Genomic DNA, 57,671 nt, shown 5'->3' on the forward strand with positions numbered 1-57,671 from the left:
CGTGGCCGTATGGGCCGCCAGCTGTGGCTGAGCGGCGAGGGGACAATTGCGGCTGGCGCTTTCGTCCTCCTCGTGGGCGGGCGCGTCATCGCCAAGCTCGACCCACATCTCTTGCGGCCCGTCGCCGGTACAGAGCACCAGCAGCACCTTGCCCCCCTGGGCGGTCACAGGCATCCAGCCCGCCGGGATCAACCCGGCGATCAGGATGGCCAGCAGGCCCAGATATGGCACAAGGCGGCGCAGGGGCTTAGTCCAGATGCGCGATGATGGAGCGCAGGGTGGCGATGCCGTCGCCCTTTTCCGACGAGGTCAGCACGATCTCGGGATAGGCGGCGGGGTGTTTGGAAAGCGCGTCGCGCACCTGATCGAGGATCTTGGCGCGGTCTTTCTCCTTCACCTTGTCGGCCTTGGTCATCACCACCTGAAAGGTCACGGCGGCGCTGTCCAGCAGCTTCATGATCTCCTCGTCGACCTTTTTGACACCGTGACGGGTGTCGATCAGCACAAAGGCGCGGCGCAGGGTCTGGCGACCGGAGAGATATTGTTTCAGCAGGCGCTGCCATTTCTCCACCACCGCCAGCGGCGCATTGGCGTAGCCATAGCCGGGCAGGTCAACGAGATAGAGCTCGGGCCCCTGGGTGAAGAAGTTGATCTCCTGCGTGCGCCCCGGCGTGTTTGAGGCGCGTGCCAGCCCCTTGGTGCCCGTGAGCGCGTTGATCAGCGAGGATTTCCCCACGTTCGAACGCCCGGCAAAGCAGACCTCGATGCGGTCCGCGGGCGGCAGGCCGGACATCGCCACCACGCCCTTGAGGAATTCGGACTGGCCGGCAAAAAGCTTGCGCCCGGTTTCTGCGGCCACTGCTTCGGGGTCTTCGGCGAGGGGGAAGGGAAGCTGCATCACAGAACCTCTAGGCTGTCGGAGAGCGCGATGTCGCCACCGCTCAGGACTTTGGCGCGGATGCCAAAATCGGTGTGGCCCCAATGCGCGCGCAGTGCCTTCAGCGTGTTGGCATCGCGTTCGCCGCTTTCGGGGTTGGTCTCGGTGGCGCGGCAGCGGGTGATGCGATCCACCACTTCCAGCCGGGTGGAGCCGATTTTCAGCTCCCGTCCCACCCAGTCGAATTCTTCAAAGGGGGCGGTGCCGTCGATCCAGAGGTTGCCACGGAAACGGCGCGGGTCGAGGTCTTGTTCCAAGGCCTCACCCAGCGCCTTCAACGAGGTCAGCGACAGGATCGAGACGGCAGAGAAATCCGCATCCGCCATGCCGCCCGCAGGGGCCTTGATCAGGCTGTGGGGCTGGGGGCGCTCGGCCGGGTAGATAGGCAGCAGCCAGTCCACAAGCCGCGCGCCCTCTGTGGCCGGATCAAGGGTGATCTCGCCCTGCTTGGGGTGGCGCAGCGTGATCTGGTCGCCGTGGGATTCGGAGGTGATCGCCATCAGCTCGGGGCCGAAACAGCCACGGGCAAAGTTCCGGCAGGGCTGCCACGCGCCGGTATCCTCGGAGGTGCCGGTCAGCACCGCCCAGGCCCGATCCAAAGGCATAGGCCCGCCTGTTTCCAAGCGGACCTCTGTCAGTGGTTCGGCCCCGATCCCCTTGATCGGGTGCCGCCACATCTGCCTGACAGTTGCTGTCATTTCTTTTCGGCCTTCTCGGCTTTTTCCTTGCGCTTGAAGCTCGACCTGATGTTGCCGAAGACGTCCGGCGTATAGCCGTGCGAGCGCATGATGAGGTATTGCTGGGTAAAGGTGATCACGTTGTTGGTGATCCAGTAGACCACGAGGCCCGAGGCAAAACCACCCAGCATGAACATGAAGACCCAAGGCATCCAGGCAAAGATCATCGCCTGGGTTTCATCCGTGGGCGCCGGGTTCAGTTTCTGCTGCACCCACATGGAAACCCCGAGCAGGATTGGCAGGATGCCGATGAAGACCAGCGCCAGGATCGAATCCGGTGTCGGCGCGCCCCATGGCAGCAGGCCAAAGAGGTTGTAGAGCGAGGTCGGATCGGGCGCGGAAAGATCCTGGAACGGGCCGAAGAAGGCCGAATGGCGCAGCTCCAGCGTCACGAAGATCACCTTGTAGAGCGAGAAGAAGATCGGGATCTGGATCAGGATCGGCAGACAGCCCGCGGCCGGGTTGACCTTCTCGCGCTTGTAAAGCTCCATCATCTCCTTTTGCATCTTCTGACGGTCATCGCCCGCGCGTTCGCGCAGCTTTTCCATCTCGGGCTGCAATTCCTTCATCCGCGCCATGGAGGCATAGGATTTATAGGCCAGCGGGAAGACGAGGATCTTCAGCAGGAAGGTGAGCGCGATGATCGCGACACCCATGTTGCCGATGGCGGCATTGAGCCAGTGCAGCACGGCAAAGATCGGCTTGGTGAAGAAGAAGAACCAGCCCCAGTCGATCGAGTCGAGGAAGCCTTCGATGCCGCCACGTTCGTATTCGCGGATGGTGGCCCATTCCTTGGCACCGGCAAAGAGCTGGGTGCTGGCCGAGGTGCTCTCGCCTGCCGCAAGCGTCACGGTCGGCAGTACGACGTCGGTCTGGTAGATGTCGCGGCGTTCGTCATATTTCGCGATCGCGCGGAAGGCGTCGCCCGGCGCGGGGATCAGGGTCGACATCCAGTAGTGGCCGGTGAAGCCGATCCAGCCATTTTCGGTGACCGGGGTGACCTGCGCGCGCGAGCCATCACGCGGATCGGGGTCGAAATCGGTCATGTCGTCATAGTCGATTTCGGCCAGCTCTCCGTCGGCCATGCCAACCACGCCTTCGTGCAGGACAAAGAAGTTCTCGAGGTTTGAAGGTTCGCCGTGGCGCGCCAATGTGCCGTAGGGGGCCAGGGCGACGGTGTCGCCGGAGGTATTGGTGACCGACTGGGTGATCGAGAACATGTAGTCCTCGTCAATGGCGATCTCGCGCGAGAAGGTGAGGCCATTGCCGTTGTCCCAGGTGAGGGTCACCGGGGTTTCGGGTGTCAGCGTCGCGCCTTCCTCGGCCTGCCAGCGGGTGTTGGCGGTGGGGACGTCCTCGATGCCGAGACCGGTGCCGGGGGCCCAGCCATAAAGCGCGTAATAGGCATTGGCCTGACCGGCGGGGGACAGCAGCGTCACGATGGGCGAATCGTCGTCCAGGGTTTCGCGGTAGTCCTTGAGGCGCAGATCGTCGATGCGCCCGCCGGTGAGGGAGATGGAGCCCTCGACCCGCGGGGTGTTGATCGTCAGGCGCGGGGTGTCTTCGACGGCCTCGGGTTCGGCGGCGGCCGCGTCGACCTCGCCGGTGGCCGCACCGGCACTGGGCGCGGCCGCGGGGGCAGAGGTGTCACCCGGTGTCGGCGTGGTCTCGGTGACTTGGGTGGCGGGCTGCGGGGCCTCCTCCGGGGGCGGGAAGAAGAAATACCAGCCGAGGATCACCAGGAAACTCAAAGCGGTTGCGAGCAGTAGATTCTTGTTCTGATCGTCCATCTGGACAGCCACCTCATGCATGCAAAGACAGGGTGTGGTTCAACAGAGGTCGGTCCGGAAGGTCAAGGGAAATCCGGGCAGCCAGCGCATCACTGGCGGCGGAAATCCCAAAAAACACAGGGAATCAGAGAACAGAAGCGGCTGTGGCCGGGGTCAATGGCGCTGACGACCGATCAGCGGCGCATCCTGCAGCTTGGCCTCGTGGGTGACCACCCAGTCGAGGGTCTGGTCGAAGGGCATGGGGCGGCCAATGCCAAACCCCTGCACGTGATCGCAGCCCAATTGCGCCAGCAGCGCGTGTTCGCCAACGGTCTCCACCCCCTCGGCGAGGGTTTGCAGCTCCAGCCGTTCCGCCATGGTGAGGATGGCGGCAATGAGCTTTTGCTGTTCCGGGTCGTGATCCGATTTGGTCACGAAGGAGCGGTCGATCTTGATCCGGGAGACACGGAAGCGGCGCACCGAGGCGATCGAGGCGTGACCGGTGCCAAAATCATCGAGATCGATATGGCAGCCCAGTTCGCCCAGAGCCTTGATGTTGCGGGCCACAACCTCGTCGGGCTGGTCGGTCATCACCGTTTCCAGCACCTCGATCGTCAGCCGCTCGGGACGCAGGCCAAAGCGATCCAGCTCCCAGCGGATCCGGTTGACCAGCGCCGGGTCGCGCAGCTCATCGGTGGCGAAGTTGACGCCCACCGACGGCACGTTGAGCCCCGCCGCGTCCCAGGCCTTGATCGCGGTCAGCGCCTGCTGGACCATCTGCTGGCTGAGTTTTTGCAGCAATCCGGCCTGTTCCAGGGCCGGCAGGAAGGAGGAGGGCGGGATCATGCCCTTGACCGGGTGGCACCAGCGCGCCAGGGCCTCAAACCCGGAGACCCGGCCGGTGTCGGTGCTGATCTGTGGTTGGAACCAGGCCTGGATCATGCCGTTTTCCAGCGCCATGGCCGCGTCTTCCAGCAGGTTGTCGGTCCGGTTCAGGTGCACATGGGTGTCGTTGGAGAAGGCCCGGATGCTGGAGGGGCCGACGCTGATCGCCTCGTCCAGGGCGGCAACGGCGCATTCGATCCAGCCGTTGGCAGCACCCTTGGGGGCGCGGTGGCGTTGGCAGATGCCGATCGAGCAGGACACGAACAGCGAGGTGCCATCCACGGCCACCGGCTCTTCCACCGCGACCTGGAGACGACCGGCAAGCTGGATGCACAGCTCCAGATCCAGTTGCATGACCGGGGCCAGGCAAATGGCAAAGCGGTTGCGTCCCAAACGCGCGACGGTATCGCGGTGGCGCAGCGTCGCGGTGATGCGTTCGCCGATCCGCTGCATCACGATGTCACCGGCGTCCTGGCCATGCGCGGCAATCAGGTCGTCGTGGTCGTCGATCTCCAGCACCAGCAGCGCCGATTTCAGGCCGCTGTCCTCGGTGCGGTGATAGATGGATTTGACGCGCGCCTGGAACCCGTCGGCCAGAATCATCCCGGTCAGGGCGTCCCGTCCGGGGGCGGGGGCCTTGTCCCGCATGAGGCTGCCCAGAACGGCAAACATCAGTGGCAACCCGAGGGCGGCCACCAGCAGCGCGGTTTCGCCGCCGAACCAGAAGGCCCCCAGCGTCAGCGCAGGCAGAAAGGCGAGCATTGGCGGGCCAAACACCACTTGCGAGAACCCGTCTCTGACCCGCTGTAGGAGACGTGAATTCGGTAGTTTCATAGCTGTAAGACCTTTCGACTTCGCCGGTGGTGCCTGCTCAGACTAGATCTTGGGTCTGACCGGAGAGTTAACGCGGATGTGAGTTTCCACCGGTTTCACGTCCGGCAGCCGGTTTTTTCGGGGCCATCCGCTGCGCGCGGCGTGAATTCGGATCGGAATGTGTCAGCCGGTGGGCAGCAGGGTGGCCGGCCCGGCCGCGGGGCGGATTGATTCCCCCGGGCCGGCCGCGAGACAGGCGCGCTGATGCGCCTTTTGGCGTTTTTCAGCATGGCGCGCGCGGGGCGCGGGGCTTTCAGTGCCGCTCCGGAGGTCCTGATCCGACGCCACGGGCGCCTATGGTCCGTTTCCCGCAACAGCAGGTGCGAGAAAGGCTTCCCGCCGCCAGCCGTTTGCCGTATTCACCCGGCCATGACCAATGACCTAGATGACATCCACCCGATCTTTCAGGGTGCGCCACAGACGACGGAATTCCGCAAACTGCGCAAGCGGATCATACGGTCCGTGCGCGAAGCCGTTGAGCAATACGGCATGGTGGACCGCAGCGATGCCCGCTGGCTGGTGTGCCTGTCCGGCGGCAAGGATTCCTATACGCTGCTGGCCGTGCTCATCGAGCTGAAGTGGCGCGGGCTGCTGCCGGTGGACCTGCTGGCCTGCAACCTCGATCAGGGGCAGCCGGGTTTTCCGGCGACGGTGCTGCCGGAGTTCCTGGAGAAAGTGGGCGTGCCGCATCGGATCGAGTATCAGGACACCTATTCGATCGTCATGGACAAGGTGCCGCAGGGCCGCACCTATTGCGCGCTCTGCTCGCGGCTGCGGCGCGGCAACCTCTATCGCATCGCCCGCGAGGAAGGCTGCTCGGCGGTTGTTCTGGGTCATCACCGCGACGACATCCTCGAAACCTTCTTTATGAATCTCTTCCACGGCGGCCGGCTGGCGACCATGCCGCCCAAGCTGGTCAACGAGGAGGGCGACCTGTTCGTCCTGCGCCCGCTGGCCCATGTGGCCGAGGCCGATTGCGAGAAATTCGCCCGCGCGATGAACTACCCGATCATCCCCTGTGATCTCTGCGGCAGTCAGGACGGGTTGCAGCGCCAGCAGGTCAAGCAGATCCTGGATGGCTGGGAAAAGAACAGCCCCGGCCGCCGCCAGGTGATGTTCAAGGCGCTGACCAATATCCGCCCGTCGCATATGATGGACCCGAAGCTCTGGGACTTTGCCGGGCTTGCGCTCCAGGAGGGGGCGGCCCTGTCGCAGTCGGCCACCGCCGCCGCAGAGCCAGAGGAGATCCCGGACCTGACACCGCCGCACGGCGTGGACGTGTAGATCGCGCGGCCCCGGGGCGCGGGTCCGACACCGGCGGACACGCGGAGGCGTGCCGCTGATCCGATCACGACCGCCGCTCGCAGTTCGTTGAAAAATAAGGGTATATTCCGGGCGCCATCGTCGCGCTCCGGATTGGTTGCTGCGCCGGGATGTGCCTGTCAGCGGCCCGCGCGAGGTCGGGGGTGACGGTCCGTCCGGTGACAGCAGGATTTTCAAACCGGCCTTCGAATGCTAAATCTGGCGTATGAGTGATCTTGATCCCCGTGTCTTTCCGCCTGCCAAAACCCGCACGCATGAGGTCTGCGGCCCGGGGGCCTATACCTTTGCCTTTGCGCTTGCGGCGCGGCTGGGCGGGCATTGCATGTGGGTGCGCGGCGGATGGGATTCGACCGAGATCAACCCCAATGGCTTTGCCGATTTCATCGCGCCCGAGGACCTGACGGTCTGCCGCACCAAGGACCAGCTGCAGACCCTGGCCGTCGCCGAAGAGGCGCTGCGTGCAGGGGCGGTCTCGCTGGTCGTGATGACGTTGAACAAACCCCTCGGGCTGACCGAAGGGCGGCGATTGCAGCTTGCGGCGCGGGATGGGCGCGCCACCGGGCTGGCCCTGATCCCGGAGGGGATGGGCAGCAATGCCGCTGAAACCCGCTGGCGCTGCACCCCGGTGTTTGATCCCGGGGACTCGACTCTGCAACGATGGGAGATTATCAAGAACAAATCGGGAACATTGGGTGTCTGGCATGTTCGATGGGATGCAGCGTCGCGTCGTTTCATTATGGTTTCCCCGGCTGGCGAGTGACCGGGTTCTGCGGGGCTGTTCGTTTGAGGGCCCCTTTGCCCTCACCCTCAAACAAAGCAATGCCAATCGCCTTTATTGCCTGAATGCGGTGGCGGAGGCGCAGGGGTTGCATCGGGGCATGTCCCATTCCGATGCCCGGGCCTTTTGCCCGGATCTGAAAACCGCCGTCGCGGTCCCGCCGGAGGATCAGCGATTCCTGCATGCGCTGTGCCGCTGGGCCAAGCGGTATTGCCCCTGGGTCGGGCTGGAGGGCCAGGACGGTCTGGTGCTGGATGTCAGCGGTTCTGCGCATCTTTTTGGGGGCGAGACGCAGATGCTGCGGGATATGCGCGCACGGTTGCTGCGGGCGGGGCTGACGGTGCGGGCGGGGGTGGCGGATACGCGCGGCGCGGCCTGGGCGCTGGCGCATCACGACGAGGGGATCGCCGCCCCCGGAGAGATGCTGCCGGCGCTGCGGACCCTGCCGGTGGCGGCCCTGCGGCTGGATGCGGGCACCGCAACGGCGCTGGCGCGGCTGGGGCTGCGCACGATCGGCGATCTTGCCGATGCGCCGCGCGCGCCGCTGACCCGGCGGTTCGGGCCCGAGGTGCTGATGCGGCTGGATCAGGCGCTGGGGCAGCAGCCCGAAGAGATCACGCCGCAGGCGGATCCGCCTCACTACGGCGTGCGCCTGACCTTGCCGGAGCCCATCGGTCTTGTCGATGATGTGCGGGCCGGGGTGCAGCGGCTGCTGACCCAGCTTTGTGCCAAGCTGAAGGCGCAGCAGGCGGGGGCGCGCAAGCTCTGTGTCACGTTGCGCCGGGTCGATCAGGATCACCAGCAGGTGGAACTGCGCCTGGCCCGCCCGTTGCGTGACGCGCAGCGCATCCTGCCCCTGTTCGAGCGCGGGCTGGCGGAGGTGGATGCGGGCTTTGGCATCGATCAGCTGCGGCTGGAGGCGACGCAGGTCGAAGCGCTGCCGGCCGAGCAGGTCACCCATGTCGGCACCGGGCAGGCAGGGCAGCTGGAGGATCTTGTCACCCGCATCGGCACCCGGATCGGGTTGGAGAATATTCAACGGTTCCTGCCTGCCGACAGCCATATCCCGGAGCGCAGCTTTATCGTGGCGCCGGCGGCCTATTCGGACCCGGCGGGGGGCTGGTCCCGGCTCACCCCGCGCCCGCTGTGCCTGTTTCCCCCTGAACCCATCGCAGGGCAGGGGCCGGAGCCACCCGCCCGTTTTCGCTGGCGGCGGATGTCGCTGACCACGGGGCGTGCCACGGGGCCCGAACGCATCGCCCCGGAATGGTGGCTGGAGGATGACAACTGGCGGTCGGGCCTGCGCGACTACTGGCAGGTGGAGACCGTGCAGGGGCGGCGGCTCTGGCTGTTCTACACGCCGCAGAACCCCGGATGGTTTGTACAGGGAGAGTTCGCATGACCCAGACCGACCGCACGCCTCCGCCCGCCACGGCACGGCACGGGGATCGTCCGGCGGCGTCCACGCCCCCCACGCCGCCGCCGACGGCCACGACTCCGGCGCTGATGCCGGGGCAGGGCTATGCCGAATTGTGCACCACCAGCAATTTCACCTTTCTGACCGGGGCCTCGCACCCGGAAGAACTGGTCCTGCGCGCCGCCGAGCTGGGCCTCTCGGCGATTGCCATCACGGACCGGAATTCCCTGGCCGGCGTGGTGCGGGCGTGGAGCGCGTTGAAAGAGCTGAAACGGGATGCTGGCACCGCTGTGGAAATCCGCTCCCAGCACCGTGTCGACCCCTCCTCCCGGCAGAAAAAGGGACCGGCCGCCCCGCTGGCGGCGCCCGCGGCCGCAACGCCGCTGCCAAAGCTGATCGTGGGGTGCCGGCTGGTCCTGCGCGACAGTGCGGTGGACTGGGTTGCGCTGCCCCAGGACCGGGCGGCCTACCACCGCCTGACCCGGTTGCTGACCCTGGGCAAGCGCCGTGCGGACAAGGGAGATTGCGAACTTTATGCCCGGGACCTGCATGCGGCCTGCAAGGGGATGATCCTGATCGCCTTGCCGCAGCAGCGGGTGCAGAACGCGGTGCCGGATATTCAGCACATGCGGCGGCATTTTCCCAATCACGTGTTCCTGGGGGCCGCGCCCCGGTATGATGGCAGCGACCAGGCCTATCTGGCTGCCTGTTCCACGGTTGCGCAAAAGGCCTGTGCGCCGATGGTGGCGGTGGGGGATGTGCTGATGCACAGGGCCAGTCGCCGGCAATTGGCCGATGTGCTGACCTGCATGCGCGAACATATCACCATTGACGAGATCGGCACCCGCGCCCTGCCCAACGGGGAGCGCCGCCTGAAGGGCGAGGCGGATATGGCGCGGCTGTTTCGCAATCATCTGGGCGCGGTGCGCCGCAGCCTGGAGATCGCGGCCCGGTGCAGCTTTGACCTGGGGGAGCTGTCTTATGAATATCCGCATGAAGAGGCCGACGGCGAAACCCCGCACGCCCGCCTGGAGCGGCTGGTGCGCGACGGGCTGGTGCGGCGCTATCCCGGGGGCGCGCCGGACCGGGCGATCCGGTTGATGGAAAAGGAACTGGCCGTGGTCCGGGAGCTGAACTTTCCGGCCTATTTCCTGACAGTGCATGACATCGTGCAATTCGCCCGGTCACGCGGGATCCTGTGTCAGGGGCGCGGCTCGGCGGCCAATTCCATTCTGTGCTACCTGCTGGGCATCACCGATGTCAGCCCCGACATGATCGCCATGGTCTTTGAACGGTTCGTGTCCAAGCATCGCGGGGAGCCGCCGGATATCGATGTCGATTTCGAGCACGAGCGGCGCGAAGAGGTGATCCAGTGGATCTACGAGAAATATGGCCGGGACCGGGCGGGGCTGTGCGCCACCGTGATCCATTTCCGCACCCGCGCGGCGATCCGCGAGGTGGGCAAGGTGATGGGCCTGTCGCAGGATGTCACCGCCGGGCTGTCCGGTCAGATCTGGGGCATGAGCAACGGCGGCGTCGATCCGGACCGCATCCGCGAGCTGGGTCTTGATCCGCAGGACCGCCGGCTGATGCAGACCCTGCGGCTGATTGGCGAGATCATCGGCTTTCCCCGCCATCTCTCGCAGCATGTGGGGGGCTTTGTGATCACGCGCGGGCGGTTGGACGAGCTTGCGCCCATCGAGAATGCCGCGATGGAAGATCGCACGGTGATCTGCTGGGACAAGGATGACATCGACGCGCTGGGCATCCTCAAGGTGGATGTGCTGGGGCTGGGGATGCTCAGCTGCATTCAAAAGGCATTTGCCCTGATGCAGCAGCACGAGCATGTCACACAGAGTATCGCCTCGGTCCCGCAGGGGGACCCGGCCACGTATGACATGTTGTGCCGGGCGGATGCGGTGGGGGTCTTTCAGGTGGAAAGCCGGGCGCAGATGAATTTCCTGCCCCGGATGCAGCCCCGCGAATTCTACGATCTGGTGATCGAGGTGGCGATCGTGCGCCCCGGTCCCATTCAGGGCGACATGGTGCAGCCCTATATCCGGCGGCGCAACGGGCTGGAGCAGCCCGATCCCTTTGGGCCCGCGCTGGAGGAGGTGACGCGGCGCACCCTGGGGGTGCCGCTCTTTCAGGAGCAGGCGCTGCAGATCGCGGTGGTCGGCGCGGGGTTTTCGGCCGAGGAGGCCGATTATCTGCGCCGGTCGCTGGCCTCGTTCCGGCGCATGGGCACCATCGGTCTGTATCGGGACAAGTTCATCGCGGGCATGCTGGCAAACGGCTATCCCCAGGAGGTGGCCGAACGCTGTTTCGGTCAGATCGAGGGCTTCGCCGATTACGGGTTTCCCGAAAGCCATGCGGCGGCCTTTGCCATGCTGGCCTATGTGTCGGCCTGGCTGAAATGTCATCATCCCGCCATCTTTGCCTGTGCCCTGCTGAACTCCCAGCCCATGGGGTTTTATGCCCCGGCCCAGATCGTGCGGGACGCTCGCGAGCATGGCGTGGAGATCCGCCCGATCTGCGTGAACCACTCCGCATGGGACAACACGCTGGAACGCCGCCCCGATGGCGCCCTGGCCCTGCGGCTGGGGTTTCGCCAGATCAAGGGCTTCAAGCAGGAAGAGGCGGATTGGATCGTGGCGGCACGCGGCAATGGCTATACCACGCCGGAGGCCCTGTGGCTGCGGGCGGGGCTGCGCCCGGATGTGCTGACGCGGCTGGCCGAAGCGGATGCGTTTTGCAGCATGGACCTGACCCGCCGCGATGCGCTGTGGCAGGTCAAGGCGATCCGCAGCAAGACCCCCTTGCCGCTGTTTGACGACCCGATCGACGGGGAGGTGGTCCGGGAACCGTCCGTCGCCCTGCCCAGCATGCATCTGGGGGAGGAGGTGGTCGAGGATTATGTCTCCACCCGCCTGTCGCTGCGCGCCCATCCGATGGAGCTGTTGCGGCCCGGCATGACCGGCCTCACCCCGCATAATGCGCTTGTGGACCGGCCTCTGGGACAGTGCACGGTGTGCGGGCTGGTCATCACCCGCCAGCGCCCCGGTACCGCATCGGGGGTGATCTTCCTGACGCTTGAGGATGAAACAGGGGTCAGCAATGTGGTGGTCTGGCCCAAGGTCTATGAGCAGTTCCGGCGTATTGTCATGGGCGGGCGGCTGTTGCAGGTGCGCGGGACAGTGCAGCGCGAAGGCATTGTCGTGCATGTGATCGCGCAGGATATTCGCGACCTGTCCCACAAGCTCTATGATCTGGGGCATCCCATGCCGGAGGCCCTCAGCACCGAGGGGCCCCGGGCCGATGACACGCCCAAGCAGTCCCGCTATCCCGCCCGCGCCATGCATCCGCGCGATCAGGCCAAGAAGCTCTTTCCAAGCCGCGATTTCCACTAGCGGGACCATGCATCCGGTGTTTGAAAACCAGCTCCGGAGCTTTAGCGGCGTGCGGCTGCGCGGCACGTCGCAGGTCACGCGCATGTATTGCCGCCTGGATGCGCCGAACGTGATCCCCTGGGCCCTGTCGGAGCTGGACTTCGAGGGGTTGCGCGCGGATCTGGTCCGCGAAGGGATGATTGACGGCGCAAACTGGACCTCACCGGATGCCGCCGAGATCGCGGCGGATCTGGCGCGATATGGCGAGGTCTACGATTTGGCGCATCCCTTCTGAGAGCACTCGGGTCAGGCGCTGCGGCGGGCCTGATCCGCAGGCAGCGGGAAGCGGTGTTTCACATCCTTGCGCCGCAGGTCCGTGCGGGCCAGGTCACCGTACCCCTGCGTGACGATTTTGCGCCCGGGGGCACCGCGGCTGGCAAGGGCGGGCAGCAGCTCCGGAAACAGGTCGAAGAGTTCTCGGCGATCCTGCGAAGACAGGCTGCGCAGGGCTTCGGGGCCGGGCCAGAAGGTTTCGCTGGCGCATCCGTCGGCAAAGATGACCTGGTGATCTTCGGTCAGCAGGTGGATGTAGCAGGTGGGCCGCAAGCTGTTGTCGACCTGCACGTGATCCGGATCCATGTCCTGCAACAGGCGGGCACGGGCAAAGGCCTCCGGGGGGGCCGCTTGGGCGGCTGCGGGCAGCACGAAGCGATGCTGGGGCGAGACCCGCAGCGGGCGTTGCGTGCCGACCAGCCCGCCCGGGCGCAGCAGGACGGGGCGCAAATGCGGCTGGCGCAGCAGATCCATGCGCGACAACAGGCGCCGCCCGGTCCAGACAACCGGCTGAAGGCCGTTGTCCGCGGTCTGTATCAGGTCCCCGACGCGGATCTGTTCCACGGGTTTGACCCCGTGTGCGGTCTGGATCAGCGCCCCCGGCGTGTAGCAGGGGATGCCGGCGGCAAACAGCTGCGCATGGGTGGTCATCTGGCTCGGGTCCACCCCTTCCAGCACCAGTTGTTCACCGTCGGGGAAGGTCAGCAGCGCATTGCCGAACCCGTCATCCGAGGTGGTCACGTCGATGGTCTGCACCGCGCCATCGGCCCCGGAGCCGCCGGTCAGCTCCGACACATCGAGCTGGTCGTTGTAGAACCCGTCGGTGTCGTCGTCGTTGAGGTCGAAATCGGTGATGGTATCGGTGCCGCCTGACGCCGTCAGGGCGATCTCGTCATCGCCCAGCCCGCCGGTAAAGCGGTCATCGCCCTGGCCGCCTTGCAGCGTGTCGTCGCCGTCGCCCGCGTCGATGTCGACACCGAACCTGTCATTGCGGGCATCGACCACGTCGTCCTGATCCGTCAGCACCAGCTGCTCGATCTCGGAGAACTGGATGGTATCGGTCCCGTCGGTGATAAAGCCGGATTCGTCTCCGGTATAGGTCACCGTGACCGGGCCGGTCATGTAGGAGAGATCGACCACGTCGAGGTCATTGCCGGCCTCGCCCCCCACGACGGTGTCATTGCCGAAGTTGTCCTCGATCCGGAAGGTGTCGGCATCCGCCTCACCATACATCTCGTCCGCGCCGCTGCCGCCGACCAGGAGGTCGTCGTCATTGCCGCCGTACATGGTATCGTTGCCGGTGCCGCCCTCCAGCGTGTCATTGCCGTCGGTGGCGACGATGCTGTCGTTGCCGGTGCCGCCGACAAGGCTGTCATCGCCGGAAGAGTTGCGCAGGGTGTCGTCGCCATCGCCGCCGAAGAGGGTATCGTTGCCGATGCCGGTGGTCAGGCTGTCATTGCCGCCGCCGCCATAGATGAGGTCGTCGCCGTCGCCGCCGGAAATGGTATCCGCATCATCGCCGCCGTCGATGGTGTCATTGCCGCTGCCGCCTTCCATGTAATCGGCGCCGGCGCCGCCATACATCTCGTCATGTCCGTCCTCGCCGAACATGCTGTCATCGCCGTCGCCGCCGTCCATGCTGTCGTCGTCGACGCCGGCATACATGGTGTCGTTGCCCTCGTCGCCCTCCAGCGTGTCATTGCCTTCGGTGGCCACGATGCTGTCGTCGCCGACGCCGCCGACGAGACTGTCATCGCCGGCGGAGTTGTGCAGCGTATCATTGCCTTCGCCGCCCAGAAGCGTGTCGTTGCCGAGGCCGGTCGACAGGCTGTCATCGCCTTCGCCGCCGTCGATGAGGTCATCCCCATCGCCGCCGGACATGGTGTCGCCGCCCAGCCCGCCGATCAGCGTGTCGGCGCCGAGGCCGCCGGTCAGGATGTCGTCCCCCTCGCCACCATCTATGCTGTCGTCGCCTTCGCCGCCGTCCAGCAGGTCGTTGCCGCCTTCGCCAAAGATCACATCGGAGCCGAGACCGCCCAGCAGGGTGTCGTTGCCCGCGTCGATCGGCGTGTAGACCGCATCTTCGATCAGATCGCCCGAGAGCGTGAAACCGGAGGGCGTGTTGCGGGCTTCCAGCGTGAAATTGATCGAGCTGCGCCCGTCGAATTCGGCCGAGAACCAGGCGTCCTCGTCATCGGGATTATTGGCTTCGGTGCCGGCGGCGCGCACGGTGCTGCCATCCTGGGTCACGTTCAGCGAGCTGTCGGAGGAGGTGCCAAAGGCGTTGAAATCATCCGCGTCCAGCGTGACCGCTTCGACGTCCCAGGCGTCGTAGTTCTGGTCGAGATCGTTGAAGGTGGCGGTGGAGTTCAGCTCGAGCGCCTCGCCGGTGGTGGGGTCAAAGAACTCCAGCCGGAATTCGGCGGTGTCGCCGGTGCCGTATCCATCCATCGTGATTTCGGCCCCTCGCTCCCCGGAGAGGTCGATGCTCATGTAGGGGTCGGAGGAACTGACCAGCACAAGGCGGCCCCAGACCGAGGTGCCGTCGTCGAGAAAGGCGACATCGCGATAGACTGCGGAATCCCCGGCCACCGCATGATTGCCGCTGTAGGTCTGGCTGACCAGGTTGTCGATGTTCAGCACCAGCGGGGTGGCATCCTGGCCGGTGTTGCCGTCCGTGTCCCCCATCAGCGTATCGTTGCCATCGCCGCCATCGACGCTGTCATGGCCGCGCCCGCCCATTACGGCATCCGCGTCACCAGAGCCGGTCAGATTGTCGTCGGTGTCGCCACCAAGCAGCAATTTATACAGCCCGTTGCCGTTTCCATTCCCGTTGCCCACGCCATAGGCATTGCCGTTGCCCTGCGCGCCAAGACCCAGACCGACAAGGACGTTTTCGATCAGGCCGCCGCCGTCCTCGTCGTCGTCATCCTCATCCTCGTCTTCCTCTTCTTCCTCTTCCTCCTCCTCGGGAATGAAGTCGGGATCCCAGGGATCCAGATCTTCGGGGTCAAACCCGTGCGGAGTCGTGACGTCCGAGGACTCCGGATCGTTGCTCTGGGGGGCGTCGGAATGGTCTGTCGCGGGCATGAACGTGGCACTTTCAACTGAATGCGCCCCCAACAGGGATTTGAGCGAAGAGGGCAGCGGATCAACTGGAAACCTGCCAAAAGGGTCAGAAAAGAAACGTTAAATACCGAGATCAAAATAGGGCAAAGTTTAATGGCCTCCGGATCGGGACCGGAGGCCAGTGTTCTGGACCTGCTGACAGAGTCGGGGACAGTGTCGAAGACTGGACCGGTGATCGTGCGGCGGGCTGGGCCGGGAACTGTGCCGGTGGCCTCAGACCTCTTCCAGCAAGCAGGCGACCTGGGCGCTGTCGGTGCCTTTCAGGGCGGGGCGGGTGCTGCGGCAGGCGTCGATGCGTTTGGGGCAGCGGGACTGGAACAGGCAGCCCTGCGGCAGCGCCAGCGGGCTGGGCAGATCGCCATCCAGCACCTGCGGCGTGGTTTTGACACGCGGATCGGGCACCGGCACCGCCGACAGCAGCGCCTGGCTGTAGGGGTGGCGCGGGTGGTCCACGACCTCGCCAGCCGGGGCCTTTTCCATCACGCCGCCGAGATAGAGCACCAGCACATCATCCGAGATATGCCGCACCACGCCCAGATCATGCGCCACAAAGATCAGGGTCAGGCCCATCTCGGCTTGCAGATCCTTCAGGAGGTTGATGACCTGCGCCTGGATCGACACATCCAGCGCCGAGACCGGCTCGTCACAGAGCAGGATCTGCGGCGCCGAGACCAGCGCCCTGGCGATGCCGATCCGCTGACACTGGCCGCCGGAGAACTCATGCGGGAAGCGGTTGAAGTTGCGCTCCGGGATGCCGACCCGATCCAGGATGTCTCGGGTCGCCTGCTTGCGCTCCTGGGCGGAAAATTCCGGGCGGAAATAGGCCAGCGGTTCGGAGACGATGTCGCGGATGGTCATGCGCGGGTTCAGGGATGCGATCGGGTCCTGAAAGATCATCTGCATCCGCTTGCGCAGGTCCTGGAGGCTGGCCCGGTTCTGGTAGTCCACCACCGTGCCGTCCAGCCGGACAGTGCCGCCCGAGGGCGCGACAAGCCCGGCGATGGCGCGGATCAGGGTGGATTTGCCACAGCCCGACTCGCCCACGATGCCGAGCGTCTGGCCGCGATGCAGATCGAAGCTGACGCCATTCACCGCATGCAGGCTGTTTGCCGGTGACCAGGGCCATTTCTTGCCCTGGTTGATGGCGAAGGTGACCCGCAGGTCGTCAACAGAAAGGATCGGGGTCTGGGTCATGTCAGCTCCTCCACGGGGCGGATGCAGGCGCGTTTCCGGCTGCGCCCCTCCAGCGGGGGCAGGGTCTGGTGGCAGGCGTCCACCGCATCGCCGCAGCGGGGGGCGAAGGGGCAGGCGGACGGCGGGCGGGTCTGGTTCGGCGGGCTGCCGGGAATGGCCGCCAGCGCGCCGGTGGCCTCGTGAATGTTCGGCACCGCCCTGAGCAGGCCACGGGTGTAGGGATGCCCGGGCGCATCGAACAGGTCGAGCGTCGGCGCGGCCTCCATCACCCGGCCTCCGTAGAGCACCAGCGTATCCTCGCAGAACCCCGCCACCACGCCGAGGTCATGGGTGATCAGCATCACCGCAGTGCCCAGATCGCGCTGGATCTCGTCCAGAAGCGCCATGATCTGCGCCTGCACGGTGACATCGAGCGCGGTTGTCGGCTCATCCGCAAGGATCAGCCTGGGTTTGCAGATCAGCGCCATGGCGATGACGATCCGCTGCCGCATGCCGCCCGAAAACTCGTGCGGATAGGCGGTCAGGCGGTTTTTGGCATCGGGGATCTGCACCGCCTCCATCACCTCCAGCACGCGTTTGCGCGCATCGCGGCGCGAGAGGCCCTCGTGCTGTTCCACCACCTCGCCGAGCTGGCGCTCGATCCGCATGTAGGGATTGAGCGAGCTCATCGGGTCCTGGAAGATCATGCCGATGTCCTTGGCGCGGATCCTGTTCAGCGCCGCATTGGGCAGGGTCAGCAGGTTCTGACCCTCGTAGAGGATCTCGCCCGTGGCCTCGGCGTTGTTGGCCAGCAGCCCCATGATCGACATGGCGATCTGGGATTTGCCGGAGCCGCTCTCGCCCACGACGGCCAGTTTCTGGCCTCTGGCGATGTCGAAGCTGACGTCATTGACGGCATGGACGTGACCGTCGCCGGTGCGGAAGCGGATGTTCAGATTGTTTACGGACAGAAGGCTCATGTCTCAGCGGTCCTTCGGGTCGAGGGCGTCACGGAGACCGTCGCCGATGTAATAGAGAGAGACCTGCGCGATCACGAAGAAGGCCGCCGGGAAGGCGAGCTGCCAGAGCGTGCCAAAGGTCATGGTGCGCGCCCCTTCGGAGATCAGCGCCCCCCAGGAGGTATTGGGCTCCTGGATGCCGACGCCGAGGAAGGAGACGAGGCTTTCCATCATGATGACCTCGGGGATGACGATCGAGGTGTAGATCACGATCACCCAGAGGATATTGGGCATCAGGTGTTTGAAGATGATGGCAAAATCGCTCATCCCCAGCATCCGCGCCGCATCCACGAATTCGCGGTTCTTCAGCATCATCACCTGACCCCGCACGATCAGCAGGCCGGCGGTCCAGTTCACCAGGATGATCACCAGGATCATCTGCGTCAGCGAGCGGCCAAAGAAGGCCTGCCAGACCACGAAGAAGATGATGTAGGGGATCGACAGCCAGATGGTGTAGGCGCCCATGATGATCTGGTCGGTGCGGCCGCCGAAATACCCTGCCGTGGCGCCGAGGATGGAGCCGAGGATCACCGAAGCGGTGCCGGCGAGAAAGCCCACCAGCAGCGAGGTCCGGCTGCCCTGCACGACGCGGGCATAGAGGTCGCGGCCCAGCTCGTCGACGCCGAAGAAATGGCCGTTGGCCAGGGCCGGGCCGCCTTCGGTCTTGATCTTGCCGAGGACGTTCCAGTCGATTTCCTCGTAATTCCATTGCGCGATGGTATGGCCAAAGATGGCAAAGAGCACCAGCAGCACCAGCATCACCACGGAGCCGACGGCCATGCGGTTCTTCAGGAACCGGCGCCGGGCATCGGCCCAGAACGAGCGGGAGACGATCATCTCCTCGGCTGCGGCCTCGGCATAGGCGGCAGAGTTCATCTGTTTCTTGGCAGTGGTCACAGCTTGCTCCGCACTTTCGGGTCGATCCAGGCATAGGCGAGGTCGAGCAACAGGTTCAGGGTGAAGGTCAGCACGGAATAGAGGATCGCGAGCCCCAGCAGCATCGAGTAGTCGCGGCTGTAGGCGCCGTCGATGAAGTCCTGCCCGATGCCGCCGGTGGAAAAGAATACGTCAATGAAGACCGATCCGGTGATCATGTAGACAAAGACCGGCCCCATGTAGGTCAGCGTCGGCAGCAGCGCCGGTTTCAGCGCGTGGCGAATGATGATGGTGCGTTCCGGCAGCCCCTTGGCGCGGGCGGTGCGGATGAAGGGGGAGTTCATCACTTCAAGAAACGAGCCACGGGTCAACCGCGCGACCCCGGCCATGTAGGAGGTACCCAAAGCCACGGCAGGCATGATGATGTATTCCCATTGGCCGCCGTTCCAGCCACCGCCGGGCAGCAGACCCCACCAGAGGGTGAACATCAGGACCATCAGCGGCGCGAGCACGAAGTTGGGAAAGATCTGGGAAAAGATCGCCAGCCCGGTCATCGCGTAGTCCCAGAAGGAGTTGTGACGCAGGGCGGCGATGATCCCCAGCGGGATGCCGCAGACCAGCACAAAGACCGCGGACCAGAACCCGTAGGTCAGCGTGACCGGGAACCCGCCCGCGATCACGTCGTTCACCGTGCGGTCCTTCTGGCTGAAGGAGGGGCCGAAGTCGAAATGGAGGACGATGTTCTTGATATAGGTCCAGAGCTGCACATAGAGCGGCTGGTCCATGCCGTAGCGCTCCAGAACATTGGCCATGACGGCGGGCGGCAGCGGCTTTTCAGAGGTGAAGGGCCCGCCGGGGGCAAGGCGCATCAGGTAGAACGAAAAGACGATCAGCACCAGAAGCGTCGGCACCACCGTGAACAGGCGGCGCAGGGTGTAGTTCAACATATGACTGCCTCATCACGCCCCGGCTGCACGGAGGCGACCGGGGCGATGGGTTGTTGATGTTTCAGAAGGGGTTACTCGGCAACCTTGTAGAGGTCCTTGGAGTACCAGTTCTGCTCGACGTTATGGATCGGCCAGCCCTTGATGTTGCTGCTGAGCATGATGTTCGTCGAGTAGTGATAGACCGGCACCACCGGCATCTCGTCGGCGAGGATCTTTTCGACCTCGGCATAGAGCGGCGTGGTGTCCTGCGAGGATTTTGCCTCGGTCATCAGGGCGTCGACCTTCTCGTTAGAGTATTTGCCGTCGTTATAGCCCGAGGGCGTGGTCAGCAGGTCGAGGAAGGTCGAAGCCTCGTTGTAGTCGCCACACCAAGCACCGCGCGCCATGTCGAAGTTCTGGTTGCCGCGGGTTTCCAGGAACACTTTCCATTCCTGGTTTTCCAGGGTCACGTCGATGCCGAGTTTCTGCTTCCACATCTGCGAGGCGACGATGGCCACCTGCTGGTGCGATTCCGACGTGTTGTAGAGGTAGTTGAAGGCGAGTTTCTCACCGTCCGGACCATAGCCTGCTTCGGCCAGCAGCTCCTTGGCCTTGGCGTCGCGCTCGGCCTGGGTCATGGTGGCATAGGGCACTTCGGGCACCTCGAAGTCGGCGGTCGCGCCGGGGGTGAAGGTGAAGGCCGGGAACTGGCCGCCCTGCAGCACCGCATCGGTGATCACGCTGCGGTCGATCGCATAGGAGAGCGCCTGGCGGACGCGGGCGTCCTTGAACGCCTCCGGGCCGCTTTCGACGTTGAAGGTGAAATAGTAGTTGCACAGGCGGGGCAGGGCATAGGCCTCGTCCGGGAACTCTTCCTTCAGGGTCGGATACTGACCTGCGGGGATCTCGGTCTTGTCGACCTCACCGGCGCGGTAGCGGGTCAGGCCCTGCGCCTCGTCACCGATATTGAGGGTCACGACCTTGTCGATCACGGTCTTGTCGTTGTCCCAGTACATCGGGTTGCGCTCGCGCACGGAGCGTTCCTTCAGCACATGTTCCGTCAGGACGTAAGCGCCGTTGGACACCATGTTTTCAGGCCGGGTCCAGGATTTACCATGTTCGTCGATCGCCCATTTCGGGGCCGGAAAGGTGGTGGCGTGGGTGACCATCTTGTCGAAATACGGCAGCGGCTGGCTCAGCTGCACAACCAGCGTCTGATCGTCCGGAGCCGACACGCCCAGATCGGTGATCGGTTTTTCGCCGGCGATGATGGCAGATGCGTTCTGGATCGACATCAGTTCCATGTACCAGGCATAGGGCGAGGCCAGCTCCGGATCGACGGCGCGCTGCCAGGCGTAGACAAAATCACCTGCGGTCACCGGTTTGCCGTCCGACCATTTGGCAGTGTCGCGCAGTTTGAACGTGTAGGTCATGTTGTCTTCGCTGACCTCATGGCTCAGCGCGACGCCGGGGACGTTGTTGCCGTCCGCATCCTGATTGTAGAGCCCCTCAAAGAGATCGCGCACCACCTCGGAGCCGACCACGCCCTCGACCACCTGCGGATCAAACGAGGAAAACTCGTCCAGCACCCGATAGGTGAAGGTCTGGTCCGCGGCGAGATTGGCATCCGCCGGCACATCGGCGGCATGGGCGCTGGTGAGCATGGTTCCCGACAACAGGGCGGGTATCAGAATCGAACGGTAGGTCATGGGACTCCCTCTTTGCTTGGTTATTGTATCCAATACCCTGCATCAGGCCCGAAAGACTGGGAAGCGTTAAATAAGCATAAAATGGCGAGAGAGGCTTGCAGTGCGCAGGTTCTCGCTGATGGATGCGCCGCTCTGGCATGATGGCCTGCCGTCGCGTCAATCTCCCGCGTTGGCGATTTTGCGGTCGCGTGGGGTGCGCACAACTATAGGGGGCATATCCCCGGCGCCAATGCAAGGTGACGCGGACATGCGGTCGCGGAAATTGTGTTGGATTGACGGGACCTGCGGCGCGCTAGGGCACGATCGCCCAGCGGATGATCATGGCCACGATGCCCAGCACCAGGACGCTCGCACACCACAGGCCGATGAACCAGAGCCAGCGTCGCATCAGTGATAGCCTTCGTTGGGATCCATTTTGCCGCGAAACACCCAATAGGCATAGGCGGTATAGCTCAGGATCAGCGGCAGCAGGATCAGCGCCCCGACCAGCGTGAAGGACAGGCTCTTGTCGGGGGCGGCGGCGGCCCAGATGCTGAGGCTCGGGGGCACCATCATCGGATAGAAGCTGATGCCGAGGCCGACAAAGCAGGTCACGAATATGCCAAGCGCGGCAAAGAACGGCTGCCGGTCGGCGCCACCGCGCAGGCCGGAGAACAGCAACCACACAAGCGCCGCCATCAGTGCCGGGACGCAGAAACTCCAGAGGCTGCCGGGCAGGTTGAACCAGCGCGAGAAATAGACCGGGTCGAGGAACGGCGTCCACAGGCTCACCACGCCGATCAAGGCCAGGGTGGCAACGGCGAGGGGCCGGGCGAGGCGGCGCATGTGGTCACAAATGCCGCCTTCGGTCTTCATGATCAGCCAGCAGGCGCCCAGCAGCGCATAGCCGACCGCCACCGCCAGACCGCAGAGGAGCGAGAACGGGCTGAGCCAGTCGAACCAGCCCCCGGCATAGGCGCGGTCCTCGATCTTGATCCCCTGCACCAGCGCGCCCAGGGCGATGCCCTGACAAAGCGCGGCCACCAGCGAGCCGCCGGAAAAGGCGAGGTCCCAGACCCATTTGAGCTTTTGCGCCCGCCAGCGGTATTCGAAGGAGACGCCGCGAAACACCAGCGCCAGCAGCATCACCATGATCGGCATGTAGAGGGCGGGCATGACGACGGCATAGGCCAGCGGAAACACCGCAAACAACCCGCCGCCGCCCAGCACCAGCCAGGTTTCATTGCCATCCCAGACCGGCGCGACGGAGTTCATCATCAGATCGCGCTCCGCATGCGATTTGGCAAAGGGGAACAGGATGCCGAGCCCGAGATCAAACCCGTCGAGGATCACATAGGTGAGAACGGCAAAGGCGATGAGGCCGGCCCAGATGAATGCGAGATCGAATTCCATGATGTGCGTCCTCAGTTCGGGGTCTTGGGGGACAGGGCATCGAGTTTGCCGGGGGGCACCAGACCGGCGGCGCGCACCGGCGCATCCCGCAGCCCCAGGCGCGGGGTGGCGGGCCGTTTGTTCATCATCGCCAGGATGTAGGCGGTGCCGGCGCCAAAGACGAAGAAGTAGACCACCACAAAGGCAATCAGCGATGTGGCCACCGCGGGGGCCGCGACCGGGGCAAGGCTGTCGGAGGTGCGCAGCAGCCCATAGACCGTGTAGGGCTGGCGCCCGACTTCGGTGGTGATCCAGCCCGCCAGCACGGCGATGAACCCGGTTGGCCCCATCAGCAGGCAGGCGCGGTGCAGCCAGGGCGCCGTATAGAGCCGCCCCCGCAGCCGCGCGACGCCGCTCCACAGTCCCACGGCCAGCATCGCAAAGCCGAGGCCGACCATCACCCGAAAGCTGAAAAAGACGATCGGGACCGGCGGTTCTTCGGTGTCGGGCACGGTGTCGAGCCCGTCCAGCGGCGCGTTCAGGTCATGTTTCAGGATCAGTGACGACAGCTTGGGGATTTCGAGGGCATAGTCGATGCGCTTTTCTGCCGGGTTCGGAATGCCGAACAGGATCAGGGGGGCGCCCTCGGGGTGGCTGTCATAATGGCCTTCCATCGCCATCACCTTGACCGGTTGATGCTCCAGCGTGTTGAGGCCATGGGCATCGCCGGCGAAGATCTGGATCGGCGTCACGATCAGCGCCATCCACATCGCCATGGAGAACATCCGCCGCGCCTCGCGGTCGTCGCGATCCCGCAACAGGTGCAGCGCGCCGACCGCGCCGACCACAAAGGCCGTGGTCAGGAAGGCCGCCAGCACCATATGCACCAGCCGGTAGGGGAAGGAGGGGTTGAACACGATCTGCCACCAGTCCTCCGGGATGAACTGGCCGTTGGCGGCGATGGAATAGCCCGCAGGGGTCTGCATCCAGCTGTTCACCGAGAGGATCCAGGTCGCCGACATCAGCGTCCCGAAGGCGACCATGCCGGTTGCAAACATATGCAGCTTGTCACCCACCCGATCACGGCCAAACAGCATGATCCCGAGAAAGCCCGCCTCCAGGAAGAAGGCCGAAAGCACCTCATAGGCCATCAACGGCCCGATGACGGGGCCGGCCTTGTCGGAAAACACCGACCAGTTGGTGCCGAACTGATAGGACATCACGATGCCGGAGACCACGCCCATGCCAAAGGCCACGGCAAAGATCTTTTTCCAGTAGTTGAACAGGGTCAGATAGGTGGTGTCCCGGGTCCTGAGCCAGAGCGCATTCAGCACCGCAAGGAAGCTGGCCAGACCGATCGAGAAGGCCGGAAAGATGATGTGGAACGATACCGTAAAGGCAAATTGGACACGGGCGAGCGTTTCTGCGGATATACCATCCAGCATGGGAGCCTCCTCGGCTAGGGCTTGGGGCAACAGCTATCCTATGACCCCTAAAAAGCAATATCCCGGATGTGGCTTTGCGCGCCCATGTCGCGCGTCATGCTGTCACCTGCGGCAGGGCGTCACTGGTCCGCGCCGTCCTGGCAGCGTCGTCCTGGGCCGGGGCGGATGCAGGAATAATTTGTCAGAGAAGTTGAAAAATGTTAGCGCCCCCATCAGCGGCGCGCTAAGGTAGCGACCGTGCCCGGGTGGCTGGCCGTTTGGCAGCACCGTGAAACAGGAATGACAGGACGACGCCATGATCCTTTGCTGCGGTGAAGCGCTGATCGACATGATCCCCAACAAAACTCTGGATGGCCAGGAGGCTTTTGTGCCCCATTCGGGCGGGGCGGTGTTCAATACCGCCATTGCGCTGGGGCGGCTGGGGCGGTCAACGGCGCTCCTCAGTGGGGTGTCGACCGATCTGTTTGGTGCGCAGCTTGATGCGGCCTTGGGGCAGAGCGGGGTGGAAACGCAGTATCTGATCCGCTCTGACCTGCCGACGACGCTGGCGTTTGTGAAGCTGGAAAACGGCCATGCAAAATACGCCTTCTATGACGAAAACACGGCTGGGCGCATGATCGCTGCTGCGGCGCTGCCGGTGGTGCAGTCGGATGTGGGGGCCCTGTTCTTTGGCGGCATCAGCCTGGCCTGCGAACCCTGTGCGGACACCTACGCAACGCTCCTGGAGCGGGACGGCGGCAGCCGTGCGGTGGTGATGGACCCCAATATCCGGCCGGGGTTTGCGCCGGATGAGCAGCGCTATCGGGCGCGGTTGATGGCCATGCTGGCGCGAGCGGATATGGTCAAGGTCTCGGATGAGGACCTGGCCTGGATCCTGCCGGAGCATGATGGCCTCCTGCCGCAGGCCCACGCCTTGCAAGCGCTTGGACCGGCGGTGGTGCTGGTCACCAAAGGCGCCGAGGGAGCCATCGGTGTGCTGTCGGGCGGCGAGACCGTCGAGGTCGCCGCCGAGCCGGCAGAGGTGGTGGATACGGTCGGGGCCGGGGATACGTTCAACGCCGGTGTCATGGCACGTCTGGACGAACAGGGGCTGCTGACCAAGGAGGCGCTGCGCCAGCTTGCGCCCGACGCGCTGAAGCTGGCCCTGGCGCATGGGGCGCGGGTGGCGGCCATCACGGTGGCGCGGGCCGGGGCCAATCCGCCCTGGGCCAACGAGCTCTAGTCGGCTAGTCCTGACCCGTCATGTTGCGGACCAGTCCGGCGCAGGATTGCATGATGTGGTCGCGGGTCAGTTCCGCCGCCTGATCCGCCTCGCCGGCGGCGCAGGCCTGCCAGATCGCCAGATGTTCCGCGTTGGATCTGGCGACATTGCCGGACCGGACCAGCGCGGCCCGCAGGTAGCGATCCACCCGGTCCATCGCCTTGGCAATCGCGTCCTCGTGGTAGGGCAGGCCCGAGGCGCGATAGAGGCGTTCATGAAAGCTGCGGTTCAGATCCCCCCAGGCCAGCGGGTCCTGGGTGGTATTCAATCCCTGAAAGAAGGACTTCGCCTCTTCGAGCGTGCTTGCATCCATGTTTGGCACGGCGCGGCGGATCACCTCGGGTTCGATCAGGGCGCGGTATTCGAAGATCTCGCGCAGCTCGTCCAGATGCAGGCCGGCAACCACCGCGCCCTTGAACCGCTGCGAGGTCACCAGCCCCTTTTCCTCCAGCCGAGAAATCGCCTCGCGCACGGGGATGCGGCTGGTGTTGAACAAACGCGCGATTTCATCCTGCCGCAGGGGGGTTCCCTCTTCCAGCTCGCCTTCGATGATGGCCTTGCGCAGCGCGTCGAACACGATCGACGCGGCAGAGGCGGTTTTCGAAATATCGATGGGCTGAAGCTTCATGTCGCAGATCTCCTCGACCGGTTCATAGCGAGGAAGACCGTCCGGAGCAAAACGTTTGGCGCGTGCGGTTGAGAAATCCTGAGCGCTGTTGCGGGTCAGTCCGAGGAGGTGACAAAGCCGCCATTGAGCGCCGAAACCGTGGTTTGCGCGGCGCTGCGATGGGCCATGCGTTCCAGGTTCACGATGGTCGACAGCATGATGCGGTCGTGGCTCCAGTCCCCGGGGCGCTGGATCAGGAAGGCGGTGGCGATCACGGCGCAGGCGATGGCGGCGGCGACGCCGGTCCAGACCAGATGCTGGGGCCCATCGGGGCGCTGTTCGGTGACCGCGATGATGCGGCGGGCAAGGATCGGGGCGCTATGGATCTCGCGCCGTTGCAGCAGCGCCACCGAGGGGCTGCGGGGGCTGAGGTAGATCGGGGTCTTGCGCGCCCGTTCGGTGGAGCGGATCAGGCATTCGCAATAGCTGCGCAGATCAAAGCGGGACCGGGCGCTGAGGGCCTGGTCGCAGGCGAATTCGCGCACTGCACGCATGTCGCGGCGCCAGAGGTAAAAGGCCGGGTTCCAGAACAGCAGCGGCCGCAGGCATTCCATCAAAAAGGCGGTCTCGACATCGCGTTGGCGGAAATGCTGCAGCTCATGCGCCAGGGTCAGGCGCAGATCAAGCGGGTCGTTCAGCAGGGCGGTGGGCAGCACCACATAGAGCCGGCGCAGGCCCCGGGTGGAATAGGCCACCGCGGTGTGGTCGCTGAGCAGCAGCTCGACCCGGCCGATGCGTTTCCAGTGGTAGGCGGAGGCCAGGGCGCGGCGCAGGCGCATCACGGCCCGGACCAGCAGCGCGCCGGAGATCAACGTGCCGCTGACCAGCGCAACCACCGCGATCTGGCTCCAGATCGCGCTGCCGGCGCTGAGGGTGCGGATCAGATCCTCGCGCAGGCCGATCAGGGTTTCAAAGCGGGAGGCGGACATGCTCACGTTGCCTTGAAGATACTGCGAGACCAGAACATCGGAGAGGGTGGGCGGATGCCCCAGCCCGCTGGCGTTGAGCACCAGCACGAGGCCGGGCATGACGGCCAGCAGCACGGTCATGCCGTTCAGCAATCGCAATTGCGGGCCATAGACAGTCGCCAGGGAGGTGCGCCGCAATCCGGCCCGCGCGACGAGCCACAGCAGCGCGCCGGCGCATACCAGCAGATTGAGGTCGATATAAGCGTTCAGAAGCGCATCAGCTTTCATTGTCCCCCAGCCTTTCGTTCAGCAAGGCACGCATTTCAACGAGCATGTCATCGGTGATGTCCTCGTCATCGACGAGCCGGGCCACGAGGGCAGCGGGTGCGCCGTTGAAGAGTTTGCTCGACAGGTTCTTGAGCGATGTTTTTTGATAATCCGCCTTTGGGATCGCCGGGCGATAGACAAGCGAACGGTCGACCCGTTCACTGGTCAGAAAGCCCTTCTGTTCCATGATCTTGAGAACAGTGGCGACGGATGTATAGGCGCGCTCTTGGACCTTGTTCAGCTCGGCAAGGATGTCGCGCACGGAACCCTGACCCAGATCCCAGACCACGGTCATGAACTCAAGTTCGACCTCGGTCAGCAGAGAGTGGTCCTGTTTCTTGCGCATAATGTCCAAGCTTTGCTTTGGCGGTGCCGCAACCGGGGAGAAGCCGCGGAGATCGCGTTATGATCGGGATCAGGTTAGGGGATTTCGGCGCCTGCGAAAACTATTTTTTTAGAAGATGCGTGGCAGAGCGGCGCCGGGGTGTAAAATTGTGCGCTTCCGCGCGCCGATTCTACGTCTCAGTAGAGGTGATGGCCGGACCGCGCCGGGCGCGTGTGAGGCGAAGCGGTGCGGGTTTGCCGAGATGGTCCTGAGGGGCAGGTGTGCCCTCAGGACCGTTCTTGAGTGTGTTTGGAATGGCGCGTCAAGGGCAAGCCGCCCGTTGGGCGGGGCCTGCGGCCCCCTTGACCCGCGAGCCCTCTAGACCTTCCAGAAGCAGAAGATGCCCCAGGCGATCGCCAGACCAAGCGGAATCCAGAGCGGTGTTCCGATCAGGCCCAGCCAGGCCAGGAAGATATAGGAGGTGCCCAGCAGCGTGATGAACAATCGGTCCCCCCGGGTGGTGGTGAGTCCGAGGACACCCTTGCGGGCATCGCCGCCGGGGGTGCGGATTTCCAGCAGGATCAGCACGCCGATGGCGGAGAAGATCCCGATGAACACAAGGGCGGTGGGCCAGGTCCAGGCCATCCAGCTCAGCATATCAAACCCTCCCCATCGCGAAGCCCTTCGCGATGTAGTTGCGGACGAAATAGATCACGATCGCGCCCGGAATGATGGTCAAGGTGCCCGCTGCCGCCAGCAGGCCCAGCTCGTAGCCTGCAGATGAGGCCGTCTTGGTCATGGTGGCGGCGATGGGTTTTGCCGCAACTGCCGTCAGGGTCTTGGCCAGCAAGAGTTCCACCCAGGAGAACATGAAGCAGAAGAAGGCCGCCACGCCGACGCCTGCCTTGATGGCGGGCAGGAAGATCGACACGAAGAAGCGCGGGAAGGAATAGCCGTCCACATAGGCCGTCTCGTCCAGTTCTTTCGGCACGCCGCCCATGAAACCTTCGAGGATCCAGACCGCCAGCGGAATATTGAACAAGCAATGCGCCAGCGCCACCGCGAGATGGGTGTCAAAGAGACCGACGGCGGAATAGAGCTGGAAGAAGGGCAGCGCAAAGACCGCAGCGGGCGCCATCCGGTTGGTGAGCAGCCAGAAGAACAGCTGCTTGTCGCCCAGAAAGCGATAGCGCGAGAAGGCATAGGCCGCAGGCAGCGCCACGCAGACCGAGATCACCGTATTGATCGACACGTAGAGGATCGAGTTGATGTAGCCCCAGTACCAGCTGGGATCGGTGAAGATCACCTTGTAGTTCTCCAGCGTGAAGGTCTGCGGAAACAGCGAGAAGCCGGAGAGGATTTCATTGGTTGTCTTGAAGCTCATCGCCACCAGCCAGTAGATCGGCAGCATGAGGAACAAGATATAGACGATGGGGACGATAGATCGTTTCTGCATATCAGGTCCCTCCCTTAGTTCTGATCGTCTTTGGTCATCAGCGTGTAGAACAGCCAGCTGACCAGAAGCGTGATTGCAAAGTAGATGAGCGACATCGCGGCGGCGGGGCCGAGGTCGAACTGCCCGAGCGCGATTTTCACCAGGTCGATCGACAAGAGCGTGGTGGAGTTGCCGGGGCCACCGCCGGTGAGGACAAACGGCTCGGTGTAGATGTTGAAGCTGTCCATGAACCGCAACAGGATGGCGATGGTGAGGACGGTCTTCATCTTCGGCAGCTGGATATAGCGGAACACCGACCAGTTGGACGCGCCGTCGATCTTGGCCGCCTGATAATAGGCGTCAGGGATTGAGACGAGACCAGCATAGGACAGGAGCACCACAAGCGAGGTCCAGTGCCAGACGTCCATGGTGACGATGGTCACCCAGGCCGCAATCGGGTCCTGCGTCATGTCGTAGTTGATGCCCAGCGTGTGGTTCAGGAAGTACCCCAGAAGGCCGATGTCGGGCAGGGTAAAGATGTTCCACATCGCGCCGACCACGTTCCACGGGATCAGCATCGGCAGTGCCATCAGCACAAGGCAGACCGGCACCCAGAAGCCTTTGCGCGGCATCGAAAGGGCGATGGCGATACCGAGCGGCACTTCGATGATGAGGATCAGGAAGGTGAACAGGAACTGTCGCCCAAGGGCAGCGTGGAAACGGTCCGAGCGCAGGATCTGTTCGAACCAGTCCAGTCCTTGCCAGAAGAAGACGTTGTCGCCAAAGGTCTCCTGCACGGAGTAGTTGACGACGGTCATCATCGGGATCAGGGCGTTGAAGGCTACCAGCAGCAGGACCGGCAGCACAAAGAACCATGCTTTTTGGTTTTCGGTTTTCATTTGCTGTTACTCCGGGTCTGTGGCGAGCCAGCCGTCGACATAAAGCCGGGTCTGGTCTTGGCGGAAGGCGAGGTGGGTGCTGTCGCCCTTTTGCGGTGCGGCGCCTTCCTCGATCACGGCGTTCACCTTGTGGCCGAGGCAGTCGCATTCGACGACCGTGTGGCGGCCCACATCGGAAACCTTGGTGACCGTGGCGGGCAGGCCGCTGTCGGAAAGCGAGACAAACTCCGGGCGGATGCCGATTTCGGTCTGGCCGGTGGGGGTGCCGCGGACGGGACCTTCCAAGGCGACGGGCTGGCCCTCGATCCTGGCGCTGCCATCGTAGGAGCAGGGGATGATGTTCATGCCCGGCGAGCCGATGAAATGGCCGACGAAAGTGTGTGCGGGACGTTCGAACAGCTCGACCGGCGTGCCGATCTGCACCACTTCGCCCAGCTGCATCACCACCACCTGATCGGCAAAGGTCAGCGCCTCGGTCTGGTCGTGGGTGACGTAGATCATCGTCGCCTTGACGCGCTGGTGCAGTTCCTTGAGCTTGGAGCGCAGCTTCCATTTCAGATGCGGGTCGATCACGGTGAGCGGTTCGTCGAACATCACCACATTGACGTCCTCGCGCACGAGGCCACGGCCCATCGAGATCTTCTGCTTGTTGTCGGGGCTGAGGCCGGCGGCCTTTTGGCCCAGCATCTCGGTGACCTCCAGCATCTCGGCGATCGCCATGACGCGCTGTTCGACGGTGGCCTCGTCCCGACCGCGATTGCGCAGCGGAAACGCCAGATTGTCGTAGACGGTCATGGTGTCGTAGATCACCGGGAACTGGAACACCTGCGCGATATTGCGCAGGTCGGGGGGCAGTTTGGTGACGTCCTGACCATCAAACAGGATCTGGCCCTCAGAAGGCACCAGCAGACCGGAAATGATGTTCAAGAGGGTGGATTTGCCACAACCGGAGGGGCCGAGCAGCGCATAGGCACCGCCGTCGTTCCAGTCGAGGTCGATCTCCTTCAGCGCGTAGTCGCTGTCGGATTTGGGGTTGGACAGGTAGCTGTGCCGCAGTTTGGACAGGGTAATCTTGGCCATCTTATCGCCTCACGCCACGCGGGAGCCGTCGGGGGCAAAGACATAAGCCGCCCGGGGATCCATATAGAAATCATGCAGTTCGCCGACCTCGTAGGGGTGCACGCCATGGCTGAGCGACACCCAGGAGGTCTCCTGCCCGGAGGCGGCAAGGTCGAAATGCGCGGAGCTTTCGGAGCCCGAAAGCTCGGTCACCTGCACCCGGCCGTTGAGCTTGACCAGACCGGCGGCCTCGGCCACCGGCACCACGTGGTGCGGGCGAATGGCGATCGTGTAGGTGCCATCCTGCAATCCGGCCGCCGCACCGTCGAGAGTCCAGCTGACATCCGCGCCCAGACGGGCCTCAGATCCCTGCTTGGTGATGGTGGCGGTGTTGATCGGCGGATCGGAGAACACCCGCGCGGCCTCCACGTTTTCGGGGTTGCGATAGATCTCGGCGGTGGGGCCAAATTGCGTCACGCGCCCGTCGCGCATCAGGGCGGTCTTGCCGCCCAGAAGCAGCGCCTCTTCGGGTTCGGAGGTGGCATAGACCACCACGGCACCACGACCGGCAAAGAGTTCGGGCAGCTGGTCGCGCAGCTCCTCGCGAAGTTTATAGTCGAGGTTCGCCAGCGGCTCATCCAGGAACACCGCCCGGCTTTCCTTGGCGATGGCGCGCGCCAGCGCGGTGCGCTGCTGCTGGCCACCAGAAAGCTCATGCGGGCGGCGGTGCAGCATCGGGGTCAGTTGCAGGATCTTTGCGGCTTCCTGCACGCGGTCGTCCAGCTCCGACTTGGCCATGCCGGCAACCTTCAGCGGCGAGGCGATGTTGTCGTAGACCGTCATATGCGGATAGTTGATGAAGAACTGATGCACGAGGCTGATGTTGCGCTTTTGCGTGCTGAGGCTGGTCACATCCTGCCCGTCCATCAGGACAGAACCGGAGGCAATCGGGTCAAGCCCGGCCATCATCTTGATAAGAGAGGTCTTTCCCGACCCGGTGGCGCCCAGAAGGACGTTGAAGTGACCGGGTTCGAGCGTCAGGGACGTCTCCTTGATATGGAGATCACCGCCCACGCGCTTGGTCACGGATCTGAGTTCGAGTGCCATGGTGGTTTGGAACTTTCCGGCCCTGCGCTCACGTCGAGGGCGTGCGCGGGGCAATCTGTGTTTCGAGAGGTTCGAAGGAAAAACCCCGGCCGGCGGGCCGCTGTTGCAGAGAGGCCGAACAGCCGGGGCAGGTGGGGCCGGGCCCGATGATCAGGCCCGGCAGTCAGGGGAAGGACCCCAGGGAGATCAGTTCGCGGCCCAGCGGGCGACCAGCTCGTCGTAGTTCACGGTCTGGCCTTGCGGCTTTTCGTTCTCCAGCTTCGGCTTGGCGCCGCCATTGGCGTACCACCACTCCGCGTCTTTTTCTTCGTTCAGACGCGGGCCACAGCCACCGTAGACATTTGCCTGTTCGTCAGCGCGCTGCATGCGGGACATGGTGATGTCCATTTCCTGCGCCAGACGGTCCATCGCTTCCTGCGGGGTGAAGGCACCGGAGTTCACGTCACCGATCTGCTGCCACCAGATTTGCGCCAGCTTGGGATAGTCCGGCACGTTGATGCCGGTCGGGGACCATGCGGTGCGATCAGGCGAACGGTAGAATTCCACCAGACCGCCGAGTTTTTCGGACCGTTCGGTGAAGCTCTCGTGGTTGACGGAGCTGTCGCGGATGAAGGTCAGACCCACATGGGACTTCTTCACGTCGACGGTTTTCGACACCACGAACTGCGCATAGAGCCAGGCTGCCTGTGCGCGGTCGATCGGGGTGGAGTTGAGGAAGGTCCAGGAGCCCACGTCCTGATAGCCGACCTTCTGGCCTTCTTCCCAGTAGGGGCCATGCGGGCTGGGCGCCATCCGCCACAGCGGCGTGCCGTTGTCGTCGACGGTGTTGTTGCCTTCGGACTTCGGCTTCACCATGTCGGCGGTGAAGGCGGTGTACCAGAAGATCTGCTGCGCGACGTTGCCTTGGGCCAGTGCCGGCAGGGACTGGTAGAAGTCATAAGACGCGGCACCCGGAGGCGCGTATTTGCGCAGCCATTCGTCCCACTTGCGGATCGCGTAGACCGCCGCCGGACCGTTGGCAGCCCCACCGCGGGTGACGCTTGCGCCCACCGGGTTGCAGGTGCCTTCTTCCATGCGGATGCCCCATTCGTCGATCGGAACACCGTTCGGCTCACCCTTGGAGCCCGCACCGGCCATGGAGAGCCAGGCATCGGTCATCCGCCAGCCCAGGTCCGGCGCACGTTTGCCGTAGTCCATATGGCCATAGATCGCGGTGCCGTCGATTTCCTTCACGTCCTCGGAGAAGAACTCGGCGATGTCCTCATAGGCGGACCAGTTGACAGGAACGCCCAGCTCGTAGCCGTATTTCTCCTTGAAGGCCGCCTTCAGGTCTTCGCGGTCGAACCAGTCCTTGCGGAACCAGTAGAGGTTGGCGAACTGCTGGTCGGGCAGCTGGTAGAGGTCGCCATCCGGGCCCGTGGTGAACTGGGTGCCCATGAAATCGTCAAGGTCGAGACCGGGGTTGGTCACATCCTTGAACTCGCCTTCCATCATGTCGCTGAGGTTGTAGGCGAGCTGCAGGCGCGAGTGGGTGCCGATCAGGTCGGAATCGTTGACATAGGCGTCATAGAGGTTCCGCTTGGTCTGCATCTGGGTCTGCACCGCCTGAACCACTTCGCCCTCGCCGAGGATCTGGTGGTTCACCTTGATGCCGGTGATTTCCTCGAACGCCTTGGTCAGCACTTCGGATTCGTAGCTGTGCGTCGGGATGCCTTCGGAGAGCACGTTGATCTCCATGCCCGCATAGGGCTCGGCAGCTTTGATGAACCACTGCATCTCTGCAAGCTGTTCGTCCTTGGTCAGGACCGAGGGTTGAAACTCCTCGTCGATCCATTTCTGGGCTGCTGCCTCATCGGCATACGAACCCGTTGCCGCAATCACAGCACCAGCTGCAACTGCGGTCAAAAGATACTTCCGCATCTTTCTCCTCCCTAAAGTCTGTAAGGTCGGATGTTTTTTGCGCATCCAACTGGCAAAGAGGGTTCACTGATGGCGGGGAATTGTCAAACTAATTTTTTAGTAATCTTGTAGGGCGCTGAAAATAAATGTGATTTTTTTCAACCTGCGCCGCGCCGTTGACCCGCGGTAATCCGCCGGTCGCGGGGTTTTACGGACCAGACGCCGCTTTGCCACTCCGTGTTGCGGCCGGTTTTTTGGGATGTTGAAGCGCCGTGATTCCGGCTAAGAGAGCCGTCATGACCTCAGATGCTCCGTTTGAAATATTCCTCATCGCCCCGCCCGGGTTGGAAACACCCCTGTGCCAGGAGGCCCGCGCGGCCGGATTTGCCAATCCCCGGCAGGTGCCCGGCGGGGTTGCCTTTGAGGGGACCTGGCAGGATGTGTATCGTGCCAACCTGTATTTGCGGGGGGCAACACGCGTGCTGGCCCGGATCGGGTCCTTTCGGGCGTTTCATCTGGCGCAGCTGGACAAACGCGCGCGCAAATTCCCCTGGGGCGAGGTGCTGCGGCCGGATGTGCCGGTCCGGGTCGAGGTGGTCACAAACCGGAAATCCAAGATCTATCACGCCGGCGCTGCCACCCAGCGGATCGAGACCGCAATCACCGAGGAGCTGGGCGCGCCGATCGCCGGCGAGGGGGATCAGGCCGAGCCGGTGACGGTGAAGGTCCGGATCGACGACAATACCTGCATCTTCAGCGTCGATACCTCTGGCGAGGGGCTGCACAAGCGCGGCCACAAGGTCGCGGTGGGCAAGGCGCCGATGCGGGAAACCCTGGCGGCGCTGATGCTGCGGGCCTGTGGCTATGACGGCCAGGAGCCGGTGCTGGACCCGATGTGCGGCTCCGGCACCTTTGTGATCGAGGCGGCAGAGATCGCGCGTGGTCTGGCTCCGGGGCGGGGGCGGCCGTTTGCCTTCGAGCGGCTTGCCAATTTTGATGCCGACGTCTGGCAGGCGCTCAAGGCGCAGTTGCCCGCGCCGCGGCATTCCGAGCTGCGCCACCATGGATCTGATCGCAACGCAGGGGCGGTGGAGATGGCAACGCAAAACGCAGAGCGCGCGGGCGTGTCGGACCTGTGTCGCTTTGGCCATGCGGCGATGAGCGACCTTGAGCGCCCGGAGGGGCCGACGGGACTGGTCATCGTCAACCCGCCCTACGGCGCGCGGATCGGCAACAAGAAACAGCTCTATGCGGTCTATGGCGCGCTGGGCGAGGTTCTGAAAACCCGGTTCTCCGGCTGGCGTGTCGGGCTGGTGACCAGCGACACCCAGCTGGCGAGGGCGACGGGACTGCCCTTTCTGCCGCTGGGCGCGCCGATCGCCCATGGGGGGCTGAAGGTGCGCCTGTTCCGGACCGACCCGCTGCCCTAGGCGCGGGTTTCATGTCGGAGGGCACGGGGCACGGCGCCTGCCGCGCAAATGCAAATGGGGCGCCCGCGAGCGCCCCAAAGCCTGTGTCGGACCGTGCTCGGGTCAGACCATTTCGAGCAGTTCTTCTTCTTCTTCTTCTTCTGCGGTGGTGTCGTCCTCTTCCGAAACCTCCTGCGACATGAGCGCCATGACGTCGTCGAGGTTGGCCGTCTCATCTTCGGACGTGTCCGGATCGTCGTAGCCGCCGACGATGACCTCGGGAGAGTCGCTGTCCAGACCGGTAACAAGCGCGATGCGGCTCAGGTCGACGTCTTCCAGCGACAGCGGGCCATTGTCGGACCACAGCGTGAAGGACAGGTTGTCGACATAGCCGTCGGTGCTGTCGGGCGTCTGGCCGAACTGAAGCCCGATGTCGAAGGTCTCCGACAGGGTGGTGCCATCTGCCAGGGAGTTCACCGCGTTGGGATCGACCTCCGTATTGGTCAGCGGGATCGCGTTGTCATCGGGGTGAATGTTCAACCCTTCGGCGGTTTCGTCATCTGTCAGGTTCATGAAGATGCCGTCGATGTCGGTCTCTTCGCTGTCCCAGGAGGTTGGCACCACCTTGAAGAACAGCTGACCCTGCTCGGTCTGGCTGACCTCAAAGGTCAGCTGTTGGCTGTCGCCGAGGGTGAAGTCGATGGTGACCTTGCCACCGTCGCCACCTGTGTCACCACCGGTGTCGCCCCCCGTATCACCGCCAGTATCACCGCCCGTGTCGCCGCCGTCATCATCGTCGTCGTCGTCATCCCGACCGCAGCCGCCACGGTCATCGTCGTCGCGGTCCCACCATCTGTGCCCGCGTCCGCCGCGATCATCGTCGTCGTCGCGGTCCCACCATCGGTGTCCACGTCCGCCGCGGTCGTCGTCATCGTCGCGGTCCCACCATTTGTGACCACGTCCGCCACGGTCGTCATCGTCGTCCCGGTCACGATGGCGCCCCCAGCGTCCGCCGCGATCATCATCGTCGCAGTCGCGCCCGTCGTCATCGTCGTCGTCGCGCTGATGCTTGCCGCGTCCGAAGTGCCAGCCGAATTTGTCGTCATCCCTGTCGTCATCATCGTGATCGCGCCAGGATTTCGCGCGTCCGCCGCAGCCGGACCACGCGTCGTAGTTCCAGCCGTGATTGTTCCAGCTGCTGAACTTGCCCCCGAAATGCGACTTTCCGCCAAAGCTGTAGGATTTCCCCCAGCCAAATGAGAACCATGTCATGGCCACCATCCCCTCAAATCTGATTTACTCACTTCCACCACACGGGGGCCAGCATACCGCTCCCTCATACCGGGACGGGTGGCACTGGCTGACCGCATGGCGCCAGAATAGAAAGGCGGGGGAGGGTGCCTCCAAATTTTCTCAATTTTTATACAAAATCGCCCTTTTTGGGGGTCGCATTCTCGACGGTGCGGCGGCGGCATGCCCATTGTTTCCGTTGCGTCACCAGTCACACGGCACCTTGCAAGGATTCGCGTCGCTGTTGAGGGTAGGGCGGCAACGGGCTGACACCTATCGGGAGGGGCAATGAGGCAAGCCGAGGATTTTCGCGAAGAAAGCCGTGTGCTGGCGGCCTGTATCGCTCGCCAGCCGCAAGAGATCTATGGCATGCAGACCCAGTTCAAGGGCTGGACCGTCGAGGACGTGCTTGGTCATCTGCATTTCTTCAACGCCGCGGCTGCCGCCGCGCTGGAGGGGCCGTCGGCGTTTCACACCATGATGGGACCGGCGCTGGAGCGGCTGGATGCGGGGCGGAGCATTCTGAGCTTGCAGCGGCCTTGGTTGAACGGGCTTGGCGGGGCGGCGCTGTTTGAGGCCTGGATGCAGGGCAGCGAACAGCTCGCCGATGCCTTTGCGCAGGCGGATCCGAAATCCAGGGTGTGCTGGGTCGGGCCGGACATGAGCGCCCTGAGCGCGGTCACCGCGCGCCAGATGGAAACCTGGGCGCATGGGCAGGCGATCTTTGACCTGCTGGGGGCGACACGTCCCGAAAGCGATCGGATCCGGAATATCGTGCATCTGGGTGTTGTCACCTTCGGCTGGAGCTTTCAGGTGCGGGGACAGGAGGTGCCGCCGGTGCCGCCCCAGGTGCGTCTGGAAGCGCCATCGGGAGAGGTCTGGAGCTGGAATGCGCCAGATGAGGCCAATCGGATCGAGGGGCAGGCGGTGGAGTTTGCGCAGGTGGTGACGCAAGTCCGCAATCTGGCGGATACCGGATTGCGCGTGACCGGCGCCACCGCGGGTGCCTGGATGGCGCAGGCGCAGTGTTTCGCCGGACCGCCGGAGACCCCACCTGCACCGGGCACTCGTTATGCCATGGCCGAGCAGGGCCAGCGCGAGGCCTGAGAGCGCGCCATTCCGCCTGTCACCACTGGTCTGGCCGCGCCTGGGTCTGCCCCGAGCGCGACCATAGCCGACATCGTATCGGTCGCGCCCTGGGGCGGCGTGCCGCGCACAGGGGGCGCACCATTAGGTCCGAAGGGAGTGCCCCGCGTCAGGTGGTGCGATGATAGGCGCGCACCAGGCCAGCCAGCGTCATGCGCGCCTCGTCGGCCTGTGTCACCGGGATATACTGGCTTTCGAAGGCTTTGAGGTAGGGCGCGGCAAAGTCTGGGGTGGCGATCAGGGCCATGTTCTGCCCCAGCCAATAGGACCTTGCAGCGGCCAGTTCGGCGCCGAGTACCGCACCCCAGGTCCGTCCCAGCGCAGCGGCGTCGGAGAGCCGCGCGGCAGCCTGCTGGGATCGAATTTCCGCCAGGCGCAAGGCCAGGGTTTCCGGTTTGGACAGCACATCCTGCAGCGGCTCGGTCAGCGCGGCAACATCAGCCGCGTCCCCCGGCTGTGCCGCGGGGCACATGCTGGCAATCATCGGCCAGCTTGCAAAACTGACGAAGCTCACGATTTCCGAAGCGCTGATCAGGACCCAATCGGTGGCAACGGGGCCCGGCACACAGATCACACCATCCCAAGACGGGTTTAGGCTGAGAAAACCATCGATGCGGCAGACCGATCCGGTGAGGCGCAGATCCGGCTGCGCCTGCGACAGCGGCGGCATGCTCCGGACACGCCCGCTTGCATGCGCGGTTGCACGGGCGGGCAGATCAGCCGGTTTGGCCGGGACCGGCACCGCCTGCGCGCCCTCTGCGCCGCAGGTGATCAGCGGCGCGCCGGGGGCAAGCGCCAGCGCGGCGTCGAGGTCGGACACCTCCGTTGCCGCCACATTCAGCTGATCGCCGTTGATCGTCCAGGCGCGTGGCGGGCTGTGGTGGGGATCAAAGGCGATCCAAGGTGAGGTGGGCGGTGTGGCGGACATGAGCGACCCCGGGCATCTGGAACTTTGCCGGTACTGATGCCGCGTTTTTTGAAAAAACACAATCGCAGGGCGTCACAATCCTCGGTTTAGTCTGACTATACCTTTGGTTCGCTGAATTAGACCAATGCATTGCTGAAAATTTTAGAGTTTTGGGTAACCTGAGGCTAGATCCCGCTGCCGGACGAAATAAGCGTAGCATGGGTGCCCGAAGGTCCCGCAATCAGAGCGCGAAACTTTGCCTTCTGCGCAACAGTTGGGATCTTTTCCTGCTCTGCGGCTCTATGGACTATGTAAGTTTTTGAAATGTGTTAACGCATCTTAATTTCTAGGAGATGCGTCTGTGTGAGGTCCAGCAATGGGAAGAACTGCCGTATTGGACAAGCGTCGAAACAAGCTCGGCGGCCTGAGTACACCTCATCCGCGATGCGGGATCTCCCGACCTGCGGGAGGCGTGTCATGAGTGATGTCTTTGCCCCAAACGGGGGGCCCTTCATCGCGCTGCTTGCACGATACGCGGCGGGCAAGGGGCACAATGTACTCGCATCGTTGCAGCAGGAGGCCACGTCTTCCGATCGCGGGTCCGCTGTGGTGCAGGCCTTGCCCGTCCATGAACACGCCATGGTGCTGGACGCGGCCGAAGACCTGCTCGCCGCGCCGGACATCGGCTACACGCTGGCGCGGGCTTGCGCCCTGCGCGACGCGGGGCTGACCGGATATGCCATCGGGGCCTCCTCGACGCTGCGACAAGCGCTTCAGACTCTCACCCGCCTGAGCGGGCAATTCCGGATCATCCTTCCGGGCGCGCCATTTGGACCCGCCGCGGGATATGCGGATCTGCAGTGGGACTACGGCGCCCAGGGGCAATTGAATTTGCGGCACTGGAGCGAGTTCACCGCCGCGTTCCTGATCCGCACGCTCAAGGATCTGAGCGGTGGGCAGGTGTCACCGGTGCAGGTGGACTTCATGCATTCGGAACATGTCCCAGCCCAGGTGGCCCGTTCTGCTCTCGGCGTGGCGCCGGGGTATCGGGCGCGGGTGAACCGGATTTGCTATCGCGAGCGCGACCTGGATCAGCCCCTGCAAAGCGCCGACCCGGGCTTGCTGCGCCTGCTCATGGAGCATGCGGAACTGCTGGAACGCGTTGACACGCTGGCCCAGAATTCCCTGTCGATTACCGTGGAACGGCTGATCATGGACGGCATGTCGGACGGAGAGGCCAGCCTCGCCAAGGTCGCGGAGCTGCTGGACATGAGCCAGCGGACGCTGTCGCGCAAACTCGCCAGCGAGGGCACCAGTTTCTTTGCCATTCTGGAGGGCGTGCGCAAATCGCTGGCGTTGCGCTACCTGCGGCAGAACGAGAAATCGCTGTCCGAGATCTCCTTCCTGCTCGGCTATTCGAGCCTCAGCAGCTTTAACGATGCGTTCCGCCGCTGGACCGACCAGAGTCCCGGAAGCTATCGCAGCGCCGCCACAAAATCGCCTTGATTCCTGCGCCGTTCACATCGCTGATCCTGATTCTGTGTGGCAAGAAAGGATCGCGCTGATGCTCTTTCGTATACAATTTCGGCGGAAGGGTTGGACTGTTTCCCCGAACGGCGTAGGAAGCGCCAAAAGGTAGGGGTTGGTAACCCTTCGATCAGATTTACATCGATTTTTTGTCAAATACAGTAAGTTTATAGACAGAGTTTGGAGGCACGAATGTGCTTCTGGCGCACTGTCGATCACAGCGGTCCATCGCATGGGGAGCAGATGGACCAGACGGGATGATGCTCAAGGGGTTTAAAGAGTATCGCTTGTCGCCTGATCCAGGCCACGACCGTGTGCGAGTTATATTGGGGGTTAGACTATGAAAACGCTGGATCGTGGGGCGGTCGCAGTTGCAGGGGTCGGGGACTTGCCGGATATGGCGCTGGCCTCGGCATTCCGGGACGCATCCTATGACTATGACCATGGCGTCTACGTGAAGTTCGGCAAACGCGTGCTGGACGTCACCATCGTGCTGCTTGGGCTGCCATTTGTCCTGCCGCTGGTGATCATCTGCGCCTTGGCCCTGTGGGTCGAGGGTGGGCTGCCGTTCTATCGGCAGAAGCGGATCGGCCAGGGCGGGCGGGTGTTCCATATCCTGAAGCTCCGGACCATGGTGCGCGACGCCGAAGGCATGCTGGAGCGGGTGCTGCGCGAGGATCCCGCGCTGCGCCGTGAATGGGACGAGACCCAGAAGCTGCAGGATGATCCGCGGATTACCCGTGTCGGACGTTTCCTGCGCGCGACCTCTCTGGATGAGCTGCCACAGCTTTGGAACGTGTTGACCGGCGACATGAGCCTGGTTGGCGCGCGGCCGATGATGGTCGACCAGCTGTCGCTCTATGGCAAGCCCGACAGCTATTACACGCTGCGTCCGGGGATCACCGGCCCGTGGCAGGTGGGGGACCGCAATGCCACCAGTTTCCGCCAGCGGGCCGTGATCGACGAGGCCTATTGCCGTGAGGTGTCGCTGGTCCGCGATCTGCACATCCTGATCATGACGCTGCCCGTCATTCTGCGCCGCACCGGGTGCTGAGCGGGTCTCGCGCAGGGGCGTTTTGGCGCAGTGTCGTGAAATGTAGGTGAAATCGTAAAGGTGTTGCGTGAAAGATAGTCTTGATCACAATAGCCAACGATCAGTACCCACATTCGGTGGAGAACAGGATAGTAGCGAGCAGATGACGGACCAGGGGTTCAAGAAATTTCGGCGACGCCGCAAGCGTGAGGACACGCCTGCGGCCGATCCTTTGCGGTCGGACGCGTCGCGGGTTTCTCCTGCACAGGACCTGCCTGCGGATCAGGGCGCACCGGACATCCAACAGGACCCGGTTGCGGCGCCGAGCGACGCAGCGCCCGCGACCCCGCCACGGGAGGCGGCTGCGCTGTCAGAGCCGGTCAACACCAAAGACGACGACAGCCCGCCCGCGAAAGTGGTGCCCAAACGGCCACAATCGGCCGCCAAGCCGGCGCCACAGCCGTCTGTCATGCCGCCGCCGGAGCGCAGCATCCCCCCGATCTTCCAGATCGAGCAGGAGCCCGCCTTGCCGGCCCCGTTGCCGGATCCCTGGCTTGTCATGCGTCAGGTGGAGATCACCGGGCTGGGCCGGCGCCGCAGCCGGTTGCCGCTGGTGGATTACTTTCGCACCTCGCCCACCGCGCGCGCTTTTGACCTGCTGCGGACCCGGATGTTGCACACCTTGCGCGACCACGGGTGGAAACGCGTGGCGATCTGTGCCCCGACCGCCAAATGTGGTGCCAGTTTCACCGCGGCCAACCTGGCTCTCAGTCTGGCACGCGTGCCCGGCAGCCGCACGGTGCTGATGGATATGAACCTGCGCAACCCGGGGGTGGCCAAGTCGCTGGGCCTGGAGCGCGCGGCGCTCTACAGCGGGGATATGCCCGGGTTTCTGCGCGGCGAATTGCGGCTGGAGGATCATCTGGTTGCGGCCGGCGACAGTCTGGCACTGGGGCTGAACACCTCCGCCTTTTATAATGCCGCCGAAGTGCTGCACGAAGCGACCTGCGCCGCGACGATAACCGACATGATCCGCCGCACCTGCGCCGATGTCGTGCTGTTTGACATGCCGCCGGTGCTTCAGAACGACGACGTGGCCGCCTTTCTGCCGCAGGTCGATGGGGTGCTGCTGGTCTCGGATGCAGAGCAGACGACAGCGCGCCATCTGCGCGCCTGCGAGAAAATGCTGGCGGGTCACACCCAGCTGCTGGGCGTGGTCCTGAACCGGGCGCGCAACGGCGACGGATTGAACAGTACGGACTGAACACACACACGGCATACCCGCAGCCGGGCTTGCGGCGGCTTTGAATGCGAACATTAGAAACACGGACCCATGGCTTCGATTTATTCACTCTCGGACTTTCTGGATCTTCTGCGCCGCCGCGCGGGGGTGATCCTGCTGGTCACGTTCCTGGGGTGTGTGGCATCGCTCTGGATCGCGCTGTCGCAGGAACAGGTCTATTCCAGCACCGAGGTGATCCAGATCACCCGGCCCAAGATCGCTGGTGAATTGGCGCGCTCTACCGTCGACGGGTCGTCCGCCAGGCGCATCCAGCTGATCGAGCAGCGTCTGATGGCGCGGGGCACCATTCTCGAAATCGTTGACCAGCTGAACCTCTATGCGGATCGCCCGGGGTTGCTGGCGTCCGAAATCGTACCGCTGGTGCGCCAGTCGGTGACCCTGACCGGCACGGCAGCGGCGCGCGAAGGCATGTCGGATGACGGCGCGATCTCGGTTCTGACGATCACTGCGGTGATGCCGACGCGGGAGCAGGCCCAGGCGGTTGCGCGCGAGTTTTCGCGGCGCACGATCGCGCTGAGCCAATCCACCCGGCTGGAGCAGGCGCAGGAAACGCTGACCTTCTTTACCGAGAAGGAAAAAGCGCTGATCGACCGGATCGCGGCGCTGGAAGAGGAAGTGGCGGATTTCCGGTATGCCAATGCCGTGACCCTGCCGGGCGCGATCGAGATGCGCGGTGCCGAGATCGCGGCGATCAACGAGAGCCTGCTGGAGCTGGCGCGCGAAGAGATCCAGATGCGCAAGGCCGCGGAAGAGGCGGTCGCAACGCAGCGCGAGGGGTATGCCCGCCGGATCCAGGCCGAAACAGAAGCCAAGCAGGAAGCGCTCGAGGCGCAACGCCGGCTGCTGGAAGAGCGGCGCGAGGTGCTTGAGGCGTCATTGGAACTGACGCCGGAAGTGGATCGCCAACTGGCCAATTACGACCGTCGCATGGAGCAGATGCAATCCGAGCTGGAGATCATGACGCAGCGGCGGGCCGAGGCCGAGGTGGGCTTTCGTCTTGAGGCGTCGCGCCAGGGCGAACGGCTGACCGTGATCGAGGCCGCTTCGCTGCCGGATTACGCGGTGGGGAGCGGGCGCAAGGCAACAGCGCTGAAAGGCGGGCTGGTGAGCCTCATCCTTGGGGTTGTGGTCGCATTCCTGCTGGATCTGCGTCACCCGGTGCTGCGGACCAGTGCGCAGATGACGCGCGAAACCGGCCTGTCGCCTGTGGTCTCCATCCCCGTGCTGGAGCCCCGCCGTCGCGGGCTGCTGACGCGGTTGCTGCGGGCGCGCACCGCTGTGGCCCGGGCTGCGCCCAAGACCTGACACTCGCCAATTGATCCGGTCTGATGCGACGGTGCCCGGGGTTGCCGGGCAGAAGGGGTATGTGGCGCGTTGCGGCGAGCCTCCCGACAGGCGCTACATCTGAAGCAGAACCGAACTGATCTGATCCCAGTGATAGGCCAATGCGCCGCCGCAGATGATCAGGCTTGCCGACAGAAAGCCGATATCGTGCAGCGGATCCTGTGCGGCATAGGGGCGGGTATGGCGCATCAGAACCGGGTAGGAGAAGACCACGGCGAGCCCGAGCGCTGCGATACCGCCGATCAGGCCGAACTGCGTCACCCCGAGGAGAAACAGCGCCGTCTGCAGCATGGCCCGTGTGGCGGTGTAGAAAAAGAACCCTTTGGTATTGCCGGCGGCCAGCGCGGCGCGGTCATAGGTCAGCACGATGATCGAGGGCGCCAGGCTGGCGGCAAGAAGCACGATGATCGCACCGGCGTCGTCATAACGCGCATCATAGAGCAGGTCGACAAGCCAGGGACCGATCCAGGCCATCAGCCACAGCATGGACAGGATACCCGCGGTCAGGACAAACCGCAGCTGTCGCTGTTTTCGCCGGTTGTGCGGGTTCTCGCGCGCGGGTTTGTCGCGATAGACCGGGATCATCAGACGCTGATTGACGTCCTGACCCAGCTGCACGGGAAAGCTGGCAAGGAAGAAGGCGATGTTGTAGATCCCCATCGCCTCGAGTGTCAGATATTTGCCGAGAATGGCGCGGTCGCCCTGGGTGGTCAGGAAAAAGCAGGCGGTGGACAGGAAGATCCACTTGCCCATTCCAATCAGTTCCTTGGTGGCGGCGGGCTCCCAGCGAAACTGGTTCTTGCGTCCGGGCAGCGCCAGATGCGCCAGGGCGAGACGGGCCGCTTCCTGCAGGACGCTGCCGATGGCCAGCGCGACGACCGACTGGGTCAGGATCGCGAGGGCGACCATGCTGGCGATGCCGAACACCTGCGCCGCCAAGGTTATTGCGGTCACCCGCCCGACCATGAGGTGGCGATAGGCGGTTTCCACCCGGGTTGGGGTGAACCCCTGCAGGGCCAGGCTGAAACCGGCAATGGGCAGGCAATAGGCCAGTTCGTCCGCGTTGTAGAAGGCCGCCGCCGGCAGGGCGAGCACACCGGTCAGCACCCAGAGGAGCCCGCCGCGGCAAATCTGCACGGTCCAGGCGGAGTCGAGGAAATCAGGATCGTCGCCGCGCGGGTTCTGCGCGATCGCATTGGACACGCCCATGTCGGAAAACAGCGACAGCCCGATGATGATCACGGTGACCAGCGCCATCAGGCCGAAGGCTTCGGGAAAGAGCAGCCGGGTCAGGGCAAGATTGGAGGCGAGGCGTAACACCTGCCCGGTGCCGAAACCGAGGATGATCCACGAGGTCGATCTCACGACACGTGCCATCAGGCTTTGGCCAGTCAAGGCGGTTTTCATGGAGGTCCAGAGCATGTGGTTGCGGATCGGCTGCAGGCTAGGCGGCGCGGCGGGCGAGGTCAATTGCGATGCGGCCATCCGGCGGGGTTCTGTGCTAAAGTGCTAGGACGCTGATCTTTTTTGCCGCCCGTCGCGGGTCGTGGCGCTGGGCAAAACCCGGGCAAACGCGTAGTCTTGGCCGGAAGACAGGCAAGGAAAGACCGACGTGTGAAGATTGCATATGTGCTGAACACCTATCCGCAGCCCTCCCAGAGCTTCATTCGGCGTGAGATCCATGCGCTGGAGCGCCGCGGCATCGAGGTGGTGCGCCTGCCGATGCGCCCGGGGACGCAGGAGCTGACGGACCCCGGGGACCGCGCAGAAGCGGAGCGGTGCCACTATGTCCTGCGGTTCGGGGCGGCGCGTCTGCTGTGGGCGTTTCTGGCCTATGTTCCGCGCGCGCCGCAGCGCTGCTGGCGCGCGGTCCGGCTGGCGTTGCGACTGGGGCACATCAGCGGGGCGCGGGGGCGTGCCCTCATCTATCTGCTCGAAGCGGCGATGGTGCGCCGGATCTGCGACCGGCAGCGCTGCACGCATATCCACGCCCATTTCGGCACCAATGCCACCACGGTTTCCATGCTGGCGCATGCACTGGGGGGGCCGGGCTACAGTTTCACCACCCATGGGCCGGAGGAATTCGACGCGCCCCATGGGCTTGCGCTGGGACAGAAGGTCGACCGGGCCCGGTTTGCCGTGGCGATCTCCAGTTTTGGCCGCAGCCAGTTGAGCCGCTGGGCGTCCTTTGGCGCCTGGTCGCGGATCAAGGTGGTCCATTGTGGCATCGAACCGGACCGCTTTGCCGCGCCCAAGCCGCTGCCGGAGGGGCCGGTCAGGCTGATCTGCATTGGCCGTTTCGTCGAACAAAAGGGGCAGTTGTTGCTGGTGCAGGCCTTGGCGCGCGCCGTGCGGCAGGTCCCGGACCTGCATCTGGCGCTGGTGGGCGACGGCGAGATGCGCGGCGCGCTGGAAGCCGAGATCGCGCGTCTCGATCTGTCTGCGCATGTGACACTCACCGGCTGGCTCACCGAGGCGGAGGTCCGGGCGCAGCTGGAGGCGGTGCATGCGCTGGTCATGCCCTCGTTTGCAGAGGGGCTGCCGATGGTGATCATGGAGGCGATGGCCTCCGCGCGCCCGGTGCTGGCCACTTATGTCGCCGGCACGCCCGAGCTGGTGCAGCCGGGAGAGACCGGCTGGCTGGTGCCTGCGGGGGATGTCGATGCGCTGGCGCAGGCGCTGGTGGATCTGGCCAACACACCGCACAGCGGGTTGGAACGCCTCGGCCGCGCCGCACGGGAGCGGGTGTTGCAACGCCATGACATCGATCATGAAGCAGGCAAGCTGGCCGCGCATTTTGCCGAGGCGATCAAGGCAGACGCCTGAGGCGTGGTGCCCGATGCCGGTGGGCAGCGTCTGAAGAGCGCGCTAGCGTCCCCGCTCCCAGTTGGAGCGATTGGCAAAAAGCGGCGAGCGGACGGCCACGGCCACCGCAAGATAGACGAGTAATCCAACAGGGTGGCGCCCCGCGATCCGAAGCAGCCGAGGCAACGTGACCGGGACCTTGTCATCGTTGCGCAAGAGATCAGGGAACCGGCGGGAGATTTCCGCGACGCCCTGATCCTGCCGCCGCCGGACGCGCACCAGATTGCGAAACCCCTCGACCATGGGCCAGGCATAGCCAGCCGAAAGGCGCTGACGTTCCTGCGGCGTGAACTGGAGCCGGGCGAAGGTGTCGTCCGAGATGATCGCGGGCCAGTGTTCCCAGCGTTGCCGCCCGGCGCGGTTCATCGCAAACACCCCAAAACCGGGCACCCCTTCCTGTACGAAGGGCAGGTTTTGCCAGACCCTGGCATAGGCGCGCGTGACGATGCTCTGGGCCGCCGCGACCCGGGGGGATCCGCCCCTGTAGGCGGGCCCGGTCACCCGGTGCAGGCTCAGGGCGATCTGCGGCAGGAGGGCAGGGTCGACGGTCACATCGGCGTCCAGATAGACAAGCATATCGCCCAGTGCTTGGGCATCGCCCTGGTTCAGGGCGGCCAGCTTGTCGCCTTTGGCCAGTTCCAGCACATGCAGCGCCCAGCCGGGGGGCGGTGTGCAGGCGCGGGCGCGGTTGGCGGTCTCGTCCGTGCAGCCATTTGCCAGCACCAGAACCTCGACATTGACATCGGCAGGGAGCGGTTCGGAGGCAAAGAGCGCCGCCAGGCAGCTTGCGATATAGTCCGCCTCGTTGTGGGCCGGAATCAAGACCGACAGCAGATGGTTCACTTGGCCGCCTCCAGCACGTCCCAGCGCGGGTTGCTGTCTGACAGCGTGCGCAAGGCGCCCCAGCTGCCCCAACGCCCCGCGACGGAGACATCCGAATAGGCCCCGAACAGCGTGCCGCCAAGATCCGGCCAGGCGTTCAGGAGCCGGCGGTACAATTCGGCCATTTCCGCCGTGTAGTTCAGGTGGACGAAAAACTCGGTCAGCATGTCATCATCGACCAGCGGCCCGTGACCGACGACATGGGTGCCGCCCTCATACATGATGAGGTCGAGGTCGTGTTCCCGTGCAACCTCCGCGTGGTAGGGCAGGACGCGGGTCAGCAGATCGTCGAGCGTTCCCTCCGATTGCGCCGCGTTCAGCCCATCCTGTAATTCGGCCGCAGCCTGTGACACGGCAACGTCAAAGCGATGCGCCGCGACATAATCGCGGGCCGCCCCGCCCCGAAGCCCCTGTTCCGCAGCCGCCTGACGCGCGCGATCCAGACTGTCGGCGATCCAGGCGCGGACCATCGGGGCATGGTCCTGGGTGCCCAGGAACGCGCCGAAATAGCCGGTTACCGCATAGGCATCAAAGCTGTGGTAGGGCGCCTGACGCGCGGGATCCTCGGCGGTCCAGATGGGCGCGGTCAGGATCTGGTCCTCCAGACCGAGCCAGCCGGTCTGGGTGGAGATCACCCGCACCAGCCGGTGCGACAGGTCAGCATCGGCGCGCCCGTCCGAAAAGACCTCGGTCCAGATCGCCGCGATGTCGCTTGCCCGGCCGGCGTAGTACTGAAGCCAGAGCCCATCGCTGCCCCAGGCGTCGCGGGCCTGATCATCCGCCCATTGCGCCTGCTGGAACTGCCAGTTCCAGACCTCGTTGGAATACTCCACATAGGCGGTGAGGTCTTCGTCCAGCCCCCCGTGCACAAGCTCGGCGAAGTTGCGCACATAAGTGTCATCGACCTTATGCGGCAGGGTAAACCAGGCATCCGCGCCGATCCGGTTGGCAAGCGTCACCAGCACCTCGGCGGGAACCCCCTTGCGGGTCCAGGTGTAATCGGCGACGCGCGGGCGGTCTTCCCAGCCCACCTGGCCGGAGTTGTTGGTCTCCATCCAGTCCATGAACCGCAGCGCCGCAAAGCCTTCGATCTTGTCGAGCCAGTCGGGGTTGAACAGGGCGCCCCGGGCAAAGGCGTCCAGATCCTCTTCGCGTACCACGGTGATATTGCGGACATAATCGCCGGTGCCTTCGCGGTCGCTGCGCTGAATGCGGATGTCGACCGCGCCTTCGCCGGGGGTGAAGTCAAAAGAGACCTCGCCTTTGCCATAGCGCACCTGGGTGGCGCGACCGCCCACTTCGACGATGCCGTCACCGTCAAACCGCAGCACATAGCGCCCGGCAAGGCCCGTGGCCGTTGGCGGCAGATCGGTCAGCAGCACCGTGCCGATCGAACCCAGTTCGGGCGGAATGGCCAGCGGCCAGCCGTGTGGATCGAGATAGCCGGCCGCGCGCAGCTCTTGTTCGGTCACCCCGCCCCAGCGCCCCGGCAGATGGCCGATCCAGCTGCGTGCGGTTTTGAAATGATCCAGAAAGGGCGCCTGCGGGCTCCAGTCACGCAGGGCCGCCAGGTTCATCGCAACGGGCTGCTGGCGGACTTCCGGGCGCGGCCCTGCCATGTCAAAGCGGTCGGGCGCGGCGTTGAGCGCAACCGGGATCGGATCGCTCGGCAATGCCACCGGATCGGGCGGCAGGGCCGTGCGCTGGGGGGCGTCGACCGCGGCATTTGCGGCGAGTTCCTGCAACCGTTGCGCCAGCTCCGGTGAGGGCGCGGTGTAGGAAGTGCCCCATTCCGTCTGCAGGACATGTGGCAACCCGTCCGGCGGCGACCCGGTCAGGACCGCGTATTGCACCAGCGCGAGGTAGTAGAACCCGATGTCGTTTGGATGGATGTCGTCGGAGAACACGTCCTGAATGCTGCGCAGCCCGGGCACGGTCCCGGCCTCGATCGCATCCGCCAGACGGCCAAGCGCCTGACCCGTCGGCAGCAGACGAATATCGCCTCCGGTGCGGGCTGCGACCTTGTCGACGATGCCCTGCCAGCGCGGCAAATCATTGTCGAGCCGGTCTCGCCAGGGAACATCCCCGCCATCGTCGAAAGGCACCTCCTCGCCGCTGCCGCTCAGCAGGCTGTGCCAGCCCTCCTGGACATAGAGGGTCACCTCGGGATTGCTCTCGGCGGCGAGGGAGTAGAAATTCACCACCGCCTGTTCGGTATTGCTCCAGCGCAGATGATTGGCGAGCGGCACCGCTTCGGTCACGATCAGCGCATCGACGGGCGCCGTGGCCAAGCGGTCGCGCGCGTTGATCCCCTGCGCCTTGTCTGCGTGTTCCCAGTTGTAGCGCAGAGGCGCGCCATTGATGATCTGGTATTCCACAACCGGTCTGCCGTCCTGTCCGGCCGCCAGCAGCTGTTGCAGCATGCGTGGATTTTCCGGTCCGATCAGCGAATGGCCAATCATGATGACAGCACTGAGCAGGTCGGTGGCGCTCATGTCTCCGGGTCCTCGGTTGGCGGCACCGTCACCGCAGGCTGCACGCCGGTGCGGGGCAGGCGGGTGACGACTTCCCAGACCAGCGCCTGCACCCTGGCTGCGCCCTCGGCACCGAGGGCAGAGACGGCGGTGCCATCAAAGAGCGTGACCTGATGTGGCAGACCCTCCGGCGACCGGTGGTACAGCACGGCATAGTGGGTCAGCGCGATGATATAGTCCCCAAGCGGGCTGAGGTGGATCTGGTCGAGGCTGCCATCGGCTGCGCGGGCAAAGAGCTGCGCGCGCTGGTCGAGACCGGGGATCTGTCCCGCCTCGGCGGCGCGCACCACAGCGGCCAGGACCTGCCCGCCCGGGATCAGATAGATCGGCGCTGTCTCGGGGCGGCTGCGGGTGTCCGTCGCGGTCAGCCGGCCGAGCCAGAGCGTGTCGAGATCGCTGTCAATCCGCTCCAGCCAGCCCACGGGATCATCCAGACGATGCCAGGTCTCGTAGAGATAGAGCCGCACGTCCGGGTTGGCGGAGCGGGCCAGGCTGGCCCAGCGATGCAGGTATTTTGCGCCGTCAAAGTAATCAAGCGCATCGCGCAGTTCGACCATCTCGGTCAGGATCACGGCGTCGTATTCGCCTGCGGCCAGCGCCTCTTTGGGATCGCGCCAGACCGGAGCCCTGTTGACGGCATCGAAATCGAGAATGGGTTCGGAGTCTTCCCAATGAGCCCGCAGGGAGGTGCCGGATCCGCGTTGCATGTTGTAGCGATGGCCCTCACCGGCAAACTGCGCCAGGAGATGCGGGATGTTCTGTCCGACGAGGGAATGCCCCAGGTGGTACACCCGCAAGGGGGCCTCTGGCGCCTCCAGCGCAGGCAGGTCCTGCGGCGCGGGCCGTGCGGAGGTGAACCCCCAGATCCCCAGGAGACCGACCGGAATAAGCGCCGTGGCGGCCAGCAGGGCACGGCGGGGAAGGCGCCTCAGCACGGACATCATGTGCAGGGCTCGTTGTTCAGGATTTCGACCGCGGTGATGATGACGCCGCATCCGATGGCAAATCGCCCCTGCAGCCGGGCGCCGGCGCGAAAGGGGGGCTGTTCGCCTGTGAAGGTTGCGGTGAACCCGCCCGCACCAGTCGCCCCGTCAACAAACGTCAGGTCCAGCCCGTCAAAGCCGAAGAACCGCTGCGAAATGGCGTATTGCGCCTTGTAGGCTGCTTCCTTGGCGGAGAACAGCAGCTTGCCCGCTTGACCCGGGTTTGGGTGCCGGGCGAGCCAGTCGCGTTCGGTCGCATTGGCGATGGAAGGCCAGAGATCGGCGGAGAGCGGCGTGTCTTCCTCCACATCGATGCCGAGACCGGGATGGGTGCTGTGGCGGGCAATGGCCGCAAGCGCGCAGCTGCGGCAATGGGTGATGCTGCCCGACACCCCCGCGGGCCAGAGGGGCGCGCGTTTCGGGCCGATCAGGATGGGGGCGGGCTCCCGGTTCAACGCGCGCATCGCCTGATGGGCGGCGGCGCGACCGGCGGCAAATTCCCGGCGGCGCTTGTCCACCGCGTTGGCAGACAGGCAGGCGCGTTCTTCGGGGAAGGGGGCCGGCAGCGGGCCCTGCGGATCGGCGCTGCCGATGGCGACCGCTTTCGAGAGCAGCGACCGCAGCAGCGACAGCCGGTCGGAGCCGAGATCGGAGGTATCCTGTTGCGCCTGCGTCATCCGGATTTGGCCTTGCGGTTGGCACGCATCGCGCGCCGTTTTGACATGGTCTCTGCGCGCCCGGCGGGGGCGGCAACGGAGCTTGGGGGATCATTTTGTGCGGCTGTGGCACCGTTTGCAAGATATTCGATGTGATCCGCCAGCCCATCAAGAGTGGGAAAGCGGAAGATGTCGGTGATGGACAGCCGGTCGACGGCGAGCGCGCTGCGGATGTCGCGGTGCGCCTGAACTGCGAGCAGGGAATGGCCGCCAAGGGCGAAGAAGTTGTCGCCCTGCGCCACGTCGTCTACGCCAAGGAGCTTTTGCCAGATCCCGGCGATTTGCGCCTGCGTATGCGAGTGTGGCGCCGCCGCCACCGGGCGGGGGCCGGACCGGGCCGGTTGCGGGTCGGGCAGCGCCTTGCGGTCGATCTTCTTGTTCGGGGTCAGCGGGAACGCCTCAAGCGTCACGATATGTGCAGGCACCATGACCTCTGACAGATGTCGCGCCAGATGGGCCTTGGCCTGCGCTTCGGAAAACGGCGCAGAGGCGGTCACATAGCCGACCAGACGCTCGTCCGTGCCGATCTTGCGCGGGATGACCACGGCGGCTGTCACGCCATCCATCGCGGACAGGGCGGCCTCGATTTCACCGAGTTCGATCCGTTGGCCGCGGATCTTGACCTGATGGTCGGTACGGCCGAGGAACTCCAGCGTGCCATCCGCGCGCCAGCGCACGAGATCGCCGGTGCGATACATCTGCTGACCGGCCCTGAAGGGATCAGCCGGGAAACGCTCTGCCGTGAGGTCCGCGCGCTGCCAGTAGCCAGCGGTCACACCCGCGCCGCCGATGCACAGCTCACCCGCGGCCCCGATCGGGACCGGCTGGTCCGTGCCGTCGAGGACATAGACGGTGGTATTGGCAACAGGCGTGCCGATGGGCGCGACCCCCTGCGGCGTCCCGTCAAGGGTTTCGACCGTGGACCAGATCGTCGTCTCGGTCGGGCCGTACATATTATGAAGCGTCGCGCGGGTCTGATTGCGCAGGGCGTTCACCAAATCGCCGGGCAGGGCCTCACCTCCTACCAGCAGGTGCTGCAAGCGCGCCAGCACCGGGCCTGCGTCCGCATCGGTGGCGATCATCCGCGCCATCGAGGGGGTGCATTGCATATGCGTGACGCCGTGGCGCACGATCTGGGCCGCAAGCGAGAAATCATCCGCTGCCAGTTCCTGTACGCGATTGGCGCGGCGCAGTACGTCGGCGAGGGGTTTCAGACCCTCCAGCACCACATGCGGCGCGATGCCGTAGTCGATCAGGCAGGCCACCTCATCCACGCCAATGCGTTTGAGGTCTTCGACCCGCGCCACGGCGTCCTCAACGGTGCCGAACAGGCCGGAGTCCTCGAAATAGCGCTCAAAGGCAAAATCCAGGATTGCTTCAAGTTCCTCGGTGCTGAGGCTGCCCAGATCCATCTCGAACGGGTTGTCGACTCCCTTGGGTCTCTTGAATGCGGGGAAGGCCCAGGCGTATTGCTTGATGAGCCCCGCAGCAGAGCGCAGGTAGTCTTTCATCGGCTCGCGCGCCACCTCGCGGGCGGCCTCGCGGGTGTCAGCCAGATAGGTGTGCAGCATGAGGGTGACGGTGAAATCGGCCGGGTCATGCCCCGCCTCGCGCAATGCGGCGTGATAGAGCGCGATTTTGTCGCCGACCTCATCGATACTCTGGCCTAACAGATGCGTGAGCACATTGGCCCCCACGCGCCCCGCCTCGCGCCATGTGTCCGGGTTGCCCGCCGTGGTGACCCAGACGGCAAGCTCGTCTGAAACCGGGCGCGGCTGTGTTACCACCGAATGGAGGCCGCCATCCTTGCGCGGAAAACCCACCTCTTCGCCGCGCCAGAGTTTGCGCACGGTCTCAAGCGCTTCGAACAACGCGGGTTTGTTGGCCGGCGGCGTGTTCTCTGGCCGCAGGATAAAGTCGTCCGGCTGCCAGCCCGAGGCAAACCCGATGCCCGCGCGCCCGCCGGTGAGGTTGTCGATCACCGCCCATTCTTCGGCAATGCGGGCCGGGTGGTGGAGAGGGGCCACACAAGAGCCTGCGCGCACACCGATGTTGCGGGTCACGGCGGCGACAGCAGCGCCCGTGACCGACGGGTTCGGATAGGGGCCACCAAAGGCGTGGAAATGCCGCTCCGGCGTCCAGACCGCGTTAAAGCCATGGGCGTCGGCAAATTTCGCCCCCTCAAGGAGCAGTTCGTATTTCTTCTCGCCCGCGCCGTCGTCGTTGCCCCAATAATAGAGGTTAAAGTCCATCTTGCGATCACTGAGCGCAATGGGGCCATTTGAGAGTTGCAGACGGCTTTCATCGCTGGAGAGCACCAGTTTGAAGCCGCGCGCCAGCGTCCAGAACAGCTCCAGCACGGAAATGTCGAACGACAGGCTGGTGACGGCGAGCCAGGTGTTGCCGACCTGATGCGGGATACGCGCATCCATGGCGGCGAAGAAATTGGCGACATTGCGGTGCCGCACCATCACGCCCTTGGGCAGGCCGGTCGAGCCGGAGGTATAGATCAGATAGGCCAGATCCGCGCCGGTGCCTTCGCTGACGGGTTCGGTTGGCGTGCTGAGGTCGAGCGTGTCGAGATGCAGGGGGTGCGCGCTGCTGTCGGGCAGATCCGGCGCCAGTGCTGCATGGGTGACAATGACCGAGGCCTGACTGTCGGTGATATAATGCGCGATACGATCACCCGGATAGGCCGGATCAAGCGGGACATAGGCCGCGCCTGCCTTCAGAATACCAAGCGTTGCCACTACCAGATCCATCGAGCGGCGCAAATAGACGCCGACGTGGCTGCCGGGTTTCACGCCTTGCTCTTGCAGGTGCCGGGCCAGCGCATTGGCGCGCTGGTTCAGCGCAGCATAACTCAGGTGTTGATCTTCAAAAACGAGGGCCGTTGCGTCCGGTGTTCGCGCCACCTGAGCCTCGAACGCGGCATGAATGGTCTGATCTGCCGGATAATCCGCGTCGGTTGCATTCCATTGCTCCAGCATCTGCTGGCGTTCGGTGTCGGGCAGCATGGGCAGGGCTGAAAGCGCAGTGTCTGCCTGTGCGGGCAGTGCCGCCAACAGGCATTCGAGGCGTGCCGCCAGCAGGGACAGCGCCTCTTGGGACAGATGCCGGGACTGTAGCTGCACGCGATCCCCAGACTGGATCAGTGCCAGTTGGGCGTGGTCCGGCACGCTGTCGGTACCCAGACACAAGACAACCGCCGGAGGGGCCTGCACAGAAATCTCTGGCGCGCGCAGGATCAGGTCCGTTGCAAAACCACCCTGATCTTCCGCTCGGGTCAGAACCGCCTCGGCACGGGTCGCAAGGGTCGAGAATGTCTCCTGCGTTTGGGCATTGAGGGGCACCCAATCGGCCATCAGCCCGGACTTTGCCGCAGACTGTAGCGTGGGCAGGCTGAGCGCGATTGACCCCTCGGTCTCGCCCAGACTGCACAACACCCATGCAAGCGCAGCCGCAGCCAATGTTGCGGGCGGGCACTGCGCAGGCAGTGTGATATCGGCGGTTTGCGCATCACCCTGTTCAGCAGTGTGCAATGGGACCGGCAGGGGCCGCATGCCGGACAACGCGCGCCGCCAGTAGGCTTCGGGCGTCTGGCTGGTTTGTGCCGCATTTTCCAGCGCGTTGATGTCACTCTCGGCAAGAGCAGGCAGCACATCGCCAGCGCGCAGAATGTCACGCAGGCTGAGGGGCGTGCCAGACAAGGTTGTCAGCGTCCCGAGCCGAATGGCCCCATCGGCGCAGGCAATGGTGACGTCGTCACTCGTGACGGCGAGGATCTCTCCCGCTGCGCCTGCGCCTTCAGCGGGATGCGCCTGACCAACCGCAACGAATTGATCGGCCAAGCGGATCTTTGCAGTGGTCAGCGGGTTCCAATAGCCGCCCATATCCAGACCACGGACAACGCGCAGCAGCTCCGCAACCGGGCGGTCAAAGCGCAAGGCCCCGGCGGCCTCCGGGCGATCCGCGCGGGCGTGGTAGTGGCGCTGGCTCAGATCCTGCGGCTGGCGGTTGAGGGTGCCGCGCTCCAATTGGTCGAGCACGTCGGCAAAGCTATCAAGGGCTGCGCCATAACATTTCGAGTTGAGGCTAAAGGCGGTGTCATCCTCAGAGACCGCGAAACGGCGCTGGGCGAGGATATCGCCTTCGTCCACACCACCCTCGATCATGTGCCATGTGATGCCATGTTCCGCAGCACCTTCGAGAATGGCCCAGTTGGGGGTGTTCAGACCTGCGCGTTCAGGCAGCGGGCCATCGTGGAAATTCACCGCCCCGCGGCGGGCCTTGGCAATCACTGTTTCGGGCAATACCCGCAGGTTGGCAATCGACAACAGCCAATCAAATTCGCCCTCGATGTCACGCGGGGCAGTAAGAACCTGCAGCCCTTTGGATGCGGCCCAGGAGGTGATTTCGGCACTTTCGCTGACCACAGCCCGGATCTCGTGACCACGTGTCAGCAAAGCCTCGCTACACCCGATCAGCAGGGATTCATTGCCAATGACGACGGTTGAAAATGTCATGACTTGTGTTCCTCCAGAACGGCGTCGGACGCAAATGGCCGGGCCGGGTTTGGCGCGGGCAGGGGGCGCAGCAGCCGTTTGAAATGATGACGCAGCAGGTCGCGATGAAAATGGGGCGCATCGGCGCGGGGCTTGCCGGAGGTCAGCCGGCGCAGTCCGTAAACCGCACCGCCCAGCAGCCGTGCAAGGGTCGCGCCAATCGCATAGATCGGACCGTGGGTTTGCGTGAAATAATGCAACCGCGAGTCCAGCCAGAACTCCGGTGTGCGCGCCCATGTCTTCATGCCGGTTGAGGCCGACCCCACATGGGCAACGGTGCTGTGTGGGATGTAATGCGTCCGCCAGCCCGCACGTGCGGCGCGGTGGCAGAGTTCGGTTTCCTCGAAGTATAGAAAAAACGTCTCGTCAAAGCCGCCGATGGCCTCGATGACCTCGCGGCGGATCATCATGCTGGCCCCGGCGGTCCAATCCACTTGTTGTGCGTCATCCGGGATCTCCAGCGGCACGATGGCGTGTTTTAACAGGCGGGAGATCACACCGGTGCGCGCGGCCCCTTCAAACTCGCTCGCGATGGTCGGAAAGCGAAACAGCGTGCAATGGGGCGTGCCGTCTTCGCCATGCACATACGACCCCGCCAGCCCCGCACCCGGCGCATTCAGTAGAAAGTCCCGCAATCTGCGAATGCAGTCCTTCTCGGGAAAGGCATCTGAGTTCAGGAGGTAATAGAAATCGGGGCGCGACCCATCCGAAAGCCGCGCGCGAAACCCGATGTTCATGCCCGCGCCAAAGCCGCCGTTGACGGGTGAGGCCTCGATGCGCAGGCGACCACTGTCCAGCCAGCCACGCGCTGTGGCCCCGGCCCGCAGGGCCTCAAAAGAGCCATCGCCCGATCCATTGTCGATTATCAGCACTTCGCCGGGCAGATCTTCCATTTCCTCCAACGCTGCTTCGGCAGAGCGCAGCGTCATGGCAGGCGTGCGAAAGTTCAGGATGATCGTGAGGATGGTCTGCGCGGTCATGGGTTACTCTGCCGCCTTGGAGATGTCCTGCGGCCCGGCGCTTTGCCGTGCGCTTTGGCCGAGAAGATCGCGGATTTCTTTTCCGAGCACGCTGACGTTGGGCACCAGAACCATACCGTCGTGGTCACCGGGAACCTCGCGTACGATCAGTGACTGCGCAAAACGGGTCCAGTCGTTGTCCGTGTAGACGTATTCGCGGTCTCGGCTCACC

General features: G+C 64.3%; 46 protein-coding genes (2 of these 46 cut by a window edge). 13 read left to right on the plus strand and 33 right to left on the minus strand.

Features of this window, described 5'->3' with window-relative positions; all coding sequences use genetic code 11:
• From MHM88_RS13825 to MHM88_RS13845, 5 genes are all read right to left on the minus strand, one after another.
• Positions 1–231 carry the 5' portion of a DUF2946 family protein gene (locus MHM88_RS13825; protein WP_239366150.1) on the minus strand. It extends 120 nt beyond the left edge of the window, so 231 of the gene's 351 nt are visible here — the first part of the coding sequence; it begins with the start codon at positions 229–231; its stop codon lies beyond the left edge, outside the window.
• Positions 232–247: 16 nt separating this feature from the next.
• Complete coding sequence (gene yihA / locus MHM88_RS13830; RefSeq protein WP_005635897.1) at positions 248–898, minus strand: ribosome biogenesis GTP-binding protein YihA/YsxC; 651 nt, start codon at positions 896–898, stop codon at positions 248–250.
• On the minus strand, positions 898–1,635 hold the full coding sequence (locus MHM88_RS13835; protein WP_239366153.1) for an MOSC domain-containing protein: 738 nt from the start codon (positions 1,633–1,635) through the stop codon (positions 898–900). Before MHM88_RS13835 ends, yihA begins: the two co-directional genes overlap by 1 nt.
• Entirely contained in the window at positions 1,632–3,464 is a 1,833-nt protein-coding gene (yidC, locus tag MHM88_RS13840) for a membrane protein insertase YidC (RefSeq protein ID WP_239366156.1), read from the minus strand. The genes MHM88_RS13835 and yidC overlap by 4 nt, the downstream gene beginning before the upstream one ends.
• 153 nt (positions 3,465–3,617) lie before the next feature.
• Positions 3,618–5,162: a bifunctional diguanylate cyclase/phosphodiesterase gene (locus tag MHM88_RS13845; protein WP_239366170.1), complete on the minus strand. Its 1,545-nt coding sequence runs from the start codon at positions 5,160–5,162 to the stop codon at positions 3,618–3,620.
• A gap of 408 nt (positions 5,163–5,570) precedes the next feature.
• Here MHM88_RS13845 and ttcA point away from each other — a divergent pair, with 408 nt between their 5' ends.
• The 5 genes from ttcA to MHM88_RS13870 all read left to right on the plus strand — a co-directional run bounded on the left by ttcA (position 5,571) and on the right by MHM88_RS13870 (position 12,403).
• Positions 5,571–6,485: a tRNA 2-thiocytidine(32) synthetase TtcA gene (gene ttcA, locus MHM88_RS13850; RefSeq protein ID WP_239366172.1), complete on the plus strand. Its 915-nt coding sequence runs from the start codon at positions 5,571–5,573 to the stop codon at positions 6,483–6,485.
• A 244-nt stretch (positions 6,486–6,729) separates the two neighbouring features.
• Positions 6,730–7,284 carry an ImuA family protein gene (locus tag MHM88_RS13855; RefSeq protein WP_239366174.1) on the plus strand — a complete coding sequence of 185 codons (555 nt, stop codon included), beginning with the start codon at positions 6,730–6,732 and terminating at the stop codon, positions 7,282–7,284.
• Entirely contained in the window at positions 7,226–8,704 is a 1,479-nt protein-coding gene (locus MHM88_RS13860; protein ID WP_239366176.1) for a DNA polymerase Y family protein, read from the plus strand. The genes MHM88_RS13855 and MHM88_RS13860 overlap by 59 nt, the downstream gene beginning before the upstream one ends.
• A 104-nt stretch (positions 8,705–8,808) precedes the next feature.
• Positions 8,809–12,129, plus strand: a complete 3,321-nt coding sequence (locus MHM88_RS13865) for an error-prone DNA polymerase (protein WP_239367077.1) — start codon at positions 8,809–8,811, stop codon at positions 12,127–12,129.
• A gap of 7 nt (positions 12,130–12,136) precedes the next feature.
• Entirely contained in the window at positions 12,137–12,403 is a 267-nt protein-coding gene (locus MHM88_RS13870; RefSeq protein WP_239366186.1) for a hypothetical protein, read from the plus strand.
• An 11-nt stretch (positions 12,404–12,414) separates the two neighbouring features.
• On the opposite strand, the gene MHM88_RS13875 is transcribed toward MHM88_RS13870, so the two are convergent.
• The 9 genes from MHM88_RS13875 to MHM88_RS13915 all read right to left on the minus strand — a co-directional run bounded on the left by MHM88_RS13875 (position 12,415) and on the right by MHM88_RS13915 (position 24,089).
• On the minus strand, positions 12,415–15,531 hold the full coding sequence (locus MHM88_RS13875) for a Hint domain-containing protein (RefSeq protein ID WP_239366188.1): 3,117 nt from the start codon (positions 15,529–15,531) through the stop codon (positions 12,415–12,417).
• Between the two features lie 252 nt (positions 15,532–15,783).
• A complete protein-coding gene (locus tag MHM88_RS13880) occupies positions 15,784–16,764 on the minus strand; it encodes an ABC transporter ATP-binding protein (RefSeq protein WP_239323250.1) in 981 nt (326 codons plus the stop codon).
• Complete coding sequence (locus tag MHM88_RS13885) at positions 16,761–17,723, minus strand: ABC transporter ATP-binding protein (protein ID WP_239366200.1); 963 nt, start codon at positions 17,721–17,723, stop codon at positions 16,761–16,763. Before MHM88_RS13885 ends, MHM88_RS13880 begins: the two co-directional genes overlap by 4 nt.
• A 3-nt stretch (positions 17,724–17,726) precedes the next feature.
• Positions 17,727–18,659 carry an ABC transporter permease subunit gene (locus tag MHM88_RS13890; protein ID WP_239366202.1) on the minus strand — a complete coding sequence of 311 codons (933 nt, stop codon included), beginning with the start codon at positions 18,657–18,659 and terminating at the stop codon, positions 17,727–17,729.
• A complete protein-coding gene (locus tag MHM88_RS13895; protein WP_239366204.1) occupies positions 18,656–19,585 on the minus strand; it encodes an ABC transporter permease subunit in 930 nt (309 codons plus the stop codon). The genes MHM88_RS13890 and MHM88_RS13895 overlap by 4 nt, the downstream gene beginning before the upstream one ends.
• A gap of 71 nt (positions 19,586–19,656) precedes the next feature.
• Positions 19,657–21,273, minus strand: coding sequence for a peptide ABC transporter substrate-binding protein (locus MHM88_RS13900; protein ID WP_239366206.1), 1,617 nt, complete (start codon positions 21,271–21,273; stop codon positions 19,657–19,659).
• Positions 21,274–21,565: 292 nt separating this feature from the next.
• On the minus strand, positions 21,566–21,661 hold the full coding sequence (locus MHM88_RS13905) for a DUF2474 domain-containing protein (protein ID WP_239323245.1): 96 nt from the start codon (positions 21,659–21,661) through the stop codon (positions 21,566–21,568).
• Positions 21,661–22,665, minus strand: a complete 1,005-nt coding sequence (gene cydB, locus MHM88_RS13910) for a cytochrome d ubiquinol oxidase subunit II (RefSeq protein ID WP_239366208.1) — start codon at positions 22,663–22,665, stop codon at positions 21,661–21,663. Before cydB ends, MHM88_RS13905 begins: the two co-directional genes overlap by 1 nt.
• A gap of 11 nt (positions 22,666–22,676) precedes the next feature.
• Positions 22,677–24,089, minus strand: a complete 1,413-nt coding sequence (locus tag MHM88_RS13915) for a cytochrome ubiquinol oxidase subunit I (RefSeq protein ID WP_239366210.1) — start codon at positions 24,087–24,089, stop codon at positions 22,677–22,679.
• A gap of 295 nt (positions 24,090–24,384) precedes the next feature.
• Here MHM88_RS13915 and MHM88_RS13920 point away from each other — a divergent pair, with 295 nt between their 5' ends.
• Entirely contained in the window at positions 24,385–25,311 is a 927-nt protein-coding gene (locus tag MHM88_RS13920; protein WP_239366212.1) for a carbohydrate kinase, read from the plus strand.
• A gap of 4 nt (positions 25,312–25,315) precedes the next feature.
• Here the strand turns inward: MHM88_RS13920 and MHM88_RS13925 are convergent, their stop codons facing one another.
• The 9 genes from MHM88_RS13925 to MHM88_RS13965 form a co-directional block, all read right to left on the minus strand.
• The gene (locus MHM88_RS13925; RefSeq protein WP_239323241.1) at positions 25,316–25,978 is read right to left on the minus strand and encodes a GntR family transcriptional regulator; all 663 of its coding nucleotides are present in this window, start codon (positions 25,976–25,978) and stop codon (positions 25,316–25,318) included.
• 95 nt (positions 25,979–26,073) lie between these two features.
• Positions 26,074–27,213 carry a M56 family metallopeptidase gene (locus tag MHM88_RS13930; RefSeq protein WP_239366214.1) on the minus strand — a complete coding sequence of 380 codons (1,140 nt, stop codon included), beginning with the start codon at positions 27,211–27,213 and terminating at the stop codon, positions 26,074–26,076.
• Positions 27,203–27,598, minus strand: a complete 396-nt coding sequence (locus MHM88_RS13935) for a BlaI/MecI/CopY family transcriptional regulator (RefSeq protein ID WP_239323239.1) — start codon at positions 27,596–27,598, stop codon at positions 27,203–27,205. Before MHM88_RS13935 ends, MHM88_RS13930 begins: the two co-directional genes overlap by 11 nt.
• 357 nt (positions 27,599–27,955) lie before the next feature.
• On the minus strand, positions 27,956–28,234 hold the full coding sequence (locus MHM88_RS13940) for a DUF2160 domain-containing protein (RefSeq protein WP_239323238.1): 279 nt from the start codon (positions 28,232–28,234) through the stop codon (positions 27,956–27,958).
• Position 28,235: 1 nt separating this feature from the next.
• On the minus strand, positions 28,236–29,033 hold the full coding sequence (locus MHM88_RS13945) for a carbohydrate ABC transporter permease (protein ID WP_239323237.1): 798 nt from the start codon (positions 29,031–29,033) through the stop codon (positions 28,236–28,238).
• Positions 29,034–29,047: 14 nt separating this feature from the next.
• Positions 29,048–29,911, minus strand: coding sequence for a carbohydrate ABC transporter permease (locus tag MHM88_RS13950; protein WP_239323236.1), 864 nt, complete (start codon positions 29,909–29,911; stop codon positions 29,048–29,050).
• 6 nt (positions 29,912–29,917) lie between these two features.
• Positions 29,918–30,991, minus strand: a complete 1,074-nt coding sequence (locus tag MHM88_RS13955) for an ABC transporter ATP-binding protein (protein ID WP_239366229.1) — start codon at positions 30,989–30,991, stop codon at positions 29,918–29,920.
• 9 nt (positions 30,992–31,000) lie between these two features.
• A complete protein-coding gene (locus MHM88_RS13960; RefSeq protein WP_239323234.1) occupies positions 31,001–32,077 on the minus strand; it encodes an ABC transporter ATP-binding protein in 1,077 nt (358 codons plus the stop codon).
• A 186-nt stretch (positions 32,078–32,263) separates the two neighbouring features.
• Positions 32,264–33,997, minus strand: a complete 1,734-nt coding sequence (locus MHM88_RS13965; RefSeq protein WP_239323233.1) for an ABC transporter substrate-binding protein — start codon at positions 33,995–33,997, stop codon at positions 32,264–32,266.
• A gap of 275 nt (positions 33,998–34,272) precedes the next feature.
• Between MHM88_RS13965 and MHM88_RS13970 the strand changes: the two genes are divergently transcribed.
• Entirely contained in the window at positions 34,273–35,406 is a 1,134-nt protein-coding gene (locus tag MHM88_RS13970) for a class I SAM-dependent RNA methyltransferase (RefSeq protein ID WP_239366233.1), read from the plus strand.
• 102 nt (positions 35,407–35,508) lie between these two features.
• Here the strand turns inward: MHM88_RS13970 and MHM88_RS13975 are convergent, their stop codons facing one another.
• Positions 35,509–36,657 (minus strand): hypothetical protein, encoded by a 1,149-nt coding sequence (locus MHM88_RS13975; RefSeq protein ID WP_239366236.1) that lies wholly within the window; start codon positions 36,655–36,657, stop codon positions 35,509–35,511.
• 306 nt (positions 36,658–36,963) lie between these two features.
• Here MHM88_RS13975 and MHM88_RS13980 point away from each other — a divergent pair, with 306 nt between their 5' ends.
• On the plus strand, positions 36,964–37,782 hold the full coding sequence (locus MHM88_RS13980) for a TIGR03084 family metal-binding protein (protein WP_239366239.1): 819 nt from the start codon (positions 36,964–36,966) through the stop codon (positions 37,780–37,782).
• Between the two features lie 148 nt (positions 37,783–37,930).
• Here MHM88_RS13980 and MHM88_RS13985 read toward each other — a convergent pair whose 3' ends face one another.
• Positions 37,931–38,749 carry a 2-dehydro-3-deoxygalactonokinase gene (locus tag MHM88_RS13985; RefSeq protein ID WP_239366242.1) on the minus strand — a complete coding sequence of 273 codons (819 nt, stop codon included), beginning with the start codon at positions 38,747–38,749 and terminating at the stop codon, positions 37,931–37,933.
• A 456-nt stretch (positions 38,750–39,205) separates the two neighbouring features.
• On the opposite strand from MHM88_RS13985, the gene MHM88_RS13990 reads away from it, so the two are divergent.
• The 4 genes from MHM88_RS13990 to MHM88_RS14005 all read left to right on the plus strand — a co-directional run bounded on the left by MHM88_RS13990 (position 39,206) and on the right by MHM88_RS14005 (position 43,896).
• Positions 39,206–40,234 (plus strand): AraC family transcriptional regulator, encoded by a 1,029-nt coding sequence (locus MHM88_RS13990; protein WP_239366245.1) that lies wholly within the window; start codon positions 39,206–39,208, stop codon positions 40,232–40,234.
• Between the two features lie 361 nt (positions 40,235–40,595).
• On the plus strand, positions 40,596–41,309 hold the full coding sequence (locus tag MHM88_RS13995; RefSeq protein WP_239323227.1) for a sugar transferase: 714 nt from the start codon (positions 40,596–40,598) through the stop codon (positions 41,307–41,309).
• A gap of 142 nt (positions 41,310–41,451) precedes the next feature.
• Entirely contained in the window at positions 41,452–42,552 is a 1,101-nt protein-coding gene (locus tag MHM88_RS14000; protein ID WP_239366248.1) for a CpsD/CapB family tyrosine-protein kinase, read from the plus strand.
• A gap of 69 nt (positions 42,553–42,621) precedes the next feature.
• A complete protein-coding gene (locus MHM88_RS14005) occupies positions 42,622–43,896 on the plus strand; it encodes a DUF874 domain-containing protein (protein WP_239366251.1) in 1,275 nt (424 codons plus the stop codon).
• A 93-nt stretch (positions 43,897–43,989) separates the two neighbouring features.
• Here MHM88_RS14005 and MHM88_RS14010 read toward each other — a convergent pair whose 3' ends face one another.
• Complete coding sequence (locus MHM88_RS14010; protein ID WP_239367080.1) at positions 43,990–45,342, minus strand: oligosaccharide flippase family protein; 1,353 nt, start codon at positions 45,340–45,342, stop codon at positions 43,990–43,992.
• 207 nt (positions 45,343–45,549) lie between these two features.
• Here MHM88_RS14010 and MHM88_RS14015 point away from each other — a divergent pair, with 207 nt between their 5' ends.
• Complete coding sequence (locus tag MHM88_RS14015; protein WP_239366254.1) at positions 45,550–46,761, plus strand: glycosyltransferase family 4 protein; 1,212 nt, start codon at positions 45,550–45,552, stop codon at positions 46,759–46,761.
• Positions 46,762–46,803: 42 nt separating this feature from the next.
• On the opposite strand, the gene MHM88_RS14020 is transcribed toward MHM88_RS14015, so the two are convergent.
• The 7 genes in view from MHM88_RS14020 to MHM88_RS14050 are tightly spaced (at most 3 nt apart) and all read right to left on the minus strand, a layout consistent with a single transcriptional unit that may run on beyond the window.
• Complete coding sequence (locus MHM88_RS14020; RefSeq protein WP_239366257.1) at positions 46,804–47,643, minus strand: glycosyltransferase; 840 nt, start codon at positions 47,641–47,643, stop codon at positions 46,804–46,806.
• The gene (locus MHM88_RS14025) at positions 47,640–50,177 is read right to left on the minus strand and encodes a hypothetical protein (RefSeq protein WP_239366260.1); all 2,538 of its coding nucleotides are present in this window, start codon (positions 50,175–50,177) and stop codon (positions 47,640–47,642) included. The genes MHM88_RS14020 and MHM88_RS14025 overlap by 4 nt, the downstream gene beginning before the upstream one ends.
• Positions 50,174–51,160 (minus strand): hypothetical protein, encoded by a 987-nt coding sequence (locus MHM88_RS14030; RefSeq protein WP_239366263.1) that lies wholly within the window; start codon positions 51,158–51,160, stop codon positions 50,174–50,176. Before MHM88_RS14030 ends, MHM88_RS14025 begins: the two co-directional genes overlap by 4 nt.
• On the minus strand, positions 51,157–51,876 hold the full coding sequence (locus tag MHM88_RS14035; RefSeq protein WP_239366275.1) for a 4'-phosphopantetheinyl transferase: 720 nt from the start codon (positions 51,874–51,876) through the stop codon (positions 51,157–51,159). The genes MHM88_RS14030 and MHM88_RS14035 overlap by 4 nt, the downstream gene beginning before the upstream one ends.
• A complete protein-coding gene (locus MHM88_RS14040; protein WP_239366278.1) occupies positions 51,873–56,441 on the minus strand; it encodes a MupA/Atu3671 family FMN-dependent luciferase-like monooxygenase in 4,569 nt (1,522 codons plus the stop codon). Before MHM88_RS14040 ends, MHM88_RS14035 begins: the two co-directional genes overlap by 4 nt.
• Positions 56,438–57,460 (minus strand): glycosyltransferase family 2 protein, encoded by a 1,023-nt coding sequence (locus MHM88_RS14045; protein WP_239366281.1) that lies wholly within the window; start codon positions 57,458–57,460, stop codon positions 56,438–56,440. Before MHM88_RS14045 ends, MHM88_RS14040 begins: the two co-directional genes overlap by 4 nt.
• Before the next feature lie 3 nt (positions 57,461–57,463).
• Positions 57,464–57,671: the final stretch of a type I polyketide synthase gene (locus MHM88_RS14050; RefSeq protein WP_255734654.1), read on the minus strand. It continues 6,257 nt past the right edge of the window; only the last 208 of its 6,465 coding nucleotides appear in the window; the start codon falls outside the window, past its right edge — the gene reads right to left on this strand; it ends in the stop codon at positions 57,464–57,466.

It is taken from the genome of Epibacterium sp. MM17-32 (genome assembly GCF_022348205.1).
Taxonomy (GTDB): Bacteria; Pseudomonadota; Alphaproteobacteria; order Rhodobacterales; family Rhodobacteraceae; genus Epibacterium.

Excerpts from the sequence above, each read along its gene's own strand:
- yihA (WP_005635897.1), bottom strand. The coding sequence starts at position 898 with ATGCAGCTTCCCTTCCCCCTCGCCGAAGACCCCGAAGCAGTGGCCGCA.
- MHM88_RS13835 (WP_239366153.1), bottom strand. The coding sequence starts at position 1,635 with ATGACAGCAACTGTCAGGCAGATGTGGCGGCACCCGATCAAGGGGATC.
- yidC (WP_239366156.1), bottom strand. The coding sequence starts at position 3,464 with ATGGACGATCAGAACAAGAATCTACTGCTCGCAACCGCTTTGAGTTTC.
- MHM88_RS13845 (WP_239366170.1), bottom strand. The coding sequence starts at position 5,162 with ATGAAACTACCGAATTCACGTCTCCTACAGCGGGTCAGAGACGGGTTC.
- ttcA (WP_239366172.1), top strand. The coding sequence starts at position 5,571 with ATGACCAATGACCTAGATGACATCCACCCGATCTTTCAGGGTGCGCCA.
- MHM88_RS13855 (WP_239366174.1), top strand. The coding sequence starts at position 6,730 with ATGAGTGATCTTGATCCCCGTGTCTTTCCGCCTGCCAAAACCCGCACG.
- MHM88_RS13860 (WP_239366176.1), top strand. The coding sequence starts at position 7,226 with ATGTTCGATGGGATGCAGCGTCGCGTCGTTTCATTATGGTTTCCCCGG.
- MHM88_RS13865 (WP_239367077.1), top strand. The coding sequence starts at position 8,809 with ATGCCGGGGCAGGGCTATGCCGAATTGTGCACCACCAGCAATTTCACC.
- MHM88_RS13870 (WP_239366186.1), top strand. The coding sequence starts at position 12,137 with ATGCATCCGGTGTTTGAAAACCAGCTCCGGAGCTTTAGCGGCGTGCGG.
- MHM88_RS13875 (WP_239366188.1), bottom strand. The coding sequence starts at position 15,531 with ATGCCCGCGACAGACCATTCCGACGCCCCCCAGAGCAACGATCCGGAG.
- MHM88_RS13880 (WP_239323250.1), bottom strand. The coding sequence starts at position 16,764 with ATGACCCAGACCCCGATCCTTTCTGTTGACGACCTGCGGGTCACCTTC.
- MHM88_RS13885 (WP_239366200.1), bottom strand. The coding sequence starts at position 17,723 with ATGAGCCTTCTGTCCGTAAACAATCTGAACATCCGCTTCCGCACCGGC.
- MHM88_RS13895 (WP_239366204.1), bottom strand. The coding sequence starts at position 19,585 with ATGTTGAACTACACCCTGCGCCGCCTGTTCACGGTGGTGCCGACGCTT.
- MHM88_RS13900 (WP_239366206.1), bottom strand. The coding sequence starts at position 21,273 with ATGACCTACCGTTCGATTCTGATACCCGCCCTGTTGTCGGGAACCATG.
- MHM88_RS13905 (WP_239323245.1), bottom strand. The coding sequence starts at position 21,661 with ATGCGACGCTGGCTCTGGTTCATCGGCCTGTGGTGTGCGAGCGTCCTG.
- cydB (WP_239366208.1), bottom strand. The coding sequence starts at position 22,665 with ATGGAATTCGATCTCGCATTCATCTGGGCCGGCCTCATCGCCTTTGCC.
- MHM88_RS13915 (WP_239366210.1), bottom strand. The coding sequence starts at position 24,089 with ATGCTGGATGGTATATCCGCAGAAACGCTCGCCCGTGTCCAATTTGCC.
- MHM88_RS13920 (WP_239366212.1), top strand. The coding sequence starts at position 24,385 with ATGATCCTTTGCTGCGGTGAAGCGCTGATCGACATGATCCCCAACAAA.
- MHM88_RS13925 (WP_239323241.1), bottom strand. The coding sequence starts at position 25,978 with ATGAAGCTTCAGCCCATCGATATTTCGAAAACCGCCTCTGCCGCGTCG.
- MHM88_RS13930 (WP_239366214.1), bottom strand. The coding sequence starts at position 27,213 with ATGAAAGCTGATGCGCTTCTGAACGCTTATATCGACCTCAATCTGCTG.
- MHM88_RS13935 (WP_239323239.1), bottom strand. The coding sequence starts at position 27,598 with ATGCGCAAGAAACAGGACCACTCTCTGCTGACCGAGGTCGAACTTGAG.
- MHM88_RS13940 (WP_239323238.1), bottom strand. The coding sequence starts at position 28,234 with ATGCTGAGCTGGATGGCCTGGACCTGGCCCACCGCCCTTGTGTTCATC.
- MHM88_RS13945 (WP_239323237.1), bottom strand. The coding sequence starts at position 29,033 with ATGCAGAAACGATCTATCGTCCCCATCGTCTATATCTTGTTCCTCATG.
- MHM88_RS13950 (WP_239323236.1), bottom strand. The coding sequence starts at position 29,911 with ATGAAAACCGAAAACCAAAAAGCATGGTTCTTTGTGCTGCCGGTCCTG.
- MHM88_RS13955 (WP_239366229.1), bottom strand. The coding sequence starts at position 30,991 with ATGGCCAAGATTACCCTGTCCAAACTGCGGCACAGCTACCTGTCCAAC.
- MHM88_RS13960 (WP_239323234.1), bottom strand. The coding sequence starts at position 32,077 with ATGGCACTCGAACTCAGATCCGTGACCAAGCGCGTGGGCGGTGATCTC.
- MHM88_RS13965 (WP_239323233.1), bottom strand. The coding sequence starts at position 33,997 with ATGCGGAAGTATCTTTTGACCGCAGTTGCAGCTGGTGCTGTGATTGCG.
- MHM88_RS13970 (WP_239366233.1), top strand. The coding sequence starts at position 34,273 with ATGACCTCAGATGCTCCGTTTGAAATATTCCTCATCGCCCCGCCCGGG.
- MHM88_RS13975 (WP_239366236.1), bottom strand. The coding sequence starts at position 36,657 with ATGACATGGTTCTCATTTGGCTGGGGGAAATCCTACAGCTTTGGCGGA.
- MHM88_RS13980 (WP_239366239.1), top strand. The coding sequence starts at position 36,964 with ATGAGGCAAGCCGAGGATTTTCGCGAAGAAAGCCGTGTGCTGGCGGCC.
- MHM88_RS13985 (WP_239366242.1), bottom strand. The coding sequence starts at position 38,749 with ATGTCCGCCACACCGCCCACCTCACCTTGGATCGCCTTTGATCCCCAC.
- MHM88_RS13990 (WP_239366245.1), top strand. The coding sequence starts at position 39,206 with ATGAGTGATGTCTTTGCCCCAAACGGGGGGCCCTTCATCGCGCTGCTT.
- MHM88_RS13995 (WP_239323227.1), top strand. The coding sequence starts at position 40,596 with ATGAAAACGCTGGATCGTGGGGCGGTCGCAGTTGCAGGGGTCGGGGAC.
- MHM88_RS14000 (WP_239366248.1), top strand. The coding sequence starts at position 41,452 with ATGACGGACCAGGGGTTCAAGAAATTTCGGCGACGCCGCAAGCGTGAG.
- MHM88_RS14005 (WP_239366251.1), top strand. The coding sequence starts at position 42,622 with ATGGCTTCGATTTATTCACTCTCGGACTTTCTGGATCTTCTGCGCCGC.
- MHM88_RS14010 (WP_239367080.1), bottom strand. The coding sequence starts at position 45,342 with ATGAAAACCGCCTTGACTGGCCAAAGCCTGATGGCACGTGTCGTGAGA.
- MHM88_RS14025 (WP_239366260.1), bottom strand. The coding sequence starts at position 50,177 with ATGAGCGCCACCGACCTGCTCAGTGCTGTCATCATGATTGGCCATTCG.
- MHM88_RS14030 (WP_239366263.1), bottom strand. The coding sequence starts at position 51,160 with ATGATGTCCGTGCTGAGGCGCCTTCCCCGCCGTGCCCTGCTGGCCGCC.
- MHM88_RS14035 (WP_239366275.1), bottom strand. The coding sequence starts at position 51,876 with ATGACGCAGGCGCAACAGGATACCTCCGATCTCGGCTCCGACCGGCTG.
- MHM88_RS14040 (WP_239366278.1), bottom strand. The coding sequence starts at position 56,441 with ATGACATTTTCAACCGTCGTCATTGGCAATGAATCCCTGCTGATCGGG.
- MHM88_RS14045 (WP_239366281.1), bottom strand. The coding sequence starts at position 57,460 with ATGACCGCGCAGACCATCCTCACGATCATCCTGAACTTTCGCACGCCT.